Annotated in this window: 52 protein-coding genes (2 of these 52 only partly in view); 27 read left to right on the plus strand and 25 right to left on the minus strand. The window is 64.9% G+C overall.

Annotated elements, in window-relative coordinates; all coding sequences use genetic code 11:
- The 3 genes in view from G5B40_RS15790 to G5B40_RS15800 are tightly spaced (at most 2 nt apart) and all read left to right on the plus strand, a layout consistent with a single transcriptional unit that may run on beyond the window.
- On the plus strand, window positions 1-117 hold the 3' end of the coding sequence (locus tag G5B40_RS15790) for a TRAP transporter substrate-binding protein (protein WP_165100483.1). It extends 876 nt beyond the left edge of the window; 117 of the gene's 993 nt are visible here — the last part of the coding sequence; its start codon lies off the left edge, out of view; it ends in the stop codon at window positions 115-117.
- Window positions 118-675 carry a TRAP transporter small permease gene (locus tag G5B40_RS15795; RefSeq protein ID WP_165100485.1) on the plus strand — a complete coding sequence of 186 codons (558 nt, stop codon included), beginning with the start codon at window positions 118-120 and terminating at the stop codon, window positions 673-675.
- A gap of 2 nt (window positions 676-677) precedes the next feature.
- Window positions 678-1976 (plus strand): TRAP transporter large permease, encoded by a 1299-nt coding sequence (locus tag G5B40_RS15800; protein WP_165100488.1) that lies wholly within the window; start codon window positions 678-680, stop codon window positions 1974-1976.
- 18 nt (window positions 1977-1994) lie between these two features.
- On the opposite strand, the gene G5B40_RS15805 is transcribed toward G5B40_RS15800, so the two are convergent.
- From G5B40_RS15805 to G5B40_RS15855, 11 genes are all read right to left on the minus strand, one after another.
- Window positions 1995-2693: a DUF2848 domain-containing protein gene (locus G5B40_RS15805; protein WP_165100491.1), complete on the minus strand. Its 699-nt coding sequence runs from the start codon at window positions 2691-2693 to the stop codon at window positions 1995-1997.
- A 51-nt stretch (window positions 2694-2744) separates the two neighbouring features.
- Window positions 2745-3662: a dihydrodipicolinate synthase family protein gene (locus tag G5B40_RS15810; RefSeq protein WP_165100493.1), complete on the minus strand. Its 918-nt coding sequence runs from the start codon at window positions 3660-3662 to the stop codon at window positions 2745-2747.
- A 74-nt stretch (window positions 3663-3736) separates the two neighbouring features.
- Window positions 3737-5023, minus strand: coding sequence for a TRAP transporter large permease (locus G5B40_RS15815; protein ID WP_165100495.1), 1287 nt, complete (start codon window positions 5021-5023; stop codon window positions 3737-3739).
- Entirely contained in the window at window positions 5023-5649 is a 627-nt protein-coding gene (locus tag G5B40_RS15820) for a TRAP transporter small permease subunit (protein ID WP_165100497.1), read from the minus strand. Before G5B40_RS15820 ends, G5B40_RS15815 begins: the two co-directional genes overlap by 1 nt.
- Before the next feature lie 39 nt (window positions 5650-5688).
- A complete protein-coding gene (locus tag G5B40_RS15825; RefSeq protein WP_165100500.1) occupies window positions 5689-6753 on the minus strand; it encodes a TRAP transporter substrate-binding protein in 1065 nt (354 codons plus the stop codon).
- A gap of 36 nt (window positions 6754-6789) precedes the next feature.
- Window positions 6790-7587 carry a putative hydro-lyase gene (locus G5B40_RS15830; protein ID WP_425500067.1) on the minus strand — a complete coding sequence of 266 codons (798 nt, stop codon included), beginning with the start codon at window positions 7585-7587 and terminating at the stop codon, window positions 6790-6792.
- An 88-nt stretch (window positions 7588-7675) separates the two neighbouring features.
- Entirely contained in the window at window positions 7676-8488 is an 813-nt protein-coding gene (locus G5B40_RS15835; RefSeq protein WP_165100504.1) for a carbohydrate ABC transporter permease, read from the minus strand.
- Complete coding sequence (locus tag G5B40_RS15840) at window positions 8485-9378, minus strand: carbohydrate ABC transporter permease (protein ID WP_165100506.1); 894 nt, start codon at window positions 9376-9378, stop codon at window positions 8485-8487. The genes G5B40_RS15835 and G5B40_RS15840 overlap by 4 nt, the downstream gene beginning before the upstream one ends.
- 54 nt (window positions 9379-9432) lie before the next feature.
- Complete coding sequence (locus G5B40_RS15845; RefSeq protein ID WP_165100509.1) at window positions 9433-10698, minus strand: ABC transporter substrate-binding protein; 1266 nt, start codon at window positions 10696-10698, stop codon at window positions 9433-9435.
- Entirely contained in the window at window positions 10695-11840 is a 1146-nt protein-coding gene (locus tag G5B40_RS15850; protein ID WP_165100511.1) for an ABC transporter ATP-binding protein, read from the minus strand. The genes G5B40_RS15845 and G5B40_RS15850 overlap by 4 nt, the downstream gene beginning before the upstream one ends.
- Complete coding sequence (locus G5B40_RS15855; RefSeq protein WP_211907350.1) at window positions 11837-12616, minus strand: DeoR/GlpR family DNA-binding transcription regulator; 780 nt, start codon at window positions 12614-12616, stop codon at window positions 11837-11839. The genes G5B40_RS15850 and G5B40_RS15855 overlap by 4 nt, the downstream gene beginning before the upstream one ends.
- 167 nt (window positions 12617-12783) lie before the next feature.
- Here G5B40_RS15855 and G5B40_RS15860 point away from each other — a divergent pair, with 167 nt between their 5' ends.
- The 7 genes from G5B40_RS15860 to G5B40_RS15890 all read left to right on the plus strand — a co-directional run bounded on the left by G5B40_RS15860 (window position 12784) and on the right by G5B40_RS15890 (window position 19590).
- A complete protein-coding gene (locus tag G5B40_RS15860; RefSeq protein WP_165100512.1) occupies window positions 12784-14445 on the plus strand; it encodes a Na/Pi cotransporter family protein in 1662 nt (553 codons plus the stop codon).
- A 138-nt stretch (window positions 14446-14583) separates the two neighbouring features.
- A complete protein-coding gene (phnD, locus tag G5B40_RS15865; protein ID WP_165100513.1) occupies window positions 14584-15558 on the plus strand; it encodes a phosphate/phosphite/phosphonate ABC transporter substrate-binding protein in 975 nt (324 codons plus the stop codon).
- 66 nt (window positions 15559-15624) lie between these two features.
- The gene (gene phnC, locus G5B40_RS15870) at window positions 15625-16407 is read left to right on the plus strand and encodes a phosphonate ABC transporter ATP-binding protein (RefSeq protein ID WP_165100514.1); all 783 of its coding nucleotides are present in this window, start codon (window positions 15625-15627) and stop codon (window positions 16405-16407) included.
- Window positions 16404-17222: a phosphonate ABC transporter, permease protein PhnE gene (gene phnE / locus G5B40_RS15875; protein ID WP_165100515.1), complete on the plus strand. Its 819-nt coding sequence runs from the start codon at window positions 16404-16406 to the stop codon at window positions 17220-17222. The genes phnC and phnE (G5B40_RS15875) overlap by 4 nt, the downstream gene beginning before the upstream one ends.
- A complete protein-coding gene (gene phnE / locus G5B40_RS15880) occupies window positions 17222-18040 on the plus strand; it encodes a phosphonate ABC transporter, permease protein PhnE (RefSeq protein ID WP_165100516.1) in 819 nt (272 codons plus the stop codon). The genes phnE (G5B40_RS15875) and phnE (G5B40_RS15880) overlap by 1 nt, the downstream gene beginning before the upstream one ends.
- Complete coding sequence (locus G5B40_RS15885; protein WP_165100517.1) at window positions 18040-18945, plus strand: HAD-IIA family hydrolase; 906 nt, start codon at window positions 18040-18042, stop codon at window positions 18943-18945. The genes phnE (G5B40_RS15880) and G5B40_RS15885 overlap by 1 nt, the downstream gene beginning before the upstream one ends.
- 150 nt (window positions 18946-19095) lie before the next feature.
- Window positions 19096-19590: an acyltransferase gene (locus G5B40_RS15890; RefSeq protein ID WP_165100518.1), complete on the plus strand. Its 495-nt coding sequence runs from the start codon at window positions 19096-19098 to the stop codon at window positions 19588-19590.
- A 22-nt stretch (window positions 19591-19612) separates the two neighbouring features.
- Here the strand turns inward: G5B40_RS15890 and G5B40_RS15895 are convergent, their stop codons facing one another.
- The 5 genes from G5B40_RS15895 to G5B40_RS15915 all read right to left on the minus strand — a co-directional run bounded on the left by G5B40_RS15895 (window position 19613) and on the right by G5B40_RS15915 (window position 24140).
- Window positions 19613-20050 carry a GlcG/HbpS family heme-binding protein gene (locus tag G5B40_RS15895; protein ID WP_165100519.1) on the minus strand — a complete coding sequence of 146 codons (438 nt, stop codon included), beginning with the start codon at window positions 20048-20050 and terminating at the stop codon, window positions 19613-19615.
- Window positions 20047-21327, minus strand: a complete 1281-nt coding sequence (locus tag G5B40_RS15900) for a TRAP transporter large permease (protein WP_165100520.1) — start codon at window positions 21325-21327, stop codon at window positions 20047-20049. Before G5B40_RS15900 ends, G5B40_RS15895 begins: the two co-directional genes overlap by 4 nt.
- 28 nt (window positions 21328-21355) lie before the next feature.
- Window positions 21356-21868: a TRAP transporter small permease gene (locus tag G5B40_RS15905; RefSeq protein ID WP_165100521.1), complete on the minus strand. Its 513-nt coding sequence runs from the start codon at window positions 21866-21868 to the stop codon at window positions 21356-21358.
- A 69-nt stretch (window positions 21869-21937) separates the two neighbouring features.
- Window positions 21938-22909: a TRAP transporter substrate-binding protein gene (locus tag G5B40_RS15910; RefSeq protein ID WP_165100522.1), complete on the minus strand. Its 972-nt coding sequence runs from the start codon at window positions 22907-22909 to the stop codon at window positions 21938-21940.
- 55 nt (window positions 22910-22964) lie between these two features.
- Window positions 22965-24140, minus strand: coding sequence for a pyridoxal-phosphate-dependent aminotransferase family protein (locus G5B40_RS15915; protein WP_165100523.1), 1176 nt, complete (start codon window positions 24138-24140; stop codon window positions 22965-22967).
- 87 nt (window positions 24141-24227) lie between these two features.
- On the opposite strand from G5B40_RS15915, the gene G5B40_RS15920 reads away from it, so the two are divergent.
- Window positions 24228-27107: an FAD-binding and (Fe-S)-binding domain-containing protein gene (locus G5B40_RS15920; RefSeq protein ID WP_165100524.1), complete on the plus strand. Its 2880-nt coding sequence runs from the start codon at window positions 24228-24230 to the stop codon at window positions 27105-27107.
- Window positions 27104-27823: a GntR family transcriptional regulator gene (locus G5B40_RS15925; RefSeq protein ID WP_165100526.1), complete on the plus strand. Its 720-nt coding sequence runs from the start codon at window positions 27104-27106 to the stop codon at window positions 27821-27823. The genes G5B40_RS15920 and G5B40_RS15925 overlap by 4 nt, the downstream gene beginning before the upstream one ends.
- Window positions 27824-27840: 17 nt before the next feature.
- Here G5B40_RS15925 and G5B40_RS15930 read toward each other — a convergent pair whose 3' ends face one another.
- From G5B40_RS15930 to G5B40_RS15945, 4 genes are all read right to left on the minus strand, one after another.
- A complete protein-coding gene (locus G5B40_RS15930) occupies window positions 27841-30993 on the minus strand; it encodes a multidrug efflux RND transporter permease subunit (RefSeq protein ID WP_165100527.1) in 3153 nt (1050 codons plus the stop codon).
- A gap of 8 nt (window positions 30994-31001) precedes the next feature.
- Entirely contained in the window at window positions 31002-32195 is a 1194-nt protein-coding gene (locus tag G5B40_RS15935; protein ID WP_165100528.1) for an efflux RND transporter periplasmic adaptor subunit, read from the minus strand.
- A complete protein-coding gene (locus G5B40_RS15940; RefSeq protein ID WP_165100529.1) occupies window positions 32183-32773 on the minus strand; it encodes a TetR/AcrR family transcriptional regulator in 591 nt (196 codons plus the stop codon). Before G5B40_RS15940 ends, G5B40_RS15935 begins: the two co-directional genes overlap by 13 nt.
- An 86-nt stretch (window positions 32774-32859) precedes the next feature.
- Window positions 32860-33996 carry an Ldh family oxidoreductase gene (locus tag G5B40_RS15945; protein WP_211907351.1) on the minus strand — a complete coding sequence of 379 codons (1137 nt, stop codon included), beginning with the start codon at window positions 33994-33996 and terminating at the stop codon, window positions 32860-32862.
- A gap of 59 nt (window positions 33997-34055) precedes the next feature.
- Between G5B40_RS15945 and G5B40_RS15950 the strand changes: the two genes are divergently transcribed.
- The 7 genes from G5B40_RS15950 (at window position 34056) to G5B40_RS15975 (ending at window position 43493) form a co-directional block, all read left to right on the plus strand.
- Window positions 34056-35003: a TAXI family TRAP transporter solute-binding subunit gene (locus G5B40_RS15950; RefSeq protein WP_165100532.1), complete on the plus strand. Its 948-nt coding sequence runs from the start codon at window positions 34056-34058 to the stop codon at window positions 35001-35003.
- Window positions 35004-35079: 76 nt separating this feature from the next.
- Window positions 35080-37089 (plus strand): TRAP transporter permease, encoded by a 2010-nt coding sequence (locus G5B40_RS15955; protein ID WP_165100535.1) that lies wholly within the window; start codon window positions 35080-35082, stop codon window positions 37087-37089.
- Window positions 37086-37310 carry a hypothetical protein gene (locus G5B40_RS15960; protein WP_165100538.1) on the plus strand — a complete coding sequence of 75 codons (225 nt, stop codon included), beginning with the start codon at window positions 37086-37088 and terminating at the stop codon, window positions 37308-37310. The genes G5B40_RS15955 and G5B40_RS15960 overlap by 4 nt, the downstream gene beginning before the upstream one ends.
- Window positions 37311-37335: 25 nt before the next feature.
- Entirely contained in the window at window positions 37336-38238 is a 903-nt protein-coding gene (locus G5B40_RS15965; protein WP_165100541.1) for an NAD(P)-dependent oxidoreductase, read from the plus strand.
- 22 nt (window positions 38239-38260) lie between these two features.
- Complete coding sequence (araD, locus tag G5B40_RS15970) at window positions 38261-39991, plus strand: L-arabinonate dehydratase (protein WP_165100544.1); 1731 nt, start codon at window positions 38261-38263, stop codon at window positions 39989-39991.
- Between the two features lie 142 nt (window positions 39992-40133).
- Window positions 40134-41030, plus strand: coding sequence for an ATP-binding protein (locus tag G5B40_RS21030; RefSeq protein ID WP_211907352.1), 897 nt, complete (start codon window positions 40134-40136; stop codon window positions 41028-41030).
- A 6-nt stretch (window positions 41031-41036) separates the two neighbouring features.
- Window positions 41037-43493, plus strand: coding sequence for an acetyl-CoA carboxylase family protein (locus G5B40_RS15975; RefSeq protein ID WP_211907353.1), 2457 nt, complete (start codon window positions 41037-41039; stop codon window positions 43491-43493).
- An 11-nt stretch (window positions 43494-43504) separates the two neighbouring features.
- Here the strand turns inward: G5B40_RS15975 and G5B40_RS15980 are convergent, their stop codons facing one another.
- The 3 genes from G5B40_RS15980 to G5B40_RS15990 form a co-directional block, all read right to left on the minus strand.
- Window positions 43505-44194 carry a TetR/AcrR family transcriptional regulator gene (locus G5B40_RS15980; RefSeq protein ID WP_246209572.1) on the minus strand — a complete coding sequence of 230 codons (690 nt, stop codon included), beginning with the start codon at window positions 44192-44194 and terminating at the stop codon, window positions 43505-43507.
- A 140-nt stretch (window positions 44195-44334) separates the two neighbouring features.
- Entirely contained in the window at window positions 44335-45114 is a 780-nt protein-coding gene (locus tag G5B40_RS15985) for an SDR family NAD(P)-dependent oxidoreductase (RefSeq protein WP_165100550.1), read from the minus strand.
- 83 nt (window positions 45115-45197) lie between these two features.
- Window positions 45198-46493: a 3-hydroxyacyl-CoA dehydrogenase gene (locus tag G5B40_RS15990; protein WP_165100553.1), complete on the minus strand. Its 1296-nt coding sequence runs from the start codon at window positions 46491-46493 to the stop codon at window positions 45198-45200.
- 377 nt (window positions 46494-46870) lie between these two features.
- Between G5B40_RS15990 and G5B40_RS15995 the strand changes: the two genes are divergently transcribed.
- From G5B40_RS15995 to G5B40_RS16015, 5 genes are all read left to right on the plus strand, one after another.
- Window positions 46871-47332: a MaoC family dehydratase gene (locus G5B40_RS15995; RefSeq protein WP_165100556.1), complete on the plus strand. Its 462-nt coding sequence runs from the start codon at window positions 46871-46873 to the stop codon at window positions 47330-47332.
- A gap of 225 nt (window positions 47333-47557) precedes the next feature.
- Window positions 47558-48520, plus strand: a complete 963-nt coding sequence (locus tag G5B40_RS16000; RefSeq protein ID WP_165100558.1) for a class I SAM-dependent methyltransferase — start codon at window positions 47558-47560, stop codon at window positions 48518-48520.
- A gap of 12 nt (window positions 48521-48532) precedes the next feature.
- Window positions 48533-50089 (plus strand): MBOAT family O-acyltransferase, encoded by a 1557-nt coding sequence (locus G5B40_RS16005; RefSeq protein ID WP_165100561.1) that lies wholly within the window; start codon window positions 48533-48535, stop codon window positions 50087-50089.
- A gap of 13 nt (window positions 50090-50102) precedes the next feature.
- Window positions 50103-51194, plus strand: a complete 1092-nt coding sequence (locus G5B40_RS16010) for a hypothetical protein (RefSeq protein ID WP_165100563.1) — start codon at window positions 50103-50105, stop codon at window positions 51192-51194.
- Entirely contained in the window at window positions 51191-51604 is a 414-nt protein-coding gene (locus tag G5B40_RS16015; protein WP_165100566.1) for a VOC family protein, read from the plus strand. Before G5B40_RS16010 ends, G5B40_RS16015 begins: the two co-directional genes overlap by 4 nt.
- 4 nt (window positions 51605-51608) lie before the next feature.
- Here the strand turns inward: G5B40_RS16015 and G5B40_RS16020 are convergent, their stop codons facing one another.
- The gene (locus G5B40_RS16020; RefSeq protein ID WP_165100569.1) at window positions 51609-53531 is read right to left on the minus strand and encodes an HAD-IIIC family phosphatase; all 1923 of its coding nucleotides are present in this window, start codon (window positions 53529-53531) and stop codon (window positions 51609-51611) included.
- A gap of 40 nt (window positions 53532-53571) precedes the next feature.
- The gene (locus G5B40_RS16025; protein ID WP_211907354.1) at window positions 53572-53814 is read right to left on the minus strand and encodes an acyl carrier protein; all 243 of its coding nucleotides are present in this window, start codon (window positions 53812-53814) and stop codon (window positions 53572-53574) included.
- A gap of 393 nt (window positions 53815-54207) precedes the next feature.
- On the opposite strand from G5B40_RS16025, the gene rimP reads away from it, so the two are divergent.
- The 3 genes in view from rimP to G5B40_RS16040 are tightly spaced (at most 20 nt apart) and all read left to right on the plus strand, a layout consistent with a single transcriptional unit that may run on beyond the window.
- Window positions 54208-54816 carry a ribosome maturation factor RimP gene (rimP, locus tag G5B40_RS16030; RefSeq protein ID WP_165103757.1) on the plus strand — a complete coding sequence of 203 codons (609 nt, stop codon included), beginning with the start codon at window positions 54208-54210 and terminating at the stop codon, window positions 54814-54816.
- A gap of 1 nt (window position 54817) precedes the next feature.
- Entirely contained in the window at window positions 54818-56476 is a 1659-nt protein-coding gene (gene nusA, locus G5B40_RS16035; protein ID WP_165100572.1) for a transcription termination factor NusA, read from the plus strand.
- Between the two features lie 20 nt (window positions 56477-56496).
- Window positions 56497-57086: the 5' portion of an RNA-binding protein gene (locus G5B40_RS16040; RefSeq protein ID WP_165100575.1), read on the plus strand. 31 nt of this gene lie beyond the right edge of the window; only the first 590 of its 621 coding nucleotides appear in the window; its start codon is at window positions 56497-56499; its stop codon lies beyond the right edge, outside the window.

Genomic DNA, 57086 nt, shown 5'->3' on the forward strand with positions numbered 1-57086 from the left:
AACGACGCGTTTCTCGCCGGCCTGAAGGAGATCGGCAAGGCGATGCTGGGCGAATGGCTTGAGACTGCGGGCGACGAGGGTCAGGCGGTGATCGACCGCTACAGAGCGATGGAATAAGTGATCCGTGGCGGCGGCTTCAGAGTGAAGGTGCTGGACGGGATCTTTCATCTCGCCGGCGTCCTGTCGGCTGTGTTGCTCGCCGCCATCGCGCTGCTCACCTTCATTCAGATCGTGGGCCGAACGCTCGGATATCTCGTCTCGACGGGAACCGAGTTCGCTGGCTTCTGCATGGCGGCTTCGATCTTTCTCGCGCTCGCCTGGACGCTGCGTTCGGGCGGGCATATCCGCGTCGGGCTCGTCCTTCAGGCCCTTCCGCCCGGGCCGCGGCGGTTGGTCGAGATCTGGTGCCTCTCCGGCGCCGTCTTCGCCATCGGGCTTTTCGCTTGGTCGGCGACGATGATGACCTGGGACTCCTACCGCTTCGGCGATGTTTCAGTCGGGCTGGTGCCGGTGCCGCTCTGGATTCCACAGATTGCGATGGCGCTCGGAATAATCCTGATGGAGATCGCGCTGATCGAGCAGCTCGTTCTTGTTCTCAGCGGGCGTGAGCCGACCTATCGCGCATTCGAGGACACCGAAAGCCGCGTGGCGCGCGGTGAAGAGCCAGGCGCATAACCATGGATCCCATCACCTTCAGTCCGTTTCTCGGCGTATTGCTGCTTCTCTTCCTCGGAGGCGGGATCTGGGTGGCGGTCTCTCTCCTGCTTATCAGTATCATCGGTATGTGGTCGGTCACCAGCGCGCCGGTCACGCTGGTGATGCCGCAGACATATTGGAGCGCGCTCAGCGGCTGGACGCTGACGGCTCTGCCGCTTTTCGTCTGGATGGGCGAGATCCTCTTTCGCTCGCGGCTTTCGGACGATCTTTTCCAGGGGCTTGCGCCTTGGGTGACGCGGCTGCCGGGACGCCTGCTGCACGTCAATGTTCTCGGTTGCGGCGTCTTCGCCGCGGTCAGCGGCTCTTCGGCGGCGACGGCGGCGACGGTCGGACGCATGTCGCTGCCGGAACTGAAGGCGCGCGGCTATGACGAGCGCATCTCTGTCGGCTCGCTCGCCGCCTCGGGCACGCTCGGCCTGCTGATTCCACCCTCGATCATGATGATCGTTTATGGCGTCTCCGCCAACGTCTCGATCGGGCGGCTCTTCATCGCGGGGGTGTTTCCGGGGCTGATGCTCATGGCGCTGCTGATGGGCTATATCGCGATCTGGGCGCTTCTGCATCCCGGCAAGATGCCGGCGCTGGTCGAAAGGATGACCTGGCGCGAGCGGCTTTACAGGCTGCGCCTGCTTCTGCCCGTCGTCTTTCTGATCGTCGCGGTGATCGGTTCGATCTATGGCGGTTATGCGACGCCGACGGAGGCGGCCTCGCTTGGCGTCGCCGGTTCGCTGATCATCGCCTTCGTTTCCGGCGGCATGGATCGAGTGGCGTTCCGGGAGAGCCTTTATGGCGCCACGCGGACCTCCTGCATGATCGGTTTCATCATCGGCTCGGCGGCTTTTCTGACCAGCGTGATGGGCTATAGCGGCATTCCGCGCGCGCTGGCGAATCTCATCAACAGCTATGGTCTCACCGCTTATCCGCTGCTCGCGGCACTGACGCTTCTGTTCCTGATCCTCGGCTGCTTTCTGGATGGAATCTCGATCATCGTGCTGACGATTTCGATCGTCCTGCCTATGGCGCAGGCGGCGGGGATCGACCCGCTCTGGTTCGGTGTCTACATGGTTCTCGTGGTCGAGATCGCGCAGATCACGCCGCCAGTGGGCTTCAACCTCTTCGTCGTGCAGCTGCTGACCGGGCGCAATATTTTCTACGTCGCCAAGGCGACCGCGCCCTTTTTCGTGATGATGCTGATCGGCGTCGCGATCCTCATCACGTTTCCAGCGATCGCGACATGGTTGCCCGCGCAAATGATGTAATCCGCGCGGGCCCTTACGTCAGGCGATGATCGGAAGGGTCAGTGTCTCGTAAGCATGCTCGATCGACCGTCCCAGAACCGGATCACGGAGCTCCATGCGAAAAAAGCGCGCCGGCCGCACGCCGCCGAGCGCGGGCACGGTGCCGCACATCATTGCGGCGCCCGGCTCCAGCCGCCCGGCGCCTTTCGCCGCGGGTGAGCCGGTGATGAGCTCCGGCAGGGGGCGAATATCGGCTAGGGTTCCTTCCTGATAGAGTACCCAATCTTCTTCCGGGGCGCTCCGGATCCACGCGCGCAGTTCCAGCGCGTCGAGATGATCCCGCACTTCGTCGTACGACCAGACCGCGCGCGCGATCGGCTTGTGGCAGATCTGCTTGGATAGCGCGATGGAATGCGCCTCAAGTTCGCGATCCGTGTGGTCCGAACCCAACCCCAGCCAGAGGTGGTCGCCGTCGTCGATCAAGACTGGCTCGACTTCGCCGGACGTGCCGTCGCCGACGACTTCGATCACCGTCGCGCCGGTCGCCATGGCCGCCGCCACCCGATAGTAGAGAGGTGTTTCCGACGGCGGCGCGATGCCGAGCTCCGCCAGTTCCGCGACGTGGTGATCTACGGTGGCTTGATCGCGGCCGGTCCAACCCGCCACGATCGCCCGGTCGATCGTCACATCTCTGGCGGCGCCATCATGTGGTTCCAGTCGCAACAATGTCGTCGACATGCCGCCTCTCCTTCCGTCTCTTGCGTTGAATGGACTGCGTTTCAGCGATCGCTACGCCGCTTCACGCCGCCCGGGCATCTGAAAATCCGCCTGATCGATGACCTGCGCCAGCGCTGTGAGCGCGGCTTCATCGAGCCGCATCAGCGGCGGGCGCACCCGCCCCCAGTCCGGATCGTCGGTACGCAGACCGATCACCGCCTTGAGCGCCGGAATCATCGGGAATTTCGCAATCCCGCGCCGGAACGCGGTGATCGCCTCCTGTCGCGCGTCCGCGTCGGGCGCTTCCCAATTGACGAAGACGTCGTGGATCGCCGCTGGGTTTATGTTCGCCGTGGCGCTGATGCAGCCCGCCCCGCCCGCGCGCAATGTCGGCAGCAGGAACTCTTCCGAACCGGCGAAGACGTCGAAATCGTCGAACCGCTCGATCATCGCAGCGGTGTTCGCCCAATCGCCTGAACTGTCCTTTACGCCGGCGATCGTTCCCGGATACTCGGCCAGAAGACGCTCGATCAGGTCGAGCGAGATCGGAACCTGGCTCACCGGTGGGATGTGGTAGAGGTAGATGCGCAGCCGCTCGTCGCCGATGCGCTGGATGATTTCTGAGTAGAACGCGAAGAGCCCGTCATCGGGGACGCCCTTGTAGTAGAAGGGCGGCAGCATCAGCACGCCGGCGCACCCCGAGTCCACGGCCGCACGAGTCAGTTCCACCGCGTCGGGCAGGGCGCAGGCGCCGGTTCCCGGCATCAGTCTGCCGGGGTCGAGCTCCTGCGCAGCGGTTTCCAAAAGATCGCGCCGCTCGGCCAGCGAAAGCGAGTTCGCCTCGGAATTTGTGCCGAAAATCGCCAGCCCGCAATCCTGCGACAGAAGCCAACGGCAATGGGCCAGCCAGCGTGTCCGGTCCGGCCTCAGTTCGGCGTCGAACGGCGTGACAACGGGGGAGAGAACGCCGCCCGAGATCTTTTTCGTCATGTTCCATGCTCCATTGGATTCTGTTCCGCTTGCGGGACTAATAGCCCCTTGTCGGACCGGTTCAAAGATTGAAGTCAGCCCTCGGCGAAACCGGGAAGGAAGAGCGCGAGCCCTGGGAACAGCAGGAGCGCCACGATCATCAACAACATCGCCACGGCGAACGGAATGACGCCGACGATCACTTCGTTCAGCGACCCCCGGTCGCGCACCCCCTGCACGACATAGAGATTGAGGCCGATCGGCGGCGTGATAAGCGCCATCTCGATCAGCACGATCAACAGGATGCCGAACCAGACGAGATCGAACCCCAGCCCGGAGACGATGGGTATGACGATGGGGATGGTCACGATCATCAGCGAGAGCGTTTCGACGAAGAAGCCGAGGACGATATAGAACGCGATCAACAGCATCAGCGTCTGCATGGGGCCGAGGTCGAGTTCGGTGATCACCTCGAGCAGACGGTCGGTCAGCCCGACGGAGGCCAGCACGAAGTTGAGAAAGTTCGCGGCAATCAGGATCAGCATGATCATCACCGTCGTGCGCATCGTGCCTTCGAGCGTCTCGAAGATCATGCGCCATGAAAGGCCGCCGGCGGCCCAGGCCATGACCAGCGCCGCGATCACGCCTATGGCCGCCGCCTCCGTCGGAGTGGCCCATCCGGCGTAGATCGATCCGATAATGAAGGCGAAGAGCAAAAGAATCGGCCCTAAATGGCGCAGTTTGGACAGTCGCTCGGACATGGTGGCCGAACGCCGCCCACCGCCCCAATGCGGCTTCCACGCGCAAAGAGCCGCGATGATAATCATGAAGAGCAGCGCCATGAGCACGCCCGGCACGATGCCGGCGAGAAAGAGCTGCGGGATCGAAGTCCGCGCGAGAAATCCGTAGACGATCAGATTGATCGAGGGCGGAATGAGGATGCCGAGCGTGCCGCCCGCCGCGATCGAGCCCGCGAAGAACCGCTCATCGTAACCAAGCCTGCGCGCCTGCGGCATTCCGATCGTAGCGACCGTGGCGGCGGTCGCGACCGAAGAGCCGGAGGTCGCGGAAAAGAAGGTCGCCGTGCCGATATTGGCGTGCATCAGCCCGCCCGGCATCCAGGAGAGCCATGCGTCGAGCGCGTCATAGACCTTGGCGGCGATTCCCGAGCGCTGGAGAATCTCGCCGATCATGATGAAGAGCGGGATTGCGACGAGGATGAAGCTGGTCGATGTGCTCCAGAGCTGGCTGCCGAGCGCGTTGATCAGCGGCGCCGGCGAATAGCCCCAGTCGAGCGTCACGCCGAGGATGAAGAGCGCCGCCGCAACCGGCACGCTGAGCGCCAGCAGCGCCAGAAGGACGACGATCGAAACGCCCAGCATCAGAGTGTATCCTTGTGAACGCTCGCTCGGCCTTCGGCGATGGCGCTTTCGGTTTCCTGCGCCGTCGTCGGGGCGCCGCCGTGCAGGGTCGCGATCGCGTAGGAGCGCTCGATAAACAGCGCCGCCAGCACCCTGAGAACGAGGAGCGCGATGATCAGCGTGAAGAAGGCGAACCCGGCGAGCCAGAGCGCCTGCGGAATCCAGATCGGCGTGGCGAGCGCCGTGAGCGAGGTCGTTCCCCGCCCCCACGTCCGCTCGAGCAGACCCCAGATCGCCCAGCAAGCCGTGGTGGAGAACCACCCCATCGCCAGAAGCGCGATGATATCGCACGCGGCGCGCACGGGGGGCGTCAGGCGCTCGGTCAGGATGGCGATGCGGATATGGGTCTTGGTCAGCATCGCATAGGAGAACGCCCAACTCGTTGAAACGGCGAGCGCGTAATAGGAAAGCTCTCCCGCCCCCCATGTCGATACGCCGAAGACCCGCCGCAGGACGACGTCCATCCCGATCATGAAGGCGGAAAGCAACATCAGCGCGCCGCCCATAAGCAGGGCGACGCGCGCGATCTTGTCAGCCGACGAAATGACGATGTCGAGGCTTCTCGGTAGGCTCGTCAAACGGTCCACCAGGCCCGGCCCCCTTTCATCGGTGCGGCGTGCGAGCCGCTATTTGGCGGCGGCGCTGATATCCAGCACCTTGCCCACGGTCGAGTTCCAGTTTTCGATGCAGGCCTCGCCACAGCGCTCGGCCCAGAGCGGCAGCACGTCGTCCTTCAGCGTGGCGAGCGCCGTCTTGAGATCGGCGTCGGTGATCTGGACCAAAGTCAGATCGGCCGCGTCGCCATAAGGACAGTCGCCGCCAGTGTTGCAGGCGATGCCCACCTCGGTCGATTTGCTGGCGTCGGTCCAGACGCTGTCCTCGAACTTTGCGAACTCATCCATGAGGAAGGTTTGCGTCGCCTCGTCGAGCCCCTCCCAGACATCGTTCCGCATGACGATGCCGACCGGGTCCCAGCCGCCGGCCGGCAGCGGGTAGAAGTGGGTCGCCGCTTCGGGCCAGCCGGCGAGATAGCCGGACAGCGAGCCGGTGATGCCGCAGTCGATCACGCCGCGCTCCATCGCGATCGTGACCTCGTTGAAGGAGACGTCGACCCCGGTGCCGCCGAGCGCCTCGATGAAATCGATTGTCATCCGGCCGGAGCCGCGGATGCGCTTGCCGTCGAAATCCTCAAGCCCCTTGATGGGTGTGTTGCAAAAAACAACCTGCGAGGTGAACGGAACGACCGCGAGGAGCTTGCCGCCGAAGGTCTCGTCGAACACCGCCGCAAGCTGCGGGCGATAGGCGTCGGCGATCTCGCGCGCGAGGACGGGGTCGGCGATGCCGGAGAGGTCGACCCCTTCGAGCCGCGGGTCGTCGCCGGCGACATAGTCCATCACCGTCGCGCCGACGTCGTAGACGCCCTGCTGAACCATTTCATAGACAGCGCCGCCGGACAGGCCGAGTTCGTCAAAAGCCTTGATATTCACGGTGATGGCGCCGTTCGACGCTTCAGGCAGCGTCTTGGTCCAGAACGGGACCTCGTGGTCGGGATAGAGGCTCGACGTGCTCCAGCTTCCGACCACGCTGAACTCGCGCTCCATCAGGTCCTGCGCCCCGGCTGGCGCCGCGGCGAGCATCGCGATGGCTGTCAGAGTGGTTAGACAGGCGAGGTGGGCATGGGGGTTCGGCATGGTCTTCCTTTCAAAATCTTGATTGGTCACGCTGGTTCAGATGGCTGCGAGCGACGCGTTGTCGAGATCGGTGATCAGCATGTGTCCGGGCTTGTGCGTTATGCAGATTTCAGGCCGGGCGCGCTCGATGGCGACCTGCGGAGTGACTCCGCACGCCCAGAAAACCGGGATTTCTCCGTCGCGCATTTCAGGCGGGTCGCCCCAGTCCGGCGTCATCAGGTCGCGAATCCCGATCTGCTCAGGTTCGGCCAGATGCACCGGCGCGCCGTGAACGGCGGGAAACCGGGTGGTGATCTGAACAGCCCGGATCGCGTCGGCCGGCTTCATCGGCCGCATCGAAACGACGAGGCCGCCGCCGAAGGGGCCGGCCGGGCGGGTTTCGATGTTCGTGCGATACATCGGCACGACGCGGCCAAGCTCGACATGGCGGAGGCCGATGCCGGCCGCCATCAGCGGCTCCTCGAAGGAGTAGGAGCAGCCGAGAACAAAGCTGACGAGGTCCTCGCGCCAGTAGCTCCCGATCTCCGTCACCTCTTCAACGAAGCGTCCGTCCCTGTAGATATAGTAATGTGGGACATCCGTGCGGATGTCGATGTCGCCCAGCATCGGCAGGGCCGGGTCGCCGGCTTGCGATACGCCGAGCAGCGGGCAGGGCTTGGGGTTGGCGTGGCAGAAAGTGAAAAAGTCGAGAGCGTAGGCCTTCGGCAGAATCACCAGATTCCCCTGCACGCGCCCGTTCGCCATGTTCGCCGTGCCGCCGGTGTGTTCGCCGCGCGCGATCAGGGCGCGGGCCTGTTCTGGCGGCAGGCGCTCAAACTCGGAACTTCGATCCACGTCAAGCATTCCGTCCTCGTCTGTTTGGGGTTGGCCCTTGGATCGACCCCATGTTCCCCTGATTGCCCAGGCTTGTCCAGCCGGCCTTTTAACGAATCCCGGCGCGCAGGAACGCCTGAACGAACTGGCGCTGGAAGATCAGGAAGGCGATCAGCAATGGTGCGACGGTCATGATCGTCGCCGCTGATATGACCGATATATTCACGCCGTTCTCCGGCGCCGCGAAAATCGAAAGGCCGACCGTGAGAGGGCGCGTCTCCTCGGAATTGGTGACGATCAGCGGCCAGAGGAAATTGTTCCAGTGGGTCGAGACGGAAACCAGCGCATAAGCGATATAGGTCGGCCGCGCGGCGGGCACATAGACCCGCCAGAGGACGCCGAGCCAGCCGCACCCCTCGATCCGCGCCGCCTCGTCCAGTTCCCTCGGCACCGATTTGAACGCCTGGCGCATCAGGAAGATGCCGAATGCGCTGGCCCAATAAGGGGCGCCGATGCCGAACACCGTGTCGAAAAGACCGAGTCGCGAGACCATTGCGTAGTTTTCGACGATCAGCACTTCGGGCAAAATGAAGAGCTGGAGCAGCACAAGGATGAAGACCGTGTCCCGTCCCGGAAAATCGAACTGCGCGAAGGCGTAACCGGCCAGCGTCGTGAGGACGAGCTGCCCCGAAAGCACCACCGTCACCAGAAGGAATGTGTTGAGGAAATAGCGCAACCACGGCGCGCCCGTCCATGCGGTGCGGAAATTCTCCAGCGTCCAGGCCGAACCAATGTTGAAATTGACCGCGTCCGACGTGCTGTGGAACGCCGCCCAGAAGGCGAAGACGAGCGGCGCCACCCAGACGACCGCGAGAAGCCATGCGCCCGTGGTGTCGAGCAGCCGTGCCAGCCCGCCGCTCATCGGTAATGGGTCCTGCGGTCAAGCAGTGTGAACTGGACCGCCGCGACAATCCCGAGGACGACCAGCACCAGCACCGTCATCGCCGCCGCGTGGGGCGCGTCGAAATAGGCGAAGGCCATCTCCCAGATGTAATAGAGGATCAGTTTCGAGGCGTCCGACGGGCCGCCCTTGGTGAGAATGAAGAGATGGTCGATCAGCTTCACCGAGTTGATCAGCGCGTTGACCATGACGAAGAGCGTCGTCGGGGCCAGAAGAGGCAGGACGACGCGCCGCGTATAGGTCCAGCGGCTCGCGCCTTCGATATCCGCCGCCTCCTTCAGATCGGGTGGAATCGTCTGTAGCGCGGCGAGGTAGAAGATCATGAAAAAGCCGCTCTCCTTCCAGATCGTGACGATCACGATGGCCCAGAGCGCGGTTTCTGGCTGACCCAGCCAGTTGACGGAGGTGAACCCGAACAGCGCCCCGATCTGGTCGAGCACGCCGAGGCCCGGCGTGTAGAAGAAGAGCCAGAGATTGGCAGCCGCGATCATTGGCAGCACGGTCGGTGTGAAATAGGCGGTGCGCACGAACCCCCGTGCGGAAATTTTCGAGTTCGCCCAGAGCGCCATCGAAAGCGCGATGACGATGGAGACCGGGATCGTGACGCCAGCGTAGAGAAGGTTGTTCTTCACGACGAGCCAGAATGTCGGGTCGGCGAAAAGGTCGGCGTAGTTCCCGCCGCCGATGAACTCACTCGGATTGCGGCGCGTGCCGCGTGAGAAGAGACTCTCCCACAAGGTCGCCACCGAGGGGATGAAGGCGAAGAGGGACAGGAAAATCAGCGCCGGCGACAGCAGCAGCCAGCCGTTGATGATCCGCCTTCGGCGTTCAAGTCGGGCGAGTTCGTTCATGCGCGCCTTTCAGCAGACGAGGCGCCCGAGGGCGCCCCGTCAATCCGTCGCCCGTCAGCGATAGGGCTTCAACAGGCGCTCGGCGGCGGCCTGAGCCTCGCCCAGCGCATCGGCGGGTTCCTTCGCGCCGGTCAGGGCGGACTGGATGGCGTTGTTGAGGCCGTCGCGGACCCGCGCCGTCTCGAAGGTCGAGAACTCGGCCACCGCGTCCTCGAGTTGGTCGCGCGCGACCAGCGCCGGCGGGAACTCCGCCGTATAGGCCTTCAGCGCGTCCGTCTCGTAGGCCGCCGGGCTGACGCCCATGTAGCCAGTGGCGATCGACCATTCCGCGGCCTGCTCCGGCGAGGTCATGAAGCGGATCAGCTTAAGCGCCGCGGCTTTCTCCTCATCAGTCGAATTCTTGAAGAGATAGAAATTGCCGCCGCCGGTCGGGGAGCCCTTGCGCACATTCCCGGGCAGGGTGGCGACACCGAAGTCGAAATTCGCCTCATTCTTGACCGCGGTGAGATTGCCGGTCGAATGCCACATCATCGCCGTCTGCCCTTCGAGGAAGGCCTGGCGCAGCGTGCCCCACTCGACGGTGCCCTCGGGCATGATCTTGTGATCGACGGAAAGCCCTTTCCAGAACTCCAGCGTCTCGATCACCGCCGGGTCGTCGAAATAGGTGTGAAGCCCGTCAGAAGACATCAGCTCCTTGCCGTTCTGGATCGCCAGCGCCTGGAACATCCAGTAGGGATAGCCGGTGGACGGGATCATGAGGCCGTAGGCCCCATTCTTGGTGAGCGCTTTGCCCATCTCCACCATCTCGTCCCAGGTCTCCGGCGGATGATCCGGGTCGAGTCCGGCGGCTTCGAACATGTCCTTGTTGTAATAGGCGACGATTGTGGAGCGCTGGAACGGCACGCCCCAGGTCTTGCCCTCGATCTGACCGTTCGCCATCAGCGCCGGGTAGAAGCCATTCAGCCAGGCCTTCTCCTCGTCTGAAGAGATCACGTCATCGAAGGGGATGATCAGATCCTGCTCGATCAGGTCATAGGCGTCGATCGAGAACATGACCGCCAGCTGCGCCGGCTCGCCCGAACCGATGGCCGAAAGCGCGCGCACGCGGGTGTCGTCATAATTGCCCGCGTAGATCGCGGTGACGTCGATATCGGGGTTCTCCGCCTCGAAATCGGCGACGATCCCGTCCACCACCTCGGTCAGTGCGCCGCCGACGGCGATCGGGTAGTACATGGTGAGTTCGGTCTTCGCGAAGGCCGGCGCCGCGAGCGCCGCGATCCCGCCCGCGAGCAGAACCGATTTGAGATTCAGCGTTGTCATGGGGTTCCCCTGTCAGTTGGGTCAAATGGGAGTTCATCGAGAGTTTCAGTGTCACGCTCTTCAGCGATCGGCCCACGCGGGCTCTTGCGGCCCGTCGCGGGAGGATTTTGCGCGGTTCCCGCGATTCGCCTGCCGGTTTCGCGGTCGAATACATGGAGCCGGTCCTTCGGGAACGACAGCTCGACCGTTTCGCCGGCGGGCCGCGTCGCTTCGCCTGCGATGCGGACAGTCAGACCATTGGCGTTCGGATGCGCGAAGGAAAGGAAGGTCTCGGCTCCCATGTACTCGCATTCGGTCACCGTGGCCTTGAGCGCGCCCTCGCCCGGTTCGACGATACTGAGATCCTCCGGCCGGACGCCGAAGATGACGGAGCGGCCGTCGGCGAGGCGGGGCAGGGCCTCCGCTTCGATCAACGCCATCGGCGGGCTGCCGACGAAGCTGGCGACAAAAGTGCTGGCGGGCTCGTTGTAGAGTTCGGCCGGCCGCCCCGCCTGTTCGATCCGCCCATCTTTCATGAGAACGACGATGTCGGCCATGCTCATCGCTTCGGTCTGATCATGCGTGACGTAGAGCACGGTCATGCCAAGTTCGCGTTGAATGCGCTTGATGTCCCGGCGGACCGAATGCCGGAGCTTGGCGTCGAGATTCGAGAGCGGCTCGTCCATCAGGCAAAGCGGGTGCCCGGCGACGATGGCGCGGGCGAGGGCGACCCGCTGGCGCTGGCCGCCGGAAATTTCACCCGGCTTGCGTTGCTCCAGCCCCTCGAGCCCGGTCATTTTCAACGCCCGCGCCAGCTTTACCTTTTGCTCCGGGCGCGGGGTGCGCCGCACCTTGAGCCCGAAGAGAATATTTTCGGCGACGTCGAGATGCGGAAATAGAGCGTAGGACTGGAACACCATCGAAAGGTTGCGCTTCGACGCAGGGCTGGCGGTGACGTCCGCGCCGCCGATCGAAACGGCGCCCTGATCCGGCGTCTCCAGTCCGGCGATAAGCCTGAGCGTCGTCGACTTGCCGCAGCCGGATGGGCCGAGCAGCGCGACAAAGTCGCCCTCCGGAACGCTGAGATTGATGTCCTCCACGCCGAGTTGATCGTTCCAGCGCTTCGAGACGCCGTCGAGCGAAAGGAAGGGAGAGGCGTTCATGTCACAATCTCTTCCGTGATGCGAAGCCGCTCGCCGAGTCGCTCCAGAATATGCGCGTAGTCCGCTTCGGGGCGCGCTTCGATCACGACGTGATCCGCGTCGTCGATCATCCCGCCGAGCGCAGGCGCCGGCCGGCCGAATTTCGAGCTGTCGGCGACGAGGACCGAACACCGGGCGTTCTCTCGGATCGCCTCGCGCGCGCGCACCTCCGCGCGATGAAAGTCGAGAAGGCTGCCATCGGCGTCGATCCCGCCGACTCCATATATCCCGAAATCCGCCCGGTAGCGGGTGAAGACGGCGCTCGCCTCGTCGCTGAGCAGGTCCCGGTCCGGGAGCCTGATCTCTCCGCCCGGTATGATGATTCGGTTCGAGCGTTCGGCCGTCAGCGCCATCGCGGCGTTCAGGTTGTTGGTCACGACGGTCAGGTTCTTCAAAGCGTGCAATTCATGCGCCACAATCGCCGGTGTCGTCCCGATCGAGATGAAGATCGTGGCGCCGTCCTCGATCATCTCGCACACCGCGCTTGCGATGGCGCGCTTCGCCCCGGTGTTGAGCGCGCGCCGTGCGTCATAGGCGGTGTTGACCGGGTGTTCCATCAATTCCGCTCCGCCATGGCGCCGACGGAGGATATTGGCGTCGCAGAGCGCATTGATGTCGCGGCGGATGGTCTGCATAGAAACGCCGAACTCGGTCGCGAGTTCCTCGATCGACACCGTGTTGCGGAACCGCGTCCGTTCGACGATCTGGCTTTGACGGAGGCCGGTCTTGGTCAGCATTCGCGCGTTTTCCATGCCCCAAACGATCATTCCACTTTTCATTTAGACATAATATGTTACAAAAAGACGACAAAATATAGTCCTTTCGATGAAGACGCGGACGTACAGGGCGTGCCTGGCCCGGATCCGGTGGAGCCGGCGCCGCGACGGGAGTAAGAAGGCACGGTATGGCGATACTCGCGTTCCTGACGCAACTGCTCGGCGCAACGATGCTGCTGCTCTACGCGGTGCGGATGGTCCGCACCGGGATAGAGCGCGCGTTCGGCGCGTCTTTCCGGCGCATTGTGACGACGGCGGGTGGGCCGCTGCGGGCGGCCGCGGCGGGGCTGACGCTCGCCGTGATTCTGCAAAGCTCCGCCGCAGTCGCGCTTCTGGTCGCGGGGTTCGCGAGCGTGGGCGCGATCGGCTTCGCCACTGGACTGCCCGCGCTTCTCGGGGCCGATCTCGGCTCGGCGTTGCTGATTCAGATCCTGTCGTTCAAATATGAATGGCTGGAGCCGGTTCTTCTGGCGCTCGGCGGGGGCCTTTTCCTGAATTCGAACCGGCGGGCGACGAAGCAGGCCGGGCGGATATTGATCGGAATCGCCTTCATCCTGATCGCGCTCTCGTTCCTCCGTCAGGCGATGGAGCCGATCAGGGAAAGTGAATTTCTGCCCGCGATCGCCGGCTATCTCGAAAGCGATTATGTCTCCGCCTTCATCGTGGGGGCGGCGCTGGCCTTCATCATGCATTCGAGCGTCGCCGCGATCCTGATGTGCGTGACGCTGGTCGCGGTGGGCGCGCTGCCGCTGATGGCCGGCGCATCTCTCGTGCTCGGCGCCAATCTTGGCAGCGCGATGCTGCCGCTCTGGCTTACACGCGCGATGCCGACCGCCGCGCGCCGGATCCCGGCCGCCAATCTTGCGATCCGCGGCGCGGGCGCGATCGCGGCGGTTATCGGTGTGAACCACCTGCCCGCGATCCCGTATATCGCCGCGGTGTCCGAGGCGCAGACGGTGATCAACGTCCATATCATCTTCAACTGTCTTCTCTTGATCTCACTGCCGCTCTGCGGATTTCTCCAGAAGCCGTTCGAACGGTTGATGCCGCATGAGAGCGAGGCCCGCCTCGAGGTCTCCGTTGAGCAGAAATCGGTGCTGGACGAAGCGGCGCTGTCGACCCCGCAACTCGCCCTCGCCAGCTTGAAGCGCGAAGTGCTGCGCATGACGCAACTGACCCAGACCATGGCGCGTCCGGTGATGGAGCTTTACGACAGCGGCGACAAGAAGCTGGCGGCAGAGATCGCGGCGCAGGACGATTTCGTGGACAAGGCGCTGGACGGCGTTCGCCGCTACGCCGCCGCGATGACGCACGCGCACCTGAAGAAGGACGAGGAGAAGCGCGCGCGCGAACTCACCGAATACGCCATCGCGCTCGAATCCGCCGCCGACATCGTCGTGAAGCGGCTGGTTCCTCTGGCGCTGAAGAAGTCCGACAAGGCGATCAGATTCTCCCCCGCCGGACGGCGTGAGCTTGTGCTCATGTTCGAGAGCCTGCTCGCCAATCTCGATCTTGCGGCGAATGTCCTCGTCTCGGACGACCTGGAGAGCGCGCGTCTTCTTCTGGAGGAGAAGAACGAGATGACGCAGCAGGAGCGTGCGAGCCGGAAGAAACATCTGAAACGGTTGGGCGACGGGACCTCGACCAGCTTTGAATCCAGCAACATCCATTTGGAGACGTTGAGCGCGATCAAGGATCTCAACAGCCAGATCGCCGTCGTCGCCTATCCGATCCTGCACCGCGCCGGCCAACTGCTGGAAACGCGCCTGATCAACAACCTCAAGGACTGAAGGGAAGGGACGAGCATCGCGAGACGGAAACGCCGGTATTTCCGATGTCGCAAAAATGAAATATGAGTGTCACAAGAAGGAATGGAAGAAGAAGTACGGTCCGTCCGTCGCTTCCGACATGGAAAAAGGGAGAGTGGAATGACGCTCAAGGAACTGACGGCGGCCATCGTCGCCGTCGCAGCGCTAGGTTACGCAACGCAGGCTGCGGCGCAGGAGGATTGCCCGCGCGGCGATCTCGACCAGAGATATTGCGACCGGGACGGCGATCTCGTCGCCGACACCCCGACCGACGAGAGCAAGCTGCTGGATCCGGACACGTTGATCTTCGCCTACACGCCGGTGGAGGACCCGGCGGTCTACAAGGAGGCGTGGTCGGATTTCCTCGACCACTTGAGGGAAGCGACGGGCAAGGAGGTGGTCTTCTTCCCGGTCCAGTCGAATGCGGCGCAGATCGAGGCGATGCGCTCCGGCCGCCTGCATATCGCCGGGTTCAACACCGGCTCCAACCCGCTCGCGGTGAACTGCGCCGGTTTTCACCCGTTCACCATCATGGCCTCTGAGGATGGCGGCTTCGGCTACGAGATGGAGATCATCACCTATCCCGGCTCCGGCGTCGAATCGCTGGAGGACATCAAGGGAAAGAAGATGGCCTTCACCGCGCCGACCTCGAATTCCGGGTTCAAAGCGCCTTCGGCGATCCTGAAAGCGGATTTCGGGCTGGAGGCGGAGCGCGATTTCGAGCCGGTCTTCTCCGGCAAGCACGACAACTCGATCCTCGGCGTCGCCAACAAGGACTATCCGGCGGCGGCGATCGCGAATTCCGTCATGGAGCGGATGATCCTTCGCGACGTGATCAAGGCGGACCAGGTCGTCTCGCTCTATAAATCGCAGACCTTCCCGACCACCGGCTTCGGCGTGGTCTACAACTTGAAGCCTGAGCTTCAGCAGAAGATCCACGACGCGTTCTTCAGCTTCGAGTGGGAAGGGTCGAGCCTCCAGAAAGAGTTCGAGAAATCGAACGAAGGCCAGTTCCTTGAGATGAACTACAAGGACTTCTGGGAAGTGATCCGCAAGATCGACGCCGCCAACGGCGTCTCCTACGCCTGCGAGTAACCCGCGTCCGGCGGCGGCCCTGCATCGGGCCGCCGCACCCGCATTCGAATTGTGAGGGGCGTGGGCATGCTCAGGCTTGAGAAACTGGTCAAGACCTACAAGACGGGCGACCAGGCGTTGAAATCTGTCGATCTGGAAGTTCCGAAGGGGCAGGTGCTCGCGCTGATCGGGCCGTCGGGGGCCGGCAAGTCTACGCTGATCCGTTGCATCAATCGGCTGGTCGAGCCGACGGAAGGCAAGGTCTGGCTCGCCGATACGGAGCTGGTCCGGCTCGGCGCCGGCGCGCTCCGGCGCGAACGGCGCCGAATGGGCATGATCTTTCAGGAATACGCGTTGGTCGAGCGGCTGACGGTGATGGAGAATGTGCTCTCGGGCCGGCTCGGCTATGTCGGTTTCTGGCGAAGCTTTCTGCGCCGCTACCCGCAATCCGACGTCGATGAGGCGTTCCGCCTGCTGGACCGCGTCGGCCTCGCGCATATGGCGGACAAGCGCGCAGATGAGCTTTCGGGAGGGCAGCGTCAGCGGGTCGGGATCTGCCGCGCGCTGATTCAGGACCCCATGCTCCTGCTCGTCGATGAGCCGACCGCCTCGCTCGACCCGAAAACCTCGCGCCAGATCATGCGGCTCATCTGCGAGTTGTGCGCGGAGCGCGACCTTGCCGCGATCATCAATATCCACGATGTGGCGCTCGCCCAGATGTTCGTTCAACGCGTTATCGGCCTTCGCGCCGGCGCGATCGAGTTCGACGGCCCGCCTGACGCACTGACGCCCGAGGTTCTGACGACGATTTACGGCGAAGAGGACTGGCATCAGACGATCAAGAAGGACGAGTCGGAGGAGGCGGCGTGACCGCGGCGACCGAACTCGACACGCTGATCGGGCGAAAGTGGCGTAAGCCGCCCTTCATCAAACGGGCCTGGCTGCGCTGGATGCTGACGATTGGCGGGCTCGCCTATCTGGTCGCCGCCTTCGCGACGCTGGAGGTGAACTGGTCTCGCGTCTACGAAGGGCTGGACCGGGGCGCCGCCTTCATCATGGCCTTCATGGAGCCCGATTTCGTCAGTCGCTGGGGCGATATCCGCGACGGCATGGTGGAAAGCCTGGTGATGACGGTGGGCGCCTCCGTGGTCGGTATCGCGATTTCCATCCCGATCGGCCTCGGCGCGGCGCGTAATATCGCGCCCCTGCCGGTCTATGTCATTTGCCGAGGCATCGTTGCGGTCTCGCGCGCGCTGCAGGAAATCATCGTCGCGATCCTCCTGGTGGCGATCTTCGGGTTCGGCCCGCTCGCCGGGTTCCTCACGCTGTCCTTCGCCACCATCGGCTTTCTCTCCAAGCTTCTCGCGGAGGACATCGAAGCCATGGACCGGAGCCAGGGCGAGGCGATCCGCGCCACCGGGGCGCGCTGGCTGCAATGGATCAATTACGGGGTTCAGCCGCAGGTCATGCCGCGGCTGATCGGCCTTTCGATGTACCGGATCGACATCAATTTCCGCGAAAGCGCGATTCTCGGCCTTGTCGGCGCGGGCGGCATCGGCGCGACGCTCAACACCGCGTTCGACCGCTATGAGTTCGATACGGCGGCGGCGATCCTCCTCATGATCATAGTCATCGTCATGGCGCTCGAATATCTTTCCGGAATTATCCGCGCGAGGATGCAGTAATGCCGGTCAGGAGCATACCCGGCGGCGGCCAGGCCTGGCGGCGCCGGACGAGGGGCGAGACCCTGATCCGCTGGGCGGGCTGGCTGATCGGCGTCGCCATCTTCGTCTTCTGCTGGAACCGGATATCGGCGTCCACCACCTGGTTCTTCGTCTGGGACGCGCCGCGTATCGCCGGCGACATACTCTCACGCGCGACGCCGCCGCGCTGGTCCTATATCGACCAACTCTGGCGGCCGATCTGGGACACGCTCAACATCGCCACGCTGGGCACGCTCTTTGCGCTGATCATGGCGGTGCCGGTCGCGTTTCTGGCGGCGCGGAACACCACGCCTTCGCGGTTCCTGATCCGACCGGTCGCGCTGCTGATCATCGTCTCCACAAGATCGATCAATTCGCTGATCTGGGCGCTGCTACTGATCGCGATCATCGGGCCTGGCGTCTTCGCCGGCGTCATCGCTATCTCGATCCGTTCGATCGGCTTCTGCGCCAAGCTGCTTTACGAGGCGATCGAGGAGATCGATGAAAGCCAGGTCGAGGCGATCACCGCCACCGGCGCCAGCCGGTGGCAGGTGATGGCTTATGGCGTGGCGCCGCAGATCCTGCCTGCTTTCGCCGGCATCTCGGTTTTTCGCTGGGACATCAACATCCGTGAGAGCACCGTGCTTGGTCTTGTCGGCGCCGGGGGGATCGGGTTGCAGCTATCTTCCTCGCTAAACACGCTCGCATGGCCGCAGGTGGCGCTGATCCTGATCGTGATCTTTGTCGCCGTCGTGATCAGCGAATGGGTCTCCGCCAAGGTTCGGGGCGCGATTATCTGATGGACGAGCCGAATGAAGCGGCGTGGGCGTTCGCCGCCTATGAGGGGGTGCGCGGGCGGCTGCCCGCCGCCAGCGCCGTGCGGACGCCGACCGCGCATCGCTCGCTATCCGCGCTGATCGATCTCTACGATGTGTTTCTTCTCGATGCGTTCGGTGTGCTCAACATCGGCGAAACACCCATCGCCGGGGCCCCAGAACGCGTCCTGGAGCTGCGCGCCGCCGGAAAGCGGGTCATGGTCGTCACGAACGCCGCCAGCTATCCGAAGCGCGTTCTTCTCGAAAGATACCGCCGGCTGGGATTTGAATTTCCCGCCGAGGATGTCGTTTCCAGCCGTGAGACGCTGCTCGCCGCGCTCAAGCGCGAGCCGGAGCGCCAATGGGGGATCATGACGCCGGCGGCCTATGGGCGGGAGGAATTGGAGCATCTGGATATTGCGTTCCTCGGCGACGATCCCGTCGTCTATGATCGCGTCGACGGCTTCATCCTGATGGGGTCGGGCGAGTGGACGGAGGCGCGTCAGGCGCTGCTGGAAGCATCGCTTCAGGCGTCGCCGCGCCCGGTTTTCGTCGGCAACCCGGATATCGTCGCGCCGCGGGAGGGTGGAATGACGCGGGAGCCCGGCTATTTCGCCCACCGCGTCGCGGACGCCGCCGGCGTCGATCCGCACTTCTTCGGCAAGCCTTTCCCCGCGATCTACGAGATTGTCCTCTCCCGCGTCGGCGCCATGCCGCGGGAGCGGATCGCAATGGTCGGCGATACGCTCCATACCGACATTCTCGGCGGCGCCGGGATGGGGTTCGGAACCGTTCTGGTGACGGATCATGGCGCGCTGAAGGGCGAAGATATCGAAGCCGCCTGCGCGCGGGCCGGCATCTATCCGACACATACCGTGCGCGACACGTAGTCGGAGCGCAGGCTCGGCGCCTTCGGGCCGCGCGGCCCTTCGTTGCGCTTGAGGGGAAACGGGCGTAACAGGTTCCTGCTCGTCGGTCGCAAGATCGGACGGATTTGTTTGGCTGGCGTGAGACTCGCGCCGCTCCGGCAAGGTTGAAATATGGCGGCTCTCAGCCCGAAGAAGATAAGAACCCAGATAAGCCGGCTTCTGACGCGCGCGATCCGGATCTATTACAATAGGATCTGGGGGATGAATATTGGCGAGGGGACGCGCATCTCCTCCAATGCGAAACTCGACAAGACCCACCCCGAAGGCATCAATATCGGTGAGTTCTCATATGTCACCTTCGGTTGCGCGGTCTTGTCGCATGACATGTGCCGGCGCGCGCATCTGACGACCACCATCGGCGACAGGTGTTTCATTGGCTGCCATTCCATCGTGATGCCGGGCGTGACGATCGGCGATCACTGCATCATAGGCGCCGGCAGCGTCGTCGTCAGTGATGTCCCCTCGGGCTGCGCCGCCGCCGGCAATCCGGCGAAGATCATCCGGAAGAATATCAGGACCTCGGATTGGGGCGTGCTATTGGACAAGGGCGAGCGGGTGACCGAAGCGCGCGCCGAACCCGCGCCCGCGAGCGCCGGCCGGCGGTAAAAACGGGGATCGGGCGCCCTGATCAGGCGGGCGCGCCGCCCGGATCGGGCGTGAACCCGGCTGCCGTGATCGCCGCGACAGCGCAGGCTTCGTCCGCATCGGACGTGTCGCCGGTGACGCCGACGGCGCCGATGATCGCGTCGTTCGAACGGACGAGAACACCGCCTGGGACCGGCACCAGCGCGCCGTCAGTCAGCGTGTTCATCGCCTGAATGAAATAGGGCTGCGCCTCCGCCCGTTGGAAGAGGGCGCGCGAGCCGATCCCCATCATGACTGCACCATGCGCCTTGCCATGGGCGATTGCGAAGCGCATCGGGCTGCCGCCGTCGGACCGCTCGAACGCGATCACATGGCCGCCGCCATCGAGGACGACGACGGAGAGCGGCTTGCAGCCTCTCGCGGCGCCCTCCGCGAACACGTTTCGAATGATGGCGCGGGCGGTGTCGAGCGTCAGGGTCATCGGTAGAAATACTCCACGAGAAACATCGGGATGGCGGGAACATAGGTGCATATCATCAGCACGGTCAGCAAGACGATGATGAAGGGCAGGTTGACCTTCGAGACCTCCCAGATATTGGCGCGGGCGATGGAGCAGGCGGTGATCAGAACGCTGGCGACCGGCGGCGTCTGCTGCCCGATGGCGAGGTTCAACGTCACCACGAGCCCGAAATGCACCGGATCGATTCCCGCGCCATGGATCAGCGGAACGACGATTGGAACCACGAGAATGATCGCCGCCGCAGAATGCAGGAAGAAGCCGATCACCAGAAAGAAGATGTTCAGGATCAGCAGGATGATGTACTTGTTGTCGGTGAAGGCGAGGAGATCGGCGGCCATCTGCTGCGGCACCTGCGCCCGGGTCAGGAACCCGCCCATCAGCACCGAAGCGGCCACCAGCAGCATCACCACGGCCGTCTGCATCCCGCCGTCCAGCATCGCCGACTTGAGCTTGCGCAGATCCACTTCGCGGTACCAGATGCCGACGACGATGGAGGCGAGAACCGCGAGACCTGCCGCCTCGGTCGCGGTGACGAAGCCGCCGAAGATGCCGCCGAGGATGATCACCGGCAACGCAAAGGTGGGCAGCGCGTCGATGAAGGTTTCTCGCACGCGGCGGAGGTTGAACGCCTCCTCCACCGGAAGATTGTAGCGCCGGGCGAAATAGTAGGCGACGCCCATCAGTCCCGCCGCGCCGAGCAAGCCGGGCGCGACCCCGGCGACGAACAACTGCTCGATCGAGGTGCCGGCCGACACCGCGTAGAGGATCATCGGAATGGACGGCGGAATGATGATTGCGAGCGAGGCGGAGGACGATGTGAGCGCGGCGGCGAACTCCTTCGGATAGCCGCGTTTCTTCATTTCCGGGATCATGATCGAGCCGAGCGCCGCGACATCTGCGACCGCCGAGCCGGAAATCTCGGCGAAGAACAGCGAGACCCCGACATTCACCATCGCAAGCCCGCCGCGCACGAAGCCGATCAGAGCCGAGACGAAATTGATCAGCCGCACGGTGATGCCGCTCGCATTCATGATTGCGCCGGCGAGAACGAACATCGGGATCGCGATCAGCGAGAATTTGGTCGAGCCGTCATACATATCGAGCGCGACGGTGACGAGCGCGCCCGGCCCTTCGGTTAGCAGAAGCCCGGCGACGCCCGCCACCGCCAGCGCGACGGCGATGGGGACATTGATGACGATCAGCGCCAGCAGGATGACGAGGAGGAGGGCAATCACCATCGGGCGGGGTCCTTCGCAGACGCCGAATTCATCGGACGGGTTCGTCGATTTCGGCATGCTCCAGCGACACGCCGGCGCGCACCGCGCGCAGATAGCCAGGCATGGAGAGGAGTTGCGCGACGATGAAGAGACCGGCGCCGATCGGAATCACGGATTGTGTGAGTTGCACCGGGACCCAGTCGAGCGAAACCAGCGTATCGCCGGCGAGCACCTGCAGAACCCGCATGCCCGCCCAGGCGAGCAGCGCGAAGAAAGCGAGCGTGACCGCCTCGGCGAACACCGCCGCGGCGAGGCGGAACCCTGTCGGCAACGACAGCAGCACTGAATCGAAACCGATATGCCGGCGTTTCAGCGCCGCCAGCGCCGCCCCGTAATAAGTGATCCAGGCGAGGCCGACCACCGCCACCTCGTCATACCAGCTGAACGACTGGCCCAGAAGGCGGAAGATCACCGCGACCACCACGATCAGTGTCAGTCCGACCATCAGAAGAATGGTGGCCCATTCGAGCAGCCATTCGAGCGCGTCCCTGAGAAGCTTCATGGTCCGGTCAGCCGTAAGGTGGGCGATGCGGGAAGCGGGACGCGGCGGTCGCCGCGCCCCGGATTCGCGTCACTGGAGATTCAGCACCGTGTCGATGAGTTCCTTGCCGCCGTCGACGGAGGCGCCGAACTCCTCGTAGATCGGCTGCGACGCCTCGATGAAGGCGGCTTTATCAGCCTCGTTGACCTCCATCTGCTGTTCGAGTTCCTTCAGGAGGTCGGTCTCGAACTGCGCTGCGGTCTCGTAGACGAAGGCCTGCGTCTCCTGCGCCGTCTCGGTGAGAATCGTTCGGACATCCTCCGGCAGGGCCTCGAACTCGGATTTGGAGACGAGAACATAGGCGGGCGTGTAGACGTGCCCGGTGATCGAGAGGTACTTCTGCACCTCGCCGAACTTCGCCGGCGCGATCTGCGCGAAGGGGTTCTCCTGTCCGTCTATCACGCCGGTCTGAAGCGCTGTGAAGACCTCGGAAAACGCCATAGGTGTCGGATTGGCGCCATAGGCCTGGAACATCTTCACCCGCCACTCGCCCTTCGGCGTGCGAAGCTTCACACCCTCGAGATCGGCGGGAACGTTGATCGGGCGCGCGTTGTTGGTGATGTGGCGAAAGCCATTCTCCCAGAGCGCCAGGATATGGTAGCCTTTCGCCTCCGCCGCCGGTTGCAGGACGCTTTCCAATAGGGCTCCCTCAACCTTCTTCATGTGGGTTCGGTCCTTGATGAGATAGGGCATCTCGAAGACGCCGAATTCATCCGAGACCGACGACATCACTGAACTCGGCAGCGCGAAGGTCACCTGGCCGAGCTTCAGCTTTTGCAACAATTCGCTGTCCTTGCCGAGCTGCGAAGAGCCGAAGACCTGAACCTCGGCCCTGTCGCCGAGCTTCTCGTTCGCACGCTTCGCAAATTCCTCGGCCGAGGCCGCGAAGAGCGAGCCCGGCTCGCCGACATGGCCGAATTTCAACGTGATATCTGCGGCGTTGACGCCGCTCGCCAGCAACATGGTTGCGGCCAGCGCCGCGATCGTGGATCTGCAAGTCATTTCATCCTCCCTGAATGATCGGCGTCCCGTTTTCGGAATCGTCGAAAGGTTGGTCCTAGGTCTCTTGCAACGGATTGTCCGCGAGGTAGTCCATCGCCACCTGGGCGCCGCCTGATTTGTAGGCGACATCCGCGCGGCGCAGTCCCATCTCCACGCCCGAAAGCGTTCCCATCAGCATCAGATCGTTGAAATCGCCGAGATGGCCGATTCTGAACACCTTGTCGGCGACCTTGTTGAGTCCGGTGCCTAGTGACATGTCGAACCCGTCGAGCACGATCCTCCTGAGCGCGTCGGCGCCCTTTTCCCCCGGCATCATCACCGCGGTGAGCGAGTTCGAATATTCCGCCGGGTTCCGGCAAAGCACCTCGAGCTCCCAGCCCGCGACGGCGCGGCGCGTCGCCTCCGCATGACGGGCGTGGCGGGCGAAGACGTTCTCCAGCCCCTCCTCCGCCAGCATGTCGAGCGCTTCCCGGAGGCCGTAGAGCAGCGTCGTCGCCGGCGTATAGGGGAAGAATCCCTTGTCGTTCGGCCCCGCCATGTCGCGCCAGTCCCAATAGGAACGCCGGTCGCCGCCGGCTTCCGCCGCCGCCATCGCCTTCGGGCTGATGGCGTTGAAGGAGAGACCCGGCGGCAGCATCAGCCCTTTTTGCGAGCCCGCAACTGTTACGTCGACGCCCCATTCGTCCATGCGGAAGTCGATCGAACCGAGCGACGAGATGGTGTCGACGAGCAGAAGCGCCGGGTGCCCCGCCTCGTCCATCGCCCGGCGCACCGCGGCGATGTCGCTGGTGACGCCGGTGGCGGTGTCGTTGTGGACGACGCAGACCGCCTTGATCGCGTGCGTCTTGTCGGTGCGAAGCTGCGCGCCGATGGCTTCGGCGTTGGCGCCGCTCCGCCAGTCGCCCTGCATGAAGACCGGGTCGAACCCGAGCTTCGCCGCCATGTTCTTCCAGAGCGTGGCGAACTGCCCGGTCTCGTACATCAGCACCCGATCGCCGGGGGCGAGCGTGTTGACGAGCGCCGCTTCCCACGCGCCCGTGCCCGACGCGGGATAGATAACCACACGGTGCTCGGTTCTGAATACCGCCTTCAGGCCCTCCAGCACGCCGGCGCCGAGTTCTGCGAAACCCGGGCCGCGATGGTCGATGACGGCGCGGTGCATGGCGCGCTGCACACGTTCGGGTGTGTTTGTCGGCCCCGGTATCTGAAGAAAATGTCGGCCGGATCGCATTGGTTCCCGTCCCCGTTCATCACGCTTGATTCCATCGTGCGTTACCCTCTAATGAATTTTGAATTCAAAATTCAGTCAAGAGGATTCATGCCCGGGTCCATCGATATCGAGAAATTGCGGACTGAGATCGAAGGCGAGGCGCTGGACGGCGCGTTCGACAAAGGCCGTTACGCGACCGACGCTTCGATCTATCAGATCACGCCGCGCGCGGTCGTGATCCCGAAGCGGTGGGAGGACGTGGAAGCTGTGCGGAGTTTCGCGGTGGAGGCTGGGGTTCCGGTTCTGGCGCGCGGCGGCGGCACCTCGCAATCCGGCCAGACGGTCAACGAAGCCATCGTCGTCGACTTCTCGAAGCACCTGAACCGCGTGCTTGATTGCGATCTGGAATCGCGGCGCGTCACGGTGGAGCCGGGGCTGGTGCTGGACGAACTCAACCGGGGGCTGAAAAAGGACCGGCTCTGGTTTCCTGTGGATGTCTCGACGGCTTCGCGCGCCACGCTCGGCGGCATGGCCGCGAACAATTCCTGCGGTTCGCGCTCGCGACGTTATGGCAAGATGCGCGACAACACCCTCGCGATCGAGGCGATGTTGGCGGATGGAGAGACGAGGCGTTTCGGCGCGGTTGAGCGCTCCGTGAACGATTCGCTTTTCGCCGGGATGCTGGCGCTTGGCGCGCGCGAGGCGACCGAGATCGAGGCGCGATTTCCGAAGGTCTCGCGGCGCGTCGGCGGTTACAATATCGACGCGCTGACGCCGGAGGCCGCGCCGAACAACATGGCGCATCTGCTGGTCGGCTCCGAAGGCACGCTGGCGATCAGCCGGAAGCTGGAGCTGCAGCTTTCGCCGACGCTCGATGCGAAGACGCTGGGCGTGTGCCACTTCCCGACCTTCTACGCCGCGATGGACGCGGCCCAGCATATCGTGAAACTGGACCCGGTGGCGGTGGAGCTGATGGATCACAACATGATCCGGCTCGGGCGCGACATCCCGCAATTCCGGCCCATCGTCGACGAGTTCGTCAGGGGCGATCCGGCCGCGCTTCTTCTGGTGGAGTTCGCGGAGCCCGACTCGGCGGAGAACCGCCGCCGGCTGACCGCGCTCGGCGATCTGATGGCGGAGCTCGGTTTTCGCTGGGGCGATCCCGGCAAGGCGGAGGGCGGCGTCGTCGAGGCTGAGGACCCGGGTTTTCAGGCGCGGATCTGGGGGGTGCGCGCGCAGGGCCTCAACATCATGATGTCGATGCGGAGCGAAGGGAAACCCGTCTCGTTTGTCGAGGATTGCGCGGTCGAACTGGAGCATCTCGCGGAATTCACCGACCGGCTGACCGGCGTATTTCGCAAGCATGGGACCGACGGCACCTGGTATGCGCACGCCTCGGTCGGTCTGCTCCATGTCCGGCCGGTGCTGAACCTGAAGCAGGAACTCGGCGCCCGCCAGCTTCGCGCCATCGCCGAGGAGGCGTTCGCGATCGTCGCCGAATACAAGGGTTCGCATTCCGGCGAACATGGTGACGGCATCGTGCGTTCCGAGTTTCACGAACGGATGTTCGGAAGCCGGATCGTCCGCGCCTTCGAGGAGGTGAAGGACCGGTTCGATCCCGCCGGCCTTCTGAATCCCGGCAAGATCACCCGCGCTCCGAAGATGGACGACCGCAGCCTCTTTCGTACGCCTCCAGGCTACGCCGCCGAACCCCGCGCCACCGCCTTCGACTGGAGCGCCTGGCCCGGCGGCCTGACGGGCGCGGCGGAGATGTGCAACAACAACGGCGCCTGCCGGAAGCTCGCCGGCGGCGCGATGTGCCCGAGCTACCGCGCGACGCGAAATGAGCGCGACGTGACGCGCGGCCGGGCGAACACCCTCCGTCTCGCCCTGACCGGTCAGCTTGGGCCGGGCGCCTTCGCATCGGACGAGATGATGGAGACGATGAAGCTTTGCGTCTCATGCAAGTCCTGCAAGCGCGAATGCCCGATGTCGGTCGACATGGCGAAGATGAAGATCGAGGTGCTGGCGGCGCGCGCCGAAGCGCATGGCGTCCCGCTCCGTGAGCGGCTCATCGCGCATCTGCCGCGCTACGCGCCCTGGGCAGCGCGCCTCCGTTGGCTGGCGAACGCGCGCGACCAGATTCCGGGGCTGGCGGCGCTTTCGGAGCGGGCGGTCGGGTTCAGCGCGAAGCGAAAGCTGCCGTCATGGCGAAAACCGTTCAGAGAGGGCGCGGCGGGTGGCGACGTCCTTGTTTTCGCGGACACGTTCAACCGGTATTTCGAGCCCGACAACCTTCGCGCCGCGACGCGGGTTCTCCGCGCCGCCGGCTATGCTGTCGGCGTGGCGTCGGCGGGCGCCGGCCGGCCGCTCTGTTGCGGCAGAAGCTACCTCTCCGCCGGCCTTGTCGATGCGGCGAAGGCGGAGATGCGCCGCTCCGTCGGCGTATTCGCCGAAGCCTTGAGCGCCGGAAAGAGCATCGTCGGGCTGGAGCCGTCCTGCATTCTCACCTTTCGCGACGAGGCGCCGATGCTGCTCGGGAGAGATTGGACGGAGGAGATGGGACGGAATATCATGACCTTCGAGGAGTTTGTCGCCCGCGAGCGCCGGACGGGGAAGTTCGACGCGAATTTCAACGCCATCGCCCGGCGGGCGCTGGTGCACGGGCATTGCCACCAGAAGGCGCATGCTGTCGTCGATCCGATCCGGGAAGCGCTGTCGCTCGTTCCGAATCTCGCTGTCGAAATGATCGAGTCTTCCTGTTGCGGCATGGCGGGCGCCTTCGGCTACCAGGCGGAATCGCAGGAGGTCTCGCGCGCCATGGCCGAGCTTTCACTCGCGCCCACGGTTCGCGCCGCGCCGGAAGACTCGCTCATCGTCGCGGACGGCACCTCCTGCCGCGCGCAGATAGCCGATTTCGGCGGGCGCGAGGCGCTTCATGTGGCGCGCATACTCGAAATGTCGCTCGATGCGGAGGCGGCGGTATGACGCTCGCTCAGCCCCTCCCGCGAGTCTCTCTGCACGACCAGATCGTCGAACACCTGCGTGAAGCGATCGTCGCCGGCGAGCTTCAGCCCGGCGAGAAACTCAACGAGAAGGCGCTCTGCGCACGTTTCGCCGTCTCCCGCACGCCCTTGAGGGAGGCGATCAAAGTGCTTTCGAACGAGGGGCTTGTCCGGCTGACCCCGCATTACGGCGCCAGCGTAGCGCCCCTCACGCTGGCCGATCTGGACGAGGTCTTTCCGATCATGGGCGCGCTCGAAGCGCTTGCAGGCGAACTCGCCTGCGCCCGGATCGAGGACGAAGAGATCGACGCCATCGCCCGGCTGCATCAGGAGATGCTCGGTCACTACGAGAAACGCGACCTCCGGCCGTATTTCGAGTGCAACCAGAAAATTCACGACGCAATCCTCGTCGCGGCGCGCAATCCGACGCTCGCCGCGACCTTGCGCGGCCTCGCCGGCCGCGTGCGCCGCGCGCGTTACTTCGCCAACATGTCCGAGGAGCGCTGGGCCGAAGCGGTCGAGGAGCACGGTCGAATTCTCGAAACGCTGAGGGCGCGCGACGCCGGCGTGCTCGGCCCGCTGCTTCGCGCGCATCTTGGCGCCAAGCTGGAAACCGTCCGCGTCGCGCTCAGACGGTCGGAGCAACGCGCCTCGTCAAAACAGGCGGGCGCGCCGGTTTCAGGCGCGGCGGGTTCGTAACCGTTCGAACCGCTGCGTCAATGATCCGCGTTCACCTCAGTCGGAAGGGACGGGCCGGCGTCTGAATGCGACCGCGGGCGCTTGCGGGCGAAGCGGCGCATTACGAATACGAAAAAGGCTGGAACGAAGATCAGCGCGAAAAGCGTCGCCGAGATCATGCCGCCCAGCACCGCGACGCCGATCGCGTTCTGACTGGCCGAGCTTGCCCCCGTCGCCAGCGCCAGCGGCGTGACGCCCAGCGAGAAAGCGAGCGAGGTCATCAGGATCGGCCGGAAGCGCAACTTCGCCGCGCCGAGCGCCGCCTCCATCAGCGATTCGCCCTGGGCGTATTCATCCTTGGCGAACTCGATAATCAGAATCGCGTTCTTCGCGGAAAGCCCGATGATCGCGATCAGCCCGACCTTGAAATAGACGTCGTTCGCCATGTCCTGCGATATCACTGCGAGCACCGCGCCGATTGCGCCGAGCGGGACCACCAGCATCACCGAGAGTGGAATCGCCCAACTTTCGTAGAGCGCCGCGAGGAGCAGGAATATGAAAACGACGCTGAGACCGATCAGATAGGGCGCCTGGGTGCCCGACTGGATCTCCTGCAGCGATTGGCCGGTCCACTCATAGCCGAAGCCGGGCGGCAGCGCCTCCATCAGCCGCTCCATCTCGGCGATCGCGTCGCCGGAGGCGTAACCGGGCGCGGCGGCGCCGGAAATCCGGATCGCGGGATAGCCATTGTAGCCGACGATCTGGAGCGGGCCGCGGATCCATTCCACGTCGGCGAAGGCCTTCAGCGGCACCATGCCGCCGTGGACGTTACGGACATTGAGCGCGAGAATATCCTCAGTCTTCATCCGCGCGTCGTCATCGGCCATCAGCGTGACCCGTTGCATGCGCCCGGAATTCGGGAAATCGTTGATGTAGGCGGAGCCGAAATTGGCCGAGACCGCCGCGTTCACCTCCGAAAAGAGTACCCCGAAGGCGTTCGCCTTCTCGCGATCGACGACGAGCCGAACCTGCGCCGCCGCCGGAAGGCCGGTGACGCGCAGGCCGGTCACCACCGGACTCTCCGCAGCGGCGGCGAGAAGCTGGTCCTTGGCCGCGACAAGGGCGGACTGCCCGGCCCCGTTCCGGTCCTGCAGGCGAAAATCGAAGCCCGAGGTCGTGCCGAGTCCCTGGATGGACGGCGGCGACAGGGCGAAGGCCATGCCATCCTTGACTCCGAACAGTTTGCCGGTCGCGCGGCCGGCGATGGCAGCCGCGGCTTCGTTCGGCCCGCGCTCGGACCAGTCCTTCAGCGTCACGAACGCGAGCGCCGCGTTCTGGCCGGCGCCCGAAAAGCTGAAGCCGAGGATCGCGATGACCCGCTCGACTGCCGGTTCGGCTGCAAAGACGCCCTCGACCTTCTTGATGACCTCCAGCGTTCGGCTCGCGCTCGCTTCGGGCGGCGCCTGGATATCGACGAGGAGATAGCCCTGATCCTCGGCCGGGAGAAACGAGTCCGGGAGCAACGTCCAGCCATGCCCGAGCCCACCGACGAGGCCGAGATACACGATCATCATCAGCCCGGCCCGGCGTGCGGTAAGGCTGGTGAAGCGGCCGTAACCGCGCGTGAGGGAAGCGAGCCCCCGGTTGAACCAGCCGAACGGACCGCGCCGCGAAAGGCCGTGCCCCTTGGCGACCGGTTTCAGGATGCTGGCGGCGAGCGCCGGCGTGAATGTGAGGGCGAGGAAACCCGAAAAGAGGATCGACACCGCCATGGTCAGTGCGAACTGGCGATAGATCACGCCTACCGCGCCCGGAAAGAAGGCCATCGGAATGAAAACCGCAACGAGGACGAGCGTGATGCCGACAATGGCGCCCTGAATCTGCCCCATCGCCTTGATCGTCGCCTCTTTCGGCGGCAGGCCTTCCTCCGACATGATCCGCTCGACATTCTCGACCACGACGATCGCGTCGTCGACGAGGATGCCGATGGCGAGCACCGCAGCGAACATCGTCAGCACGTTGATCGAGAACCCGGCGACGAAAAGCACCGCCATCGCGCCGGAAAGCGCGATCGGAACCACCAGCGCCGGAATGACCGTGTAGCGAAGGCTCTGGAGAAAGACGAGCATCACCAGAAAGACGAGACCCATCGCTTCGAGCAGCGTATTCAGGACCTTCTGGATCGAAAGCTCGACGAAAGGCGAGGAATCGTACGGGATCTGGTAGCTGATCCCGTCCGGAAAGAACGCCTCGAGCTCCTCCAGCTTCGCGCGCACCGCCTGAGAGGCAGCGATGGCGTTGCCGGTGGGGGACAATTGTACGCCGACCGCCGCGGAGGGCTGGCCGTTCAGCCGTGAGGAGAAGTTGTAGCTTTCCGCCCCGATCTCGATCCGCGCGACATCACCGAGGCGCACCGTGGAGCCGTCGGTATTGGCGCGCAGGACGATGTTCTCGAATTCCTCGATTGTCGAAAGCTGGCCGTCGACCAGCACCGTGGCGGTAATTTCCTGACCTTCCGTGTTCGGCGGCGCGCCGATCTTGCCGGCCGCGACCTGCGCGTTCTGGGCGCGCACGGAGGCGATCACGTCCGCGGCGGTAATGTTGAGGCCGACCATCCGGTCCGGATAAAGCCAGATCCGGAGCGAGCGCTGGGATGAGAACACCCGGGCGCCGCCTATGCCCTCGATGCGCCTGATCTCGCCGACGACGTTGCGGGTCAGATAATCACCCAGCCCGACTGGAGTGACGGTGCCGTCATCTGAGGTCAGGCTGACCACCATCAGGAAGCCGGACGAAGCTTCGTCGACCTGGATACCCTGCCGTGTCACCGCTTCGGGCAGACGCGGCTCGACCCGCCGGATGCGGTTCTGAACCTCGACCGACGCCTGGTCGAGCGAGGTGCCCGGCGCGAAGGTGGCGTCGATGGAGACGCTGCCGGAGGCGTCGGAGGTCGATTCGAAATAAAGGAGGCCGTCGACGCCGTTCAGTTCCTCCTCGATCGGCTGGGTGACGCTCTGGTAGAGATCCTCCGGCGCTGCGCCGGGATAGCTGGTCTGGATCGAAACTTGCGGCGGCGCGACGGGAGGGTATTGCGAGATCGGAAGCTGCGGCAGCACCAGCCCCCCGGCGATCAGGATGAAGATCGCGATCACCCAGGCGAAAATCGGCCGGTCGATAAAGAAGCGGGACATGTCGGACCTCAGCCTTCGCGCTTGGCGGCCGCGGCGGCGCTTTCCAGCGCGTCGGCCCGCGTCCAAGGCTCGGGCGTGACAATGGCTCCGGGGCGGATCTTCTGGAAGCCCTCGACGATCACTTTATCGCCGGGCTCCAGCCCTTCCTCGATCACCCAGCGCTCGCCGATGACCCGGCCCGTGGACACGGCGCGGATCTCGACCCTGTTTTCCGCACCGACGATATAGAGTTGCGCCTGGCCGCCGGCGTCGCGTTGCACCGCCTGCTGCGGCACCGCGAGCGCGCCCTGCTCGACGCCCTGCTGGATGCGGACGCGGACATACATGCCGGGAAGAAGATCCCCCTCCGGGTTGGGGAACTCGCCACGGAGCGTGACCTGGCCGGTGGTCACATCCACCGTCGCCTCGGAAAAGAGGAGCTTGCCGGCATGAGCGTACTCGGTGTCGTCATCGAACATCAGGTGGACTGCGGCCGCGCCGTCCTCGTCGCGCTCCAGTCGTCCAGCCTCATACGCGCGGCGCAGCGCGAGAAGCGCGTTCGAAGGCTGTGTGAAATCGGCGTAGATCGGGTCAAGCTGCTGAATCGTCGCGAGGTTCTCGACATCCGTGGGCGAAACCAGCGCGCCTTCGGTGATCCGGGCGCGGCCGATCCTGCCGGCGATCGGCGCTCTGACCACGGTATGCTTCAGGTCGATCTGCGACGACGCCATCTCCGCTTCGGCCACCGCGACGCCGGCGTTCGCGCGGGCGAGACCGGCCACGGCGTCGTCATATTGTTGCGCGCTGACCACCTTGCGGGCGCGAAGCTCCACCTGCCGGTCGGCGAGTTGCTGGGCCGCGACACGCAACGACTCCGCCTGGGCGAGCACCGCTTTCGCGCGGTCGGCCCGCACCTGAAATGGTTCGGGGTCGATTCGGTAGAGCGGATCGCCGGCCTCCACCACCGTGCCCTGACGGAAGACCCGCTCGATGATGAGACCGGAAACCCGCGGCCTGACCTCGGCGATCCGTGTCGGCGCGATTCGGCCGGGCAGTTCGTTGACGACGGGCAGCGTCTCGGGTGTCGCCTCGACCACCGCGACCGCCTGCGGCGGCATCTGCGGCGGCGCCGAGGCGGCTTCATTCTTCCCCGACTCCTCGTCGCAGGCGGCGAGAAGGATGAGGACGCCGAGCGCGGCGAATGCGTGTTTCATACGGCGCATCGGGCGCCTCCTTCGGATTCGGATCTCGTCAGGCCCCGCCGGGCGAGTCGGGTGATGTCGTCCAGCGTCCGGCGGCGACGGTCGGGATCGAGTTGGAGAATTTCGAAGCGTTCGAGGCAGTGCAGCCCCTCGATGGCGAGAAAGGCGATAAAGGCGTCGTCGGACGTTGTCGAGGTTTGGAGGATCTCGTCCAGGACCCGCGCGTAATGGGCGCGAATCGGCGCTGCAAGTTCGTTGTTCTGCGCGATCGTCGCACTGAGCGAGAGAATGACCGCCCGGTCGTCTTCGCTCATCTCGCGCCGAGCGAGCGCGATACGGGTGCGGATTCCCGAATCGGGCGCGGCGTCAAGCGCGGCTCGGATCTCGTTCGCCGTGTTTTCCTCGGCCGCGATCCGGCGCTCGATCAGCGCCAGCAACAGCGCCTCCTTGTTCTTGCAATTGTAGAGCACCGTCGATTTGCTGACGCCCGCTTCCGCCGCGACGGCGTTGAGCGTCACGCGCGCGGCGCCGTCGCGGCGAACCACGGCCTCCGCCGCGTCGAGCAGCGCGTTTCGATCTATGGATCGTTTTCGTCCCATTGCAATTCACATATCCAACCGGGCGGTCGGATATGCTGCCGCGCGCAATCCGCGTCAAGCGCCGATTGCGGAGCCTTCGCCGGCTGTCACCCGATCGCCGGGGCCTCAACCCCCAGTCCGGCGGCGGCGGCGACGAGGCTGTTCCATATCTCCGCAGGCAACGGCACGCCGGAGAGGCTCCGCTCGGCGCGCGCCCGGCGTTCCGGGTCGCCCGGGATCATCACCGGCCGGCCCGGATCGGCCGCGCGCGCGCCGCGGACGAAATCGATGTATGAGGCGACCGCGCCGCCCCAGCCGAATCCGTCGTCGAGCCGCGCCGGATCGGCGTAGATCGACAACATGCCATTGTAAGGGCCTTCGCCCGGCCCCGTCGCGCCCGATCCGGTGAGCGCCCCGGCGAGAAGCTCGCAGGCGAGCGCGAGGCCGGAGCCCTTGTGATCGCCCATTGCGGTCAGCGCGCCCGATCCGGCGCGCGGGTCCGGCACCGCGCCCGGCGGCGTCTCGCCATAGAGCGCCCGGGCATCGTCGGTCGGGCGCCCCTCCGCGTCTATCAGGCTGCCGCGGGGCGGCGGCTTGCCGCCTTTGAGCGAGACTAGAACCTTGCCCTCCGCCGCCGTCGAGGTCGCGAAATCCAGAAGGAAATCGTCGCCGCCGGGATTCGGCACGCCGACGCAGACCGGCGCCGTCGATATCCGCCGCTCGGCCCCGCCGAAAGGCGCGACCAGCATCGAGTTGGCGACGTTGACGAAATGGATCGAGACGAGACCCTTCGCCATCGCCCGCTCCGCCCATTCTCCGATCCGGCCGAGATGGCCGGCGCGGCGGAGCGCGATCACCGAGACGCCGTGCGCGCCTGCGCGTGCGATCCCGTCATCCACCGCCTGCGCGCCGACGGTTTGGCCGAAGCCGAGCCCGCCGTCGACCAGCGCGAAGGCGCCGCCGTCGATCACCGTTTCGATCTTCCTGCCGAAATGCATCTGGCCGCGCTCCGCGTTCTGCAGATACCGCGGCGTGCGAACTACGCCATGGCTGTCATGGCCGGAGAGATTCGCCATGACGAGGTTCGCAGCGATGTTTGCCGCCTCCGTCCGCCCGGCCCCTGCGGCGGCGAAGATGTCGGCGATGAAACCGCTGAGCCGCCCCTCCGGCAGCCTGAGCTCGTCAGCCTGACGCCCCATAGTGTTTCCCGCCTTTTTGATCGCCCTGTTCTTCAACCTAGACATCCCATGACGTTCCCGACAATCTGCAGATGCAAAAAAAACGAGATCCCCGGGAGGATAGGATGAAACTACTTTACGGCATGGCAGCGCTCGCCCTGAGCGCCGCGCCGCTTCACGCGGACGAGTTCGTACGCATGGTCTCCGGCCCCGCCGGCGGATCCTGGTATCCGCTCGGCGCCAAGATCATGCAGGTGATGGAGGAGAGCGTCGAGGGCATCTCCACCTCCAACACGTCGGGCGGCGGCGTCGGAAATGTGAAGGCTGTGAACGCGGGCGACGCGGAAATGGGCTGGTCCTACGGCCACACCACGGCGAACGGCTATAACGGCGTCGGTTCGTTCGACAAGAAACAGGAGAATGTCCGCCACTTCGCGACACTCTATCCGTCATATTTCCAGACCGCCGTGCCCGCCGACAGCGATATCCAGTCCTACGCCGACATGAAGGACAAGAATATCAGCCCCGGTCAGGCGGGCTTCACCGGCACCGCGTTCGCGGAGTCGATTCTGGAATATTACGGCTTCGATTTCGAAGACATCAAAGCCAATGGCGGCACGGTCAGCCATGCGAGCTACACCGAGTCCGTCGCGCTGATGAAGGACGGACATATCGACGTCTACATGGCGGTGACCTCGATGCCGCAGGCGTCCTTCATCGAACTGGAGCAGAGCCCCGGCATCCGCTTCATCGGCATTCCCGAGGACGATCTCCAGAAGATCATGGACGCCAATCCGGGCTATATCCCGGGGGTGATGCCGGCGGGCGTCTACGAGAGCGTCAAGGAGGAAACCCCGACGCTCGGCGCTGTGGCGAATATCGTCATCAGCAAGGACGTGCCGGAGGAGATCGTCTACGAGATGTGCAAGGCGTTCTGGGCGAACCACGACACTTTCGCCGAGGTCAAGGGCATCTGGAACCGGGTGAAGCTCGAATCTGCGCTCGACGGCGTGGCGATCCCGGTGCATCCGGGCGCGCAGCGCTGTTATGATGAGCTTGGTGTTAGCGGCTGAAACCAGACAGCTTTGAACGTCCGGGCGTTCTTCTGAACGGGCGCCCGGGCGGACTGCGCGCCGAGCGGGTCCCGCCATGACCACGTCTGAAACCATCACCTATCATGAACGCCAGGAACCTGGTTTTCTTGAACGCATTCTGCTGGATCGCCGTTACTCCGCCCTGAACGCGTTGCTGTTCTTCTGCGCCGCGATCAGCGTGGCGCTAGCGATCTTTCACCTTTTCGCTGCGGTCTTCGGAACCCCGGAAGGCCGCTCCTTCCGCTCCGTGCATCTGACGGTGATGCTCGTGCTGGCGGTGTTGATGAACCCGCTTTGCCGCGTCACGATGCGCGATCCGATACTTGTTCCGGGTGATCCGAAGAACGGCGTTCGCGCGCTCGGTTTCGGGATCGACCTGTTCCTCGTCGCGTCGGTGATCATCGTGCAGGTCTGGACGATATGGGATGTCGGCGCCTTCCAGATGCGGATGGGCGAAAAGACGCCGGGCGACTTGCTGATGGGCGCGATCCTGATCTTCATGGTCTTCGAGGGAACGCGTCGCGCAGTCGGCTGGGCGATGGTGTTCATCACCGGCTTCTTCATGCTCCACGCGCTGTTCGCTGACCATTTCTTCGGCTTCTTCTACGGGCCGCCGGTGAGCTGGAGCAAGTTCATCGACGTCCTGTTCATGAGCTCAGACGGGATATTCGGCATCCCGCTGCATGTCTGCGCGACGTATATCGTCCTCTTCATCATCTTCGGCGCGGTGCTGATCCGGTCGGGCGCCGGGCGCTTCTTCATCGATCTCGCGGTCTCCCTGACCGGGCACAAGACCGGCGGTCCGGCCAAGGCGGCGGCGGTTGCGTCGGGCTTCATGGGCACGGTCTCCGGCTCGGCGGTCGCGAATGTCGTCACCACCGGCTCCTTTACCATTCCGCTGATGAAGAAGGTCGGCTACCGCGCGAAATTCGCCGCGGCGGTGGAGGCCTGCGCCTCCTCCGGCGGGCAGATCACGCCGCCGATCATGGGCGCGGCCGCCTTCATCATGGCGGAGTTTCTGGCCGTCCCCTACACGACCATCATCATCGCCGCGATCATCCCGGCGCTGCTCTATTTCGCGACGATCTACTTCATGGTGCATCTCGAGGCGGAGAAACGGGGCATCGCCTCGATCCCGAAGAACATGCTGCCGCAAACCCGCGAAGTGCTGCGCCGGGGCTGGCATCTGCTCATCGCCCTGGCGATCCTGATCGCTTTCCTCCTTTACGGATTCACGCCGATGAAGTCGGCGTTCTACGGGCTCGCCGCCATCGTCGGGCTGAGCTTCGTCAACCCGGCGACGCGGATGAGCCCGGTCGATCTTTTCGCCGCGCTGGAGGCCGGGGTGCGCGCATCAATCCCTGTCTCCATCGCCTGCGCCTGCGCCGGGATCATCATCGGCTCGGTCTTCGTTTCCGGTCTCGGGCTGAAATTCACCCAGTCGGCGATCGAACTGGCGGACGGAAACCTGCTGATCCTTCTCGGGCTCACCGGCGTCGCCTCGATCATCCTCGGCATGGGAATAACGACGACGGCGGTCTATATCACCGTCGCCGCGCTGATCGTGCCGGCGCTGATCAAGATGGGGGTCGAGCCGATCGCGGCGCACATGTTCGCGTTCTATTACGGCGTCGTCTCTTCTATCACCCCGCCGGTCGCGCTGGCCGCCTTCGCCGGCGCCGCCATCGCCAAGACCCCGCCGATGGCGACTGCGGTGGAGGCGACGCGGGTCGGCGTCGCAAAATACATCGCGCCGCTGATCTTCGTCTATAACCCGTCGCTCCTCTTTGTCGGGCCGCTCTGGCTGACCGCGGTTTCCGCTGTTCTCGCGCTGATCGGGCTCTGGGTGTTGACGATGGCGCTGGAGGGCTGGTTCGAGGGCGCGGTGGATCCGCTGCGCCGCATCGGTCTGCTGGCGGCCGCCACCCTGCTCCTCTATCCGCCGGTTCCGCCGTTTCTCGGCGTCGCCGGCTGGTGGGCGACGCTGGCGGGGGCGGCGCTGGCCGCGCTTTGCGTCGGGCCGAGAATCGCCGCCCGGCGACTGGCGGGGAGGGCGGTGCGATGAAGGATGTATTCCTTGGCAGGCCGGTTCACTGGCTGGTTGTCTTGGCGTTGATCGCGTGCGGCTGGATCGCCGGCGGGATGCGGCTCCACGTGACCGATTTCAACCTCTATGTCATCGCGCTGGGCCTGCTCTCGGCCGCTGCGCTCGCCATTGTTATCTGGACCACTGGCGATAGCGAGCAGGTCACGCGGGACCCGATCGAGGGTGAAGAGACGGAGTGACGCGTCGAGCGAAAGGAACACGAACATGACGGAATCCGGGGCGCCGCCGGTGATCGCCGTAATGGCTCCGGGCGAGATGGGCGCGGCCGTCGCCGCCGCGTACGTCCGCGCCGGGGGGAAGGCGCTGACGGTTCTCGCCGGCAGGGGCGCGGAAAGCTGCGCGCGGGCCGAAGAGGCGGGGCTGACCGCATGCGCGGATCTCGATGCGCTGGTCGCCGGGTGCGATCTCTTCCTCTCCATCGTTCCGCCCGCCGCCGCCGTCGATCTCGCGGGCGCGGTCGCGGATGCGATTCGCCGGACCGGCGCGGCGCCGGGTTTCGTTGAGTGCAATGCGATCTCGCCCGCCAAGGTCGAAACCATCGCCGCGCTTTTCGCGGGAACCGGAGTCGCTTTCGTCGATGGCGGCATCGTCGGCATGCCGCCTGGCGGCGGCGGCGCGCCTAATCTTTATGTCTCCGGCGCCGATTGTCCGGCGCTCATGCGGCTGGACGGGGTCAGTTTCGCAATTCGTCCTCTCGGCGGGACGCCCGGCGCGGCCTCCGCGATGAAGATGTGCTACGCGGGCGTCACCAAGGGGGTGAACGCCGTCCTGATGTCGGCGCTGTTGACGGCGGAAGGGTTCGGTCTGACAGAAGCCTTCATGACGGAGCTTTCCGAATCCCAGCAGGGGCTTTTCCGGCGGCTGGAGGTGAGCGCGCCACGGCTGCACGCCGACGCCGGCCGCTGGGCGCCGGAGATGCGCGAGATATCCGCGAGCTTCGCGTCTCGCGGTCAGCCGGGCGAGATTCACGAGGGCGCGGCCCGGCTTTACGAAATTCTGGACCGCTCGCCGCTCGGGCGGGAGACGCGTCGCACGCTGGACCGTAGCCGGACCGCGGTGGAGGCGGCGCGCATTATCGACGCACACAATCGGGGCGAGGTCGAATGAAACCCGCCCTTCGGAGATTCAGATGAGCAAGACCTACGCCGATCTTCGCAGCGCCCGCTGGTTCACCCCGGATGATTTTCGCGGCTCGGGGCACCGCTCGCGCGCCATGCAGATGGGTTATGCGCCGGAGGACTGGGAGGGGCGCCCGGTCATCGCTATTCTGAACACCTGGTCGGACGCGCAGCCCTGCCACGCGCATTTCAAGGACCGGGCGGAATGGGTGAAGCGCGGAATCCTCCAGGAAGGCGGCTTCCCGATGGAGCTGCCGGCGCTGTCGCTCTCCGAAAGCTTCGTGAAGCCGACGACTATGATCTATCGCAACATGCTGGCGATGGAGACCGAGGAGCTCCTGCGCTCGCATCCGGTCGATGGCGCGGTGCTGATGGGCGGCTGCGACAAGACCACGCCGGCGTTGATCATGGGCGCGCTTTCGATGGGCCTGCCGTTCATCTACGTGCCGGCCGGGCCGATGCTGCGCGGGAACTACGCCGGCAAGATATTCGGTTCCGGCACCGACGGGCTGAAATACTGGGACGAACGGCGCGCCGGAACGATCACCAAGGAGCAATGGACCGGGATCGAGGGCGGCATCGCGCGCTCCTACGGCCACTGCATGACGATGGGCACCGCCTCCACCATGACCGCGATCGCGGAGGGGCTGGGCGTAACCCTGCCCGGCGCAAGTTCGATCCCCGCCGCCGACGCCAATCATCAGCGTATGGCGGCCGCCAGCGGGCGGCGCGCGGTAGAGATGGTGTGGGAGGACCTGACGCCGGAGAAGATCGTCACGAAGGCGGCGGTGGAAAACGCGCTCACAGTGGCGATGGCGACCGGCTGCTCGACGAACGCGCTCATTCACCTGATCGCCATGTCGCGCCGCGCCGGGGCCCCGATCGGGCTTGAGGATTTCGACCGCGCCAGCCGCGTGACACCGGTGATCGCCAATATCCGCCCCTCCGGGAAGGAATACCTGATGGAGGATTTCTTCTACGCTGGCGGGCTGCGCGGGCTGATGGCGCAACTTGGCGACAAGCTCGATCGCTCGGCGCTGACGGTGACGGGAAAACCGCTTGGCGACGGGTTGGAGGGCGCTGAAGTCTACAACGAGGACGTCATCCGCTCGCTTTCCAACCCGGTCTATCACGAAGGCTCGCTCGCCGTGCTGAAGGGCAATCTCGCGCCAGATGGCGCAGTCATCAAGCCTGCCGCCTGCGACCCAGCTCTTCACGTCCATTCCGGTCCGGCGTTGATCGCGAACTCCTATCCCGAACTGAAGGCGATCGTCGACGATGAGGATCATCCGATGTCGCCGGACACCGTGCTCGTCCTCCGGAACGCCGGTCCGCACGGTGGGCCGGGGATGCCGGAATGGGGCATGTTGCCGATGCCGAAGGCGCTTCTGAAGCGCGGAATGCGCGACATGGTGCGGCTTTCGGACGCCCGCATGTCCGGCACCGCCTTCGGCGCCTGCATTCTCCACGCCGCGCCGGAGGCCTATGTCGGCGGGCCGCTGGCGTTGTTGAAGGATGGGGATATCGTCGATCTCGACATCCCCAATCGCAGCCTGAACATGCGGGTCGACGAGGAGGAGCTGGCGCGAAGACGCGCGGAATGGAAGGCGCCGCCGCCGCGCTATCAGCGCGGTTACGGGTATCTCTTCACCAAGCATATCCAGCAGGCCGACAAGGGGTGTGATTTCAATTTTCTACTGACCGAGTTCGGCGACCCCGTCGATGAGCCGGTCATCTTCTGATCGCGCGCGCGGCTTTCCGCATGACGGGGCGGGGCGCTCGTCGCCGCGAAAAGGGGGGTGCGATTGGCGAGCCTCCGGCGGCGGCCTCGCCTCTCGCATCGCGCCCCAGGGTCGGAAATGAAGGATTGTCTGGAGAAAGCTCGTGCCCAAGACAGCCCTGTTGATCGCAAATCGCGGAGAGATCGCTATTCGGATCGCGCGCGCCGCGCGTGATATGGGCGTTCGGGCGTTCATGGTTTACTCAGAGCACGACGCTGGGAGCCTGCATCTCAGGGCCGGCGACGAAGCTGTCGCGCTGCCCGGACGCGGCGCGGCGGCCTATCTCGACATGGGTGCGATGATCGGAGCGGCGAGAGACGCCGGGTGCGGCTCCATCCATCCCGGCTACGGGTTCCTCGCCGAGAATGGGAATTTCGCCCGGGCATGCGCGGAGGCGGGCGTCGCCTTCATCGGCCCCTCGCCCGAGCATCTCGACCTTTTCGGTGACAAGGCGCGGGCGCGCGAAGCGGCGCAGGCGGCGGAAGTTCCGGTCATCAAGGGAATCGACCGGGCGGTGACGCTGGACGAGGCGAAGGCCTTCTTCGCGGCCGAGGGGCCGGTGATGCTCAAGGCGGTCGCCGGCGGCGGCGGGCGCGGCGCACGCGCGGTCCTTGAAGCAGAAGAGCTTGAACCCGCCTATCGGCGTTGCGCCTCCGAAGCGAAGGCGGCCTTTGACGACGATGCGCTCTATGTCGAGGCGTTCATCCCCCGCGCGCGCCATGTCGAGGTTCAGATCCTCGGCGACCTGCACGGCGCGGTGACGCATCTCTTCGAGCGCGAATGCAGCGTGCAGCGGCGGTTTCAGAAGCTGGTCGAGATCGCGCCGGCGCCGGCGTTGGATGACAAGTTGCGGCGCGAGATGATCGAAGCGGCGCTCCGTCTGGCCGGGAGTGTCGGCTATCGAAACCTCGGCACGTTCGAGTTCCTCATCGACATCACCGGGCGCGCGGGCGGACAGCCTTTCATCTTCATCGAGGCGAACGCGAGACTTCAGGTCTAACATACCGTGACCGAAGCGGTGACTGGCGTCGATCTGGTGCAGACGCAGATTCGCCTCGCCGATGGCGCGACGCTGGCGGAGCTGCGGCTCGACGATCCATCCGCCCATACGCCGCGCGGTTACGCGGTGCAGGCGCGGGTGAACATGGAGACGATCGGCGCGAACGGCTCTGTCCGTCCGTCCGGCGGCGTGATCGAGGCTTATGATGCGCCGGGCGGGCCGGGTGTTCGCGTCGACGGGTTCGGTTACATTGGCTACGAGACCAGCGCGGCCTTCGACTCGCTCCTCGCCAAGGTGGTTTGTCAGGGCCAGGATTTCGCCACCGCAGCCAGGCGGACCTGCCACGCGCTGGACGAATTCCGGATCGGGGGGCTGACGACCAACATCGCCTTCCTGGCAAATATTCTCGCCCATCCCGATTTCATCGCCGGCCGGACGCATACGAGGTGGGTCGATGAGAAGGCCGGGGACCTTGCCCCGCCGCCGACCACGGAGGAGGTAAAACCTGCGCCCGCTCCGGCGGCGGCGAAGGATGGCTATGCGGGCGCCCGCGTCGTTAGCCGCGATCCGCTGGCGCTATTTGCGCATGGAGCCGAGGTGAAGGCGAAGCCGGCGCCGGATGCGCCGCCCCACGGGGCCATCGGTCTGACGGCGCCGATCCAGGGCACCATCGTCTCCATCGACGTCGCGGTCGGCGACGGGGTGACCAGGGGCCGTCCGGTCGCGGTGATCGAGGCGATGAAAATGGAACATGTCGTCACCGCCGAACAGAGCGGCGTGGTGCGCGAAATCACCATGGCGGTGGGCGACGTGGTGCGCGCCGGCTGGCCGATCGTCGTTCTCGACGACGCCGATATCGATGAGGGTGACATCGACTTCGGCGCGGAGGCCGTCGACCCCGATCATATCCGCGCCGACTTGCAGGAGGTGATCGACCGCCGCGCCTGGACGCTGGACAAGAACCGGCCGGAGGCGGTGGCGCGGCGGCACGCGCGCGGTTTCCGGATGATCCGCGAGAGCGTCGATCAACTGCTCGATCCCGGCTCGTTCAAGGAATACTGGCCCCTCGTCGTCGCCAGTCGCCACCAGCGCGCCGACATGGAGACGCTGCGCCGGACCACCCCGGCCGACGGGGTGGTCGCCGGAACCGGTTCGATCAATGGCGATCTCTTCGATGACGAGCGCTCACGCGCCATGGTCGTCGCCTATGATTACACCGTGCTGGCCGGGACGCAGGGACGGATCAACCACTACAAGCAGGACCGCATGTTCGAACTGGCGAAGCGGTTCCAACTGCCGGTGGTGGTGTTCTCCGAGGGCGGCGGCGGGCGGCCGGGCGACGACGACCACGGGCCGTGGATCGCCTTCGACACCGACACGTTCACGCAGTTCTCGCGGCTTTCCGGACTCGTCCCGCTGGTCGGCGTCAATAACGGCCGGTGCTTCGCCGGCAATACCGCGCTTCTCGCCTGTTGCGACGTGATCATCGCGACCGAGGCTTCGACCATCGGGATGGGCGGGCCGGCGATGATCGAAGGCGGCGGCCTCGGCGTCTATACGCCGGAGGAAGTCGGGCCGATGTCCTTTCAGGTCCCGAACGGCGTGGTCGATATCCTCGTGAAGGACGAGGAGGCGGCGGTCGAGACCGCGAAGAAGTATCTTTCCTACTTTCAAGGGCCGGTTGCGGCCTGGGAGGCCGCCGATCAGCGTCCGCTTCGCCATGTCGTCCCGGAGAACCGCGTGCGGCTTTACGACATGCGCGAAGTGCTGCGAACCATCGCCGACAAGGGCACCGTGCTGGAGATCCGCGAGAAGTTCGGCCCCGGTATCATCACCGCCTTCATCCGCGTCGAGGGCCGGCCGTTGGGCGTGATCGCCAACAACCCGCATCATCTGGCCGGGGCGCTGGATTCGGCGGGCGCCGACAAGGGCGCGCGCTTTCTTCAGCTCTGCGACGCGTTCGATATTCCGGTGCTCAGCCTGATCGACTGTCCGGGGATCATGGTCGGGCCGGAGCATGAAAAAACCGCGCTGGTCCGGCATGCGGCGCGGCTGTTCAACACCGGCGCGAACATGACCACGCCGCTCTTCAGCGTGATCGTCCGCAAGGCCTATGGCCTCGGGGTTCAGGCGATGTGCGGCGGCAGCGCCCTCGTCGGGTTTGTAACCGTCGCCTGGCCGACGGCGGAATTCGCGGCGATGAATATCGATGGGGCGGTGAAGCTCGGTTACCGGAACGAACTGGCGGCGATCAGCGACCCCGAGGCGCGGCGCGCCGAATTCGACCGGCGCGTGGCCGCGGCGCATGAGCAGGCGCGGGCGGTCAACGCTGCTGTTGGCGGCGGGCTCGACGACGTGATCGACCCGGTCGACACCCGGAGCTGGATCGCGGAGAGCCTGAAGCGCCTGCCGCGACAGCCCCACCGGGAAGGCAAGAAATACCCCTATATCGACACCTGGTGAGGCGACCGCGTTCAGGGTTCCGGCACGCGCAGTCGATCGACCATGGCCATGATTCCGTCGATCACGGTCCGCATCTCCGTCTTCTGATCGATATCGCGGGTAAGCCAGTCTCGAAGAGGCGCGAAAGCGTTGGAAAAAATGATAAAATTCGCGACCACTTCGACCCGTTCGTCATCGGACGCGGCGCCGGTATGCTTGCGGAGATAGATCGAGAGCGACTCGAGCAGATGCCTCTCACGTTCATGGAGCGCGCGGCGATCCTGCGCGTCGAGATGCGGAACGGCGCGATAGGCGAGCATGGTGCCGTCGCGGCGCGCGTTCCAGCCTTCGGTGAAGAACGCGCGCAGGATCTCCTCCAGCGGGGGGCCTTCCGGGTCCGCAAGGCGCTCGGGTAGGGTCGGCGCGCTGGAGCGGAACCAGAGCCGGTTCAGCAATCGCCGGAGGATGTCCTGCTTGTTCGCTACATAATCGTAGATGCTGGCCTGATTGACACCGGAACGAGCACAGATGTCGCGTATCGTCGTGGCGGCGAACCCTTTTTCGAGAAACAGCGCGAGCGCTGCGTCGAGCAACTGTTCGCGGCGCATTTCGATCAGCGCGGGATTGCGGATGAGGTTGACCTCGGCCTCGACGAGATCGCGCGAGGCGCCGCCTTCCGGAGAAACGGGGCCGGCGGTTGTGGTATTCCCGTTCTCCGTCAAAATTGGTCCTTCCATCAAGCGCCGGTCGGCGGCAATTCACAGTTCGAAGGATGCGCCGCGCGCCTCGGCGTCAGCGTGGGCCGGGCCAGCCGCGCGTTCGCGCTCCGCAAATCCAGTGCTTGATATCCGCCGTCCGTGTCTCAGGTCCACATATTCGTGCCGCCGCAGACCGTGAGCGCCTGCCCGGTCATGTATCGGCTGGCGTCCGAGCCAAGGAATACGGCGACTCCTCCGAAATCATCCGCTTCGCCAAGCCGGCGGAGCGGGATCTCGTTCTCCGCGCGCGCCTTCGCCTCCGGGTTGTCCCAGAGCGCCCTGGCGAAATCGGTGCGCACCAGGCCGGGGCAGATTGCGTTCACCCGTACGCCGGCGGGCCCGAATTCTTGCGCGAGATTGCGCACCAGACCGATCAGCGCGAGCTTCGACATGCCATAGGTCCCGAGCGTGAGCGACGGCTTGAAGGCGCCGACGCTGGACGTGAACATGATCGAGCCCGCGCCCTTCGCCACCATATCCGGCAGCACCATCCGCGCCAGCCAGAGATTGGAGCGGACATTCGTCGCCATGCTCTTGTCATAGGCGTCGTCACCGATCTCGGAGATCGGGCCGTAATGAACATTGACGCCGGCGTTGCCGATCAGAATGTCGATGGGCCCGGCGACGGCGCGCGCCGTCTCCACCAACGCCCGCAACTGCTCCTTGTGGCCCGCGTTGCAGGCGACGGCGTGGGCGCGCTTCGCGCCGCAGGTCGAATTGATCGCGGCGGCGGCCTCGTCCAGCTGGTCCTGCTTGCGAGACGAGATCACCACCGTCGCGCCATGCGCCGCGAGCGCCTCCGCCATCGCCCGCCCCATGCCCTTGGAGGCGCCGGTCAGCAGCGCAACCTTACCGGTCAGGTCGAAAAGGTTCTCGATGGCCATCGTTCATGCTCGCTTTCTTGAATTGGAGAGTTAGAAGTGTTGCGCTTCGGTAGAGGCCGCGATCGCTGGTCTCGTCAGGCGGCTCAGGTCTTCAGCCCGCCAGTTTCAATATCGACGAAGCGGCCGCCCGACGCGGCGAGCCGTTTCAGCGTCTCGGCGGGGGCGAAGGCCGGATCATCGGCCGCAAGCGCCTCCATCCGCGCGAGCACCGCCTTCGCGCCGACCAGGTCGCCGTAGAACATCGGCCCACCCTTGCCGGCGGGCCAACCGTAACCGTTGAGCCAGACGATATCGATATCGGACGGGCGCTGAGCCTTGTTCTCCTCGAGGATCTTCACGGCTTCGTTGATCATCGGAAAGATGCAGCTCTCGACGATCTCCCGCCTGTCGGCCTTCGTGGGCTCTGCACCGGTGATTTCGCGGATTACCTTCGCGGTGACGTCGGACGGGGTGGGGCGGCGTTGCTCGTCGTAATCGTAATAGCCTGCGCCGGTCTTCTGGCCGCGCCGGTCCATCTCGCAAAGCGCGTCGCGGATCGGGTTGTCGGTCTTCGCGTCCTTCGACCAGCCGATGTCCAGCCCGGCGAGATCCGACATCTGGAAGGGGCCCATCTTGAAGCCGAATTCGTTGATCGCCGCGTCCACGTCCCAGGGCATGACGCCCCGATAGACCAGCTTCATCGCCTGCGCCTGACGCGCGAAGAGCATCCGGTTGCCGACGAAACCGGGACAGACGCCGACCAGCACCGCGACCTTGCCGATGGTCTTCGCCAACGCCATGCAGGTCGCGACCACATCGTCTGCGGTCTTCTCTGCGCGGACCACTTCAAGCAGTTTCATGACGTTGGCGGGCGAGAAGAAATGCGTGCCGATCACGTCCTGGGGCCGCCTGGTGACGGCGGCGATCTCGTCGATATCGAGGGCGGAGGTGTTGGTCGCGAGAATGGCGCCCGGTTTCATCACCCGGTCGATTTCGGTGAATACCTTCTTCTTCAGGCTCATATCCTCGAACACCGCTTCGATCACCATATCGCAATCGGCGAGGTCGGGGATGGCGAGACGGCCGTCGAAGCGCGCCATGCGAATGTCGACTTCATCCTGAGGAAAGCGGCCGCGGTCGGCGCTGCGCTGATAATTGGCGCGGACGACTTTGAGCCCGTGGCGGAGCGCCTCCTGCGTCGTCTCGACGATGCGGACAGGAATGCCGGCGGAGGCGAAATTCATCGCGATGCCGCCGCCCATCGTCCCGGCGCCGATAATCCCGACCGAGCGGACAGGGCGGAGCGCGACATCGTCAGGAAGGTTCGGAACTTTCCATGCAAGCCGGCCGGCTTCGGCGACATACTCGGAAACGTCTTTGGCGGCGGGGGCGGTCGTCATAGTTTCAGTCTCCTCGAAGAGTCGGCCGGGGCGCATGCGCTGCGGAGGCTGATCGCGTGTTCGCGCCAAATCAAGGGGGGCCTTTCCCGCGCCCGGGCCGGTTTCGGTTTTCAGGGCGAAGCCGAAGGAGGGAACGAGGCCGCTGCAAAGGGCGCAATCACCGAAGCCCTGTCTGAAGGATTGGTGAGGAGCGGCGGACATCTCCCCGACTGTCGTCAGGGCTTGCATTGGATAATCTGGCGGAAGAACTATTCGGGTGCGCGGCCGCCCAAGGCCGAAAAAAGGATAAGCGCCATGAAAAAGGGCCGTCATCCATCGGACGATACGCGTCGGCGGCGGCATGGGCGTCGAAGGCCCTTTCGAAGCGGCCTGAGAGGATGCTGACTGTCAAAAGGCCCGAGGATCTCGCCGATCATGTCGGCGAGGTGATCGGCGTCGGCGAGTGGCTGCTGGTCGATCAGGATATGATCGACCGCTTCGCTGACCTCTCCGGTGATGACCAGTGGATTCATGTCGACGCGGAGCGGGCGAAAACGGAAATGCCGGGCGGAAGCACCATCGCCCACGGGCTTCTGACGCTCTGCCTTTCGCCGCGGCTCTCCAAAGGCCATCTGACGGTTGAGGAACTGCGCATGGCCGTCAATTATGGCATCAACAAGCTCCGGTTCACCGCCCCGGCGCCCGTCGGCGCGCGGCTCAGGATGCGTTCGCGGATCGCCGCCGTCACGCAGAGGCCGGATGGCGCCGTCATGGTTGCGACAGAGCGGGTGGTGGAGATCGAAGGTGCGGAAAAACCCGCCATGGTCGCCGAGACGGTTTCGCTCCTCTACGGCGCCTGAGCGGCGCTGGGGGACTCAGGCGCCGCCGCGACGGCCGCTGCTGGTCGCGCCAAGATTTGTGTGTGTAGAAGGGACTTGCGGTGAAATCGCGGCTGTTGAACATTGCCGGCGCGCCGTTTATATCGAGCGCCGGCGCGCCGGGCCGCCCTGTGACCCGTCGTTTCCGAGCCGAGGCCAGATCGGAGCGCGCGCGGTCGCGCGGCCCGGAAAACCGATGGAGACGTCATGTCAGCCAGCGCCAAGACCGTAGCGGACCGGCAGGATCTCTATGAGCGGATCGGCGACAGGGACGGGCTGCGCCGTCTCGTCGATGTCGTTCTCGACGTCTGGCCGGAGCACGCGACCTATCTGAAGCAGAGTTTCGCCATTCGCGGTCGCGCGCTGCTCGACACGAGCGACCATATGGCCAAGGCGATGCTGACGCTCGCTGGCGACAATGCGCGAGAGACGGCGGAGGATTACCGCTGGCTTTGCAGTCAGATCCAGGAAGAAGAACTCTACTTTGCGCGCAACGACGCATATCGTTATTCGAGCTTTCAGGAGACGAACGCGAACGTCTATTCGGACGACGACTTCATGCGCCGATATATGCATGGCCTCCTCTTCAGCCACGTGCTGTGGTTCATGCACCTTTCGAGCCTGCATTTCTTTCGCGGACGGCTGGAGGCGCGGATACCGGAAGGCGGCCGGGTTCTGGAAGTCGGCTCCGGACACGGGCTACTGCTCTATCTCGCTCTGCGTGATCTCGGGATGGCGGAGGCCGTCGCCTGGGATCTGAGCCCGGTGTCGCTCGAACAGACGCGCCAGGCGCTTTCCCTGCTCGGCGCGGTCGACAGGGCCGAATTTGTTGTGCAGGACATGCACGCTGTGGAGCCCGGCGGAGAACCTTTCGATCTCGTGATCCTCAGCCATCTCCTCGAACATCTCGACGATCCGGTCGACGCGCTGAAACGGCTGAAGCCGGTGATCGCGAAGAACGGCCATCTCTTCGTCAACATCCCGCTGAACGCGCCGATGCCGGACCATCTGATCCTGCTCCGCGATCCCGATGAGGCGGTGAAGATTCTGACCGATGGCGGCTTCCGCGTGCTGGAGATCGCCTCCCACACCACGCAGGGGATCACGCTTCCGAAAGCGCTTCGCCGCAAGATCGCCGTGACCTGCTCGATCATCGCCCAGCCGACCTGATCTCAGCCGAAGATGCTGTTCAATTCACTGGTCTTCATTCTCGGCTTCCTGCCGGTCGCCGTAATCGGCTATTATGCGCTGGCGGCCACGCGGCTTACGTTTCTGCGGCTGCATTTCCTCGTCCTGATGTCGCTGATCTTCTATGGCTACTGGACGCCGCAGTACACGGTGCTGCTGGCTGTCTCGGTGATCGGCAACTACCTTCTCGGACTGATGATTTCCGCGGAACGGACGGGCGCCGGGGCGCGCCGCGCGCTCGTCATCCTTGGCGTTCTGCTCAATCTGGGCGCGCTCGGCTATTTCAAATACGCCAACTTCTTCATGGACAATCTCGCTCTCGTCTTCGGCGACGGGTTCGCGATCGAGAAGATCGTCCTGCCGCTTGCAATTTCGTTCTACACCTTCCAGCAGGTCGCCTTCCTTGTCGATCTGGGCCGGGGGCAGATCCGGCTCGGCGGCCCGATCGGCTACACCGCCTTCGTGATCTTCTTTCCACAACTTATCGCTGGCCCGATCGTGCAGTTTCAGGAACTCGTTCCACAGCTCGTCGCGCGCCCGCGCCTGCGTCGGGCGCTCGAGAACATCCTGATCGGGTTGACGATCTTCGGCATCGGCCTGTTCAAGAAAACCGTTCTGGCGGACAGTGCGGCGCTGTACGCCTCGCCGGTTTTCGACGCCGCGCGCGACGGCGCCGCGCCGGGGTTGGCGGCGAGCTGGGGCGCCGCTTTCGCCTATACTCTGCAGGTCTATTTCGATTTCGCTGGTTATTCCGACATGGCGATCGGGCTTGCGCGCATGTTCGGGATGAAACTGCCGCTCAACTTCCATTCGCCGCTGCGCTCGCGCAGCATCAACGACCTCTGGCGCCGCTGGCACATGACGCTCGGACGGTTCGTCCGGACCTATGTGTTCTCGCCGCTCTCGCTGCCCTTGGCCCGGTGGTCGGCGGAACGCGGGCATGGACGCTGGACCGGACAGTTCGTCTCCGTCCTGCTGCCGCTCTTTATATCCATGATCATCATCGGCGTCTGGCACGGCGCCGGATGGACGTTTTTCCTATTCGGGGCGATGCACGGCGGCTACATGGTGATCAACGAGGCGTGGAGCTTCGCTCGGCGCCGCCGCAAGGGGCAGGGCCGGCCGCCGGAATGGCTGGCCGCGCTCTTCGCCGGGTGGCGCGCGCGGGCGCTGACCTTGCTGGCTTTCGTTGTCGCCTCGGTGCCGTTCCGCGCCGAAGGAATGGCGGCGGTCGGGCGCATCTTCGGCGGCATGATCGGACTCAACGGGGAGTCCGGGTTCGCCGCCGCGTGGCCCCTCGGCGTCGGCGGGCTGCTGGCGCTGCTGGCGATCGGCTATCTGATCGTGTTGCTGGCGCCGAACACCCAGCAGATCATGGCGCGGACCGGGCCGGCGCTCGACTGGCCGCAATGGCGCGAGGTCGGGTCTCCGGTGATCTCCTTCCGCTGGAAGCCGGAGCCGGCGTGGTGTTTTGTTGGCGGCGCCGTCTTCCTTCTCGGCCTCGCCTTCGTCCTTCGCGGAACGACCGAGTTCATCTATTTCAACTTCTGAAGGAGCGGAGCCGATGGCGCCGAGCGACGCCCGGACAGACATCGAAGCTGACGAGCCGTCCGCGCTGACGGAGCGCGCCGCGCGGCTTCTGCTCTGGATGGTGGCCGGCCTGGTCGCCGCCGCAGCGGCGGCGATCGCGCTGCCGCACGATCCCTATCTCCGCTATCAGCAGCTCTCCGACACGATCCATCACCGTGTCCAGTGGAGCTACGAGCGGATTCATTTCGACCCGACGCCGATCGACGTCGCGGTGATCGGCAACTCGCGCCTCGGCGCCGGGGTGAACGCGCCGGCGCTCGGGCGGGAGTTGAGCAAACGGCTCGGGCGGACGATTCACGTCGTCAATCTTTCCACCCCGCAGGAGGGGCGGAACATGCACTGGGTGATGGCGCGGGAACTGTTGGAGACGCGGCCCGAAACCTCGCTGGTGGTCATGTCTCTGACGGAAACCGGGCCGCGAAGAACGCATCCGGCGTTCCGCAATCTGGCGACGGCGTCGGATGTGCTGACGACCCCGGCCCTGATCAATTTCGACTGGCTTAACGACGTCGCCTATCTGCCCTATCGTCAGATCAGCCTCGCGATCCAGAGCCTTGCGCCGGGGCTGTTCGGGCTGAAAACGGCGTTCGATCCCTCCACGTATTCGGGGCCCGACCTCGACACGACGGGAACCATCACGCTTCCCGGTGGCCAGGTTCTCGAGCGGGAAGTCGCGCCGCCGGAGCCCGAGCTTCGCGCCGCGGCGAAGAAGCGGATCGCCGGCGCCTCCCCGCAGATGCTGCCGGACTGGGCGGCGGACTACGAGTTCGTCGTCGAGCGCGCCTATACGAGACGCATCGCCCGGCTCGCCGCCGCCACCGACACCGCGCTCGCGTTCCTCTACCTCCCTATCTACACCGATCACGGCGGTGTCGACGAACTCGGGTTTTACGAGGCGAAGGGTGAAATCTATCTGGCGAACCAGTTGATCGACGCGGCTGCGCTCTATCATGACTACGGGCATCTCAATCGCGCCGGCGCCGACGAATTGACGAGATGGCTGGCGGCGCGCATCGCGGATGACGTCGATAGCGGCGCGATCCATCTGGGGAGAGAGGCGAAATGAAGGAAATGTTCCGCGACTACCGCCTGCACCATGTCGGCGTGATCGCCCCTGACATGGAGAGCGCGGACGCTTTCATGGCGCTCATGGGGCTTGAGGAGGATTACCGGGGCTATGTCGATCCCTGGTCCTGCTGGTGTGTGTTCACGAAGGCGCGGGACGGCGCGACGATCGAGCTTGTGGTGGCGGATTCGGGCCCGCTGACCCGTTTCAACAAGGGCGTGGGCGGTGTTCACCATTTCGCATTCGAGGTGGAGAGTCTGACCGCGACCATGGAATGGTGTGCGGAGAAGGGAATGAAATGCGTCTCGCCCGAGCCGGTGAAGGGGGCGGGGAATTTTTGGTGCAATTTCCTCAACCCGGTCTACACCCGCGGCGTGCAGATCGAGTTTGTCGAGCCGTTCCAGCCGTAGACCGTCAGGTCTTGATCTGGGTCCGCCTCTCGGCGCCGATGATTTTCATCGGCGGCGTGGCCGCCTCGAACGACGCAAGGTCAAGCGCCCAGCGTGTCCCACCTCCCGGCGTGGCTCCGCATTCCGTGAAGCCGAGCGCGGCGAAATGGCCTTCGACCATCTTGTTCTTCGCGCTCGGAATATAGTCGCCGATCAGCCGTTGCGCCCCGGCGGCGCGGGCGGCGGCGGCGACTTCCGCGAGGGCGGCCTCCTCGACCCGGCGCCCCAGGACGCGGCAACTCATCAGCCAGGTGTCGCAGATCCAGTCCTCGGCCCCGATTCGGAAGATGACGACAGAGATCATGCCGTTATCGCCAAAACGATCGGTCAGGCGGATCTGCAGGTCGAATATCTTCGGGTCCGCCTGCATTTCCGCGACATCGGCCTCAGTATAGCGCCGCGTCGTCAGGTTGAACTGATTCGACTTGTTGATGAGCTGTGCGATTCGCGTGCGACCGACTTCGTCGAAGGGGCGCAGGTCGCACACCATGTCGAGCGAGGCGAGATAGGCGTCGTAATCGCCGATCTTCTCCATCTCCTGCACCCGCGCGGCGTTGGCGCGGTATTGTTCGGCGCGCTTCGCGTCATCCGCGGAAAGACCGACCGTCTCGAAATAGCCGGCATGGGCGAGCGCCGCCGGATACCAGGCCGGATCCTCCGGCAATTCGGGGACCGCGACTTCGGGCAGCATCTGACGCACGCGGGCGCGCTCCGCCGGATTGTCGTCAAGAAAGACCAGCGCGTCGACGCCGATGTTGAGCGCCTTCGCGATCCCCCGGATGTTTGTCGCCTTGTCGGTCCAGTTCGCGACGAAAACCGCGATATCGTCCTCGCGAAGCAGCATGTCCGGATGCTCGCGGAAGGGAAGGCGGGCGGCGTCCTCCTCGTTCTTGGAGCAGACGGCGAGGACCACGCCGCGCGCCTTGAGGGCAAGCGCCTGCGCCTGAATCGCGAGAAAGGCCTCACCCTCCGGCGAGCCTTGGCCGACGCGCACGCCTTCGAGCCCGTCATCGCCGATGACGCCGCCCCAGCAGGTGTTGTCCAGATCGAGCACCAGGCATTTCCGCGCCTTTCCGCGGATCGCCCCGAGAACGCGCGCGACATGGTCGGCGTAGAGCGGCGTGAGATCGAGCGAAAATGGCAGCTTGGCCCTGTTCCATTCCAGGGGATCGAACCATCTGCCCCGGCCGACCGCCGCCGAAAGCGCGTCGGCGTCCAGCAGAACGGCGGCCCGCGCATCCGCGAGCGCGCGGAGCCGGGTGTTGAAGGCCGATATCTGCGCTGGGACGGAGCCCGGCGCGCGCATGTCGAAATGACCGGACCATGGCTCCGCGGGTATCGGCGCGGTCTGCAGGATCACGGTGCGGACGCCGGCGCGCTCAAGCCCGTCGATCATGCCCGCGGTCTCGGCGATCGCGGCGGTGATGGCGGCCTCGGCGGCGTCCGGATCCATCGTCGGCGCATTCAGCCCGAGGCCGCGATGATCACGCGCGACGAGCGCGACGTCCGCCTTGAATCGCGCAAGGTCGCTTGCCGGGTTCATCGCTTCGCGCACAGCGGCGCCATAGGCGGGGGCGAACATCTCCGCCAGCACGCCATGACGAAGCGCGCTGACGCGGATCGCCGGAACGGTGAAATCGGTTGTCGCGTCGGCCAGCACCGCCAGGCGCATCGGTGAGAGCGCGCCAGGGTCGATCCGTCCGGTGATCCGGTTCAGCGCGCGGTCGAATTGAAGCAGCTGGTTCAGATCGAGCGCGTGATTGGCGAGATCGGCCAGTTCGCCCCCGGCCACACGCCCCTCATCCGCGCCAAGCGCGCGCATCTCACGACGGAAATCCGCGGGCGCGCGGCGCAACCAACTCAGCGCTTCCATTGAAAATTCCGCCATCAATCGCCTCCACCCCGATCCGGTGGGTCGTCCGGAAAGCTCAGGACGTCTTGCGGATGATGGTGTCCACGAGGTCGCCGACGCAGCGCAGCGCCTCGATCTCGGCGTTGGCGAACTTTATCTTGTATTTGCGCTCTATGGAGACGACCAGCCGGATATTGCTGAGACTGTCCCATTCCTCGATATCTTCGGCGGTTGTGGCGTCCCGGAGTTCAACCTCGTCGAGGTCCATCACATCGGCGAAAATCTCTGAGAGTTCAGAAAGAATGGCGTCGCGGTTCATACTGACCGACCTCCGTGAAGCATTTCGGCGCGTTGCTACCACGATGCGCGCGACGATCCAAGCCGCCAAACCGACCGACGGGTTCACCGCCACCGAGTGAATAATCGCATCTTACCATGCGCCTACAGGCTGGACCTTAGCGCAGGCGGCGCGGCCGTCCGCCCGGTCGAAGGCCGCCATCGGGACGGGACCGGAAATCAGCTTGAGGTCAGCTGCGGTCGGTCGGCGCGGCGCGCGGCGCATCCCGCCTCGCCCCCCTTGCGCTCGGCGCCGCGTGAGCGTATATCCCCGGCAAATAGCGGCGTCCTCGCTTCAACGGGGCGGGGGCCGAACCGGATACGGAGCGGGCCGCGAGGCCCGCTTTTTGCGTTTCAGGAGACACTCTTGGCAGACATGCTCGCCAAGTCCCCAATGGATCGGCGAATCGCCGATATCATCAATCCGACCGTGGTCGACATGGGCTTCGGCCTTGTCCGCGTGCGGCTGATGAGCGGACGCGTTTCGACATTGCAGATCATGGCCGAACGCCCGGATGGCGGCATGGAGGTCGAGGATTGCGCGCAGTTGTCGCGCCGTCTTTCCGCCGTGCTCGATGTCGAGGATCCGATCTCCGGCGAATATGTGCTTGAGGTTTCCTCCCCCGGCATCGACCGGCCGCTGACCCGGCCCGAGGATTTCGAACGCTGGGCCGGCTGGACCGCGCGGCTGGAGACCGATGAACTCATCGACGGGCGCAAGCGTTTCAAGGGCGAATTGCGCGGCGTCGAGGACGGAGAGATTCTGATCGAGATCCCGGAAGGCGTCGTCGGGCTTCAGTTCGATTGGCTCGCTGACGCCAAGCTGGTGATGACGGATGAACTGATCGCCGAGAGCCTGAAGGCGCGCAAGGCGCAGGGATTCGATCCCGGCGAGGGGCCGAAAGGCTTCGACGATATTGAGACTGACGACGAAACCGATGGACCCGCGCGCAAGGATGACGCGGGCAAGCGAGAGGACGCCTGAGATGAGCAACAGCGCCGTCAGCGCCAACCGGCTTGAACTTCTGCAGATCGCGGACGCGGTCGCGCGGGAGAAGCTGATCGACCCCGAGCTGGTGATCGAGGCGATGGAGGACAGTCTCGGCAAGGCCGCCCGCTCGCGCTACGGCGCCGAGCTGGACATCCGCGCCCATATCGACCGGAAATCCGGTGAGATGACCATGTTCCGCGCCCGCGAAGTGGTCGAGGAGGTCGAGAATCACGCCATCGAGATCAGCCTCGAGGAGGCGCACGCCAAGAACCCGGAGGCCGAGGTCGGCTCGATCATCACCGATCCGCTTCCGGCGATGGATTTCGGCCGCGTCGCGGCGCAGACCGCCAAACAGGTCATCGTGCAGAAGGTCCGCGACGCGGAGCGTGAGCGCACGTACGCTGAGTTCAAGGACCGCGTCGGCGAGATCATCAACGGCGTTGTGCGCCGGGTGGAATATGGCAATGTCATCGTCGATCTCGGCCGGGGCGAGGGCATCATCCGCCGCGACCAGCTGATCGCGCGCGAAGCGTTCCGCGTCGGCGACCGCGTGCGCTCCTATATCCGCGAAGTGAAGGAGGAAGCCCGCGGGCCGCAGATCTTCCTCTCCCGGACCGCGCCGGAGTTCATGGCCGCGCTCTTCAAGATGGAGGTGCCGGAGATCTATGACGGCGTGATCGAGATCAAGGCGGTCGCGCGCGATCCCGGCTCGCGCGCCAAGATCGGCGTCATTTCCTATGATGGCGGGATCGACCCCGTCGGGGCCTGCGTCGGCATGCGCGGCTCGCGCGTTCAGGCCGTGGTTTCCGAGCTCAACGGTGAGAAGATCGACATCATCCCCTGGACCGAGGATGCGGCGACCTTCCTCGTCAACGCGCTTCAGCCCGCCGAAGTCGCGAAGGTCGTGATGGACGAGGACGCCGGCCGGGTCGAGGTGGTGGTTCCGGACGAGCAGCTTTCGCTGGCCATCGGCCGGCGGGGGCAGAATGTCCGCCTCGCCTCCCAGCTCACCGGCTGGGACATAGATATCATGACCGAGCAGGAGGAATCGGAGCGTCGGCAGGCCGAGTTCACCGAGCGGACGGAAATGTTCCAGGAGGCGATGAATCTCGACGAGATGGTAGCGCAGCTTCTGGTTTCCGAAGGATTCGTGACGCTGGAGGAGGTCGCTTTCGTCGAGTTGGACGAGTTGACCGCGATCGAAGGATTCGACGAGGCGACTGCCGAGGAGCTTCAGGCCCGCGCCCGCGAAAGCCTCGAGGAGCTGAACGCCAAGGCGCTGGAGACCGCGCGCGGCCTCGGCGCCGAGGAAGCGCTGATCGAATTCGAGGGGCTCAGCCCGCAGATGGTGCTGGCGCTGGCGGAGGATGGCATTCTCTCGCTGGAAGAATTCGCAAAATGCGCCGATTGGGAGCTGGCCGGCGGCTGGTCGACAATCGATGGCAAGCGTGTCAAGGATGACGGGCTCCTGGAGAAGTTCGACGTCAGCTTGGAAGAGGCGCAGTATCTGGTGATGAACGCGCGCGTCGCGCTCGGCATCGTCAATCCGGAGGATGTGGTCTACGATACTACGCCCGAAGTCGAAGAGGCGCCGGAGCCGGTCGCCGCGCCGAAGCCGACCTCGGCGGCGGACGCGCTTTTCGCGCGGCGCTGAGCGCGGACCGGAGCCGGGCGATGACCCGGGGCGGCGCCGCGAAGGAAAAGGACGGGCCGGAGCGCCGATGCATCGCGACCGGCGAAAGCGGCGGTACGGATCGTCTGATCCGTTTCGTCCTCGACCCGGACGGGCGGTTGACGCCCGATCTTGCGGCGCGGCTGCCGGGGCGCGGCGTGTGGTTGACGGCGAAGCGGACGCTGGTCGCGAAGGCGGTGAAGAAGCGCCTCTTCTCGCGCGGTTTCCGCCAGCCGGTGGAGGCGCCAGCCGACCTGGCGGATCGGCTTGAGGCGCTTCTGGTCACGCGGCTGGTCGAGGCGCTGGGCATCGCCCGGAAGGCAGGACTGGCGGTGACGGGCTTCGAGAAGGTTCGCGCGCGGCTGAAGAAAGGCCGCGTCGGCGCGCTTCTGGCGGCCTCGGACGGCGCGGAGGACGGGCGCGGGAAACTGATCGCGGTGGTCACGGCGATCGAGAAAGCCGGTGGCGGGGCGATCCCAATCGTGGATGCGCTGAGGAGCGAAGAGTTGGGTTTGGCTTTTGGCCGCGATTCGGTGATACACGCCGCTCTCGACCAGGGTGGCGCCACAGATCGGGTGATCCGGGAGGCGCG

The sequence above is a fragment of the Pikeienuella piscinae genome, assembly GCF_011044155.1.
Lineage (GTDB): Bacteria > Pseudomonadota > Alphaproteobacteria > Rhodobacterales > Rhodobacteraceae > Pikeienuella > Pikeienuella piscinae.

Coding starts and splice junctions, on each gene's coding strand:
- G5B40_RS15885 (WP_165100517.1), top strand. CDS start 18,040: ATGGACGAGCCGAATGAAGCGGCGTGGGCGTTCGCCGCCTATGAGGGG.
- G5B40_RS15925 (WP_165100526.1), top strand. CDS start 27,104: ATGACGCTCGCTCAGCCCCTCCCGCGAGTCTCTCTGCACGACCAGATC.
- G5B40_RS15945 (WP_211907351.1), bottom strand. CDS start 33,996: ATGTCTAGGTTGAAGAACAGGGCGATCAAAAAGGCGGGAAACACTATG.
- G5B40_RS15965 (WP_165100541.1), top strand. CDS start 37,336: ATGACGGAATCCGGGGCGCCGCCGGTGATCGCCGTAATGGCTCCGGGC.
- G5B40_RS15995 (WP_165100556.1), top strand. CDS start 46,871: ATGCTGACTGTCAAAAGGCCCGAGGATCTCGCCGATCATGTCGGCGAG.
- G5B40_RS15840 (WP_165100506.1), bottom strand. CDS start 9,378: ATGAACGAACTCGCCCGACTTGAACGCCGAAGGCGGATCATCAACGGC.
- G5B40_RS15960 (WP_165100538.1), top strand. CDS start 37,086: ATGAAGGATGTATTCCTTGGCAGGCCGGTTCACTGGCTGGTTGTCTTG.
- G5B40_RS15835 (WP_165100504.1), bottom strand. CDS start 8,488: ATGAGCGGCGGGCTGGCACGGCTGCTCGACACCACGGGCGCATGGCTT.
- G5B40_RS15825 (WP_165100500.1), bottom strand. CDS start 6,753: ATGCCGAACCCCCATGCCCACCTCGCCTGTCTAACCACTCTGACAGCC.
- G5B40_RS15845 (WP_165100509.1), bottom strand. CDS start 10,698: ATGACAACGCTGAATCTCAAATCGGTTCTGCTCGCGGGCGGGATCGCG.
- rimP (WP_165103757.1), top strand. CDS start 54,208: ATGCTCGCCAAGTCCCCAATGGATCGGCGAATCGCCGATATCATCAAT.
- G5B40_RS16010 (WP_165100563.1), top strand. CDS start 50,103: ATGGCGCCGAGCGACGCCCGGACAGACATCGAAGCTGACGAGCCGTCC.
- G5B40_RS15930 (WP_165100527.1), bottom strand. CDS start 30,993: ATGTCCCGCTTCTTTATCGACCGGCCGATTTTCGCCTGGGTGATCGCG.
- G5B40_RS16020 (WP_165100569.1), bottom strand. CDS start 53,531: ATGGCGGAATTTTCAATGGAAGCGCTGAGTTGGTTGCGCCGCGCGCCC.
- G5B40_RS15860 (WP_165100512.1), top strand. CDS start 12,784: ATGGCGATACTCGCGTTCCTGACGCAACTGCTCGGCGCAACGATGCTG.
- phnD (WP_165100513.1), top strand. CDS start 14,584: ATGACGCTCAAGGAACTGACGGCGGCCATCGTCGCCGTCGCAGCGCTA.
- G5B40_RS15810 (WP_165100493.1), bottom strand. CDS start 3,662: ATGACGAAAAAGATCTCGGGCGGCGTTCTCTCCCCCGTTGTCACGCCG.
- G5B40_RS15805 (WP_165100491.1), bottom strand. CDS start 2,693: ATGTCGACGACATTGTTGCGACTGGAACCACATGATGGCGCCGCCAGA.
- araD (WP_165100544.1), top strand. CDS start 38,261: ATGAGCAAGACCTACGCCGATCTTCGCAGCGCCCGCTGGTTCACCCCG.
- phnC (WP_165100514.1), top strand. CDS start 15,625: ATGCTCAGGCTTGAGAAACTGGTCAAGACCTACAAGACGGGCGACCAG.
- G5B40_RS15800 (WP_165100488.1), top strand. CDS start 678: ATGGATCCCATCACCTTCAGTCCGTTTCTCGGCGTATTGCTGCTTCTC.
- G5B40_RS15915 (WP_165100523.1), bottom strand. CDS start 24,140: ATGCGATCCGGCCGACATTTTCTTCAGATACCGGGGCCGACAAACACA.
- G5B40_RS15955 (WP_165100535.1), top strand. CDS start 35,080: ATGACCACGTCTGAAACCATCACCTATCATGAACGCCAGGAACCTGGT.
- G5B40_RS15855 (WP_211907350.1), bottom strand. CDS start 12,616: ATGCTGACCAAGACCGGCCTCCGTCAAAGCCAGATCGTCGAACGGACG.
- G5B40_RS16025 (WP_211907354.1), bottom strand. CDS start 53,814: ATGAACCGCGACGCCATTCTTTCTGAACTCTCAGAGATTTTCGCCGAT.
- G5B40_RS15950 (WP_165100532.1), top strand. CDS start 34,056: ATGAAACTACTTTACGGCATGGCAGCGCTCGCCCTGAGCGCCGCGCCG.
- G5B40_RS16005 (WP_165100561.1), top strand. CDS start 48,533: ATGCTGTTCAATTCACTGGTCTTCATTCTCGGCTTCCTGCCGGTCGCC.
- G5B40_RS15890 (WP_165100518.1), top strand. CDS start 19,096: ATGGCGGCTCTCAGCCCGAAGAAGATAAGAACCCAGATAAGCCGGCTT.
- G5B40_RS15990 (WP_165100553.1), bottom strand. CDS start 46,493: ATGACGACCGCCCCCGCCGCCAAAGACGTTTCCGAGTATGTCGCCGAA.
- G5B40_RS15985 (WP_165100550.1), bottom strand. CDS start 45,114: ATGGCCATCGAGAACCTTTTCGACCTGACCGGTAAGGTTGCGCTGCTG.
- G5B40_RS15935 (WP_165100528.1), bottom strand. CDS start 32,195: ATGCGCCGTATGAAACACGCATTCGCCGCGCTCGGCGTCCTCATCCTT.
- G5B40_RS15910 (WP_165100522.1), bottom strand. CDS start 22,909: ATGACTTGCAGATCCACGATCGCGGCGCTGGCCGCAACCATGTTGCTG.
- G5B40_RS15940 (WP_165100529.1), bottom strand. CDS start 32,773: ATGGGACGAAAACGATCCATAGATCGAAACGCGCTGCTCGACGCGGCG.
- G5B40_RS16000 (WP_165100558.1), top strand. CDS start 47,558: ATGTCAGCCAGCGCCAAGACCGTAGCGGACCGGCAGGATCTCTATGAG.
- G5B40_RS15920 (WP_165100524.1), top strand. CDS start 24,228: ATGCCCGGGTCCATCGATATCGAGAAATTGCGGACTGAGATCGAAGGC.
- G5B40_RS15815 (WP_165100495.1), bottom strand. CDS start 5,023: ATGCTGGGCGTTTCGATCGTCGTCCTTCTGGCGCTGCTGGCGCTCAGC.
- G5B40_RS16015 (WP_165100566.1), top strand. CDS start 51,191: ATGAAGGAAATGTTCCGCGACTACCGCCTGCACCATGTCGGCGTGATC.
- G5B40_RS15895 (WP_165100519.1), bottom strand. CDS start 20,050: ATGACCCTGACGCTCGACACCGCCCGCGCCATCATTCGAAACGTGTTC.
- G5B40_RS15905 (WP_165100521.1), bottom strand. CDS start 21,868: ATGAAGCTTCTCAGGGACGCGCTCGAATGGCTGCTCGAATGGGCCACC.
- phnE (WP_165100516.1), top strand. CDS start 17,222: ATGCCGGTCAGGAGCATACCCGGCGGCGGCCAGGCCTGGCGGCGCCGG.
- G5B40_RS15850 (WP_165100511.1), bottom strand. CDS start 11,840: ATGAACGCCTCTCCCTTCCTTTCGCTCGACGGCGTCTCGAAGCGCTGG.
- G5B40_RS15900 (WP_165100520.1), bottom strand. CDS start 21,327: ATGGTGATTGCCCTCCTCCTCGTCATCCTGCTGGCGCTGATCGTCATC.
- nusA (WP_165100572.1), top strand. CDS start 54,818: ATGAGCAACAGCGCCGTCAGCGCCAACCGGCTTGAACTTCTGCAGATC.